Consider the following 56,012-nt stretch of genomic DNA (forward strand, 5'->3'; position numbering starts at 1 on the left):
GCTGGATCTCGGGGCGTTTGTCGACCTCGTCGATCACCCCGGCCAGTTGTTTACACGGAACGGTCGTCACGAATTCGATCCCGTTCGAGATCAGATCATCCGTGATCCTCTTGTCTATGGTCATTGGCAATTTGCCTTTTCTTTTGTGGATGGATTTCAGGTTCTTCGATAGACGTGAACCGCGCATGGCGCATGGCGCACGACGCGTGCGGCGGTCGAGCCCAGCAGGTAATCGCTGAACCCCGGACGATGCGATCCGATCACGATGCAATCGATGTCGTTGGCCATGGAATAGTCGATGATCGATCGGTAGGTGTGCCCCTTGACGATCTCGGGCGTCACACCCTCCAGGCCATTGGTCTTGTCCTTGAGTAGCTGAACTGCCCGTTCAAACCCTTCGCGGACAGCGTCCTTGTCCAGATACGTGGCTACGGATCCTTGGGGGGCTTCGTGAACGTGCAATGCGGTGATCTGACCGCCCGTCGCAAGAAGGGCCTGTGCCACCTGCAAAGTGTCCGGTGACAGGCCGTGGTCCAGGGCCATGGGAACCAGAATACTATTATACATCGGTGGTCTCCTATTTCGTGGTCAATTCCAGGGGTCCAGCACGATCTTTGGAGCGGCCACGATCCCTTGTCTCAGATCGCGGAAGGCCTGTGCTCCCTGCGACAGCGGGCGTTCTTCGATCCAGTTCAGATCGCCAAGCTTATCATCAAAAATGGCTTGGGCCGTGTCACGGAAATCTTGCGCGGTGTAGGTGTAGGTGCCGATAAAGGTGATCTCCTGCAGGGTTAGTCTACGGACGTCCAATCCGCCTGTGTCCTCTCCCAGTCCAACATGGGCGATCACACCTCCGGGTTCTGCCAGAGCCGAGGCGAGCTCGCGTGTTTTGGCATAGCCCACGGCGTCAATCACCAATGGGGCAGGGTGGCGCGTGACGGTTTCTGCGGTCTGGCCACACCGCTCGCGCAGAAAGGCGCGGCGGCTGTCATTGGGTTCCACGATGGTCACGCTTTCGACCCCCATGGCTTGCAAGGCCAAGGCGGCGGCCAGCCCGATGGCGCCGCCGCCAATCACGATGGCGCGTCGTTCCATGGACGGATGCAGGGCCTCAAGTGCCAGGCGTGCGGCGTGCCAACTCACCGCCAAGGGCTCTGCCAGTGCCGCCTTGTTCAGGGGCACGCTGGCGGGCACGGTCACCAGGTTGCTTTCCGGCATCGAGACATACTGCGCAAAGGCCCCCTCGCGCGGCGGCATCGAGATGATCTGCCGCTCGGTGCACAGGTTTTCGCGTCCTGCAACGCAGGCCGCGCAGACCCCGCAATTCACCAACGGGTTGATTGTCACGCGTCGCCCGCTTTGCGGCCCGCCTTCGATCACCCCGGCCGCCTCGTGTCCCAGGATCAGCGGGGCGGGGCGGCGGGCGTCGTGGCCCAAATAGGCATGCATGTCCGAACCGCAGATGCCGACCGCCGCCACCCGAACCAGATGCTCGCCCACGTTTGAGATCGGGCCGGTCGTGTCGCGATAAGCCAGCGTTTCAACGCCTTCATAGATCAGAGCCTTCATTTCGCTGTGAATCCTCCATCCACCATCAAGGTTTGCCCCGTCACGTAGCCAGACGCGTCAGAGCATAGAAACAGCAGCGGGCCGTCCATGTCGCTGAGCAGCCCATTGCGTCCGATACAAGTTTGCGCTGCGTTGCGAGCGGCGCGGGCATCGTCGGCAAAAACGGCTTGGGTCAATTCGGTTGGAAAGAAACCGGGTCCGATGGCGTTTGCTGTGATGCCGTGTGGTGACCAGGCTTCGGCCATGGCGCGCGTCAGCTGTGATATGCCGCCCTTGCTGGCCCCGTACGCAATGCCGCCGGGAAAGGCGCGGGTGCTTTGCAGCGAGGCGAAATTGACGATCCGACCCCAGCCTTTGGCCTTCATTTCGGGCACAAAAGCCTGGCTTAGGAAGAAGGGCGCAGACAGATTGAGCGCAAGCGTCATGTCCCACCCGTCATCTGTCACGTCATCCGCTGCCTGCCGCGTGTTGACGCCTGCAGCATGGACCAGGATGTCGGGTGCCCCAAAAGGCGCACTAATAGCGTCGCAGGTCGACGGTAACGCGTCCCGATCCGCAACATCGGCGACCACATAGGTCGAGCAGTCGCCGATCTCTCCACAGGTCTCGCGCAGCGCCTCTTCACGCCGCGCCACAACCACGACCTTGGCTCCGGCCGCGGCCAAAGTGCGCGCGGCTTGTCGCCCCAGACCCGAGCTGGCACCGGTGATGGAAGCAACCTTGCCGCTCAGGTCAAAGAGATGTCTTGGGTCAGCCATTTGCAGTCAGATCAAAGGTTTCGTCCGGGAAATACTTGGCCAAACGCACATCAGCTGCGCGAGCATGCCCCTCCATCCCTTCGAGGCGCGAGATGCGGGCCGTGGCCTCGGCCACGGCTTTCGATCCTTCGCGGGTGGCGCGCTGCCAGGTGACGATTTTCATGTATTTGTGTACGCTGAGACCGCCGGTATAGCTGGCCGCGCGCGAGGTGGGCAGCACGTGGTTGGTACCGGTTGCCTTGTCGCCATAGGATACGGTGGTTTCTTCGCCAAGGAACAGCGAGCCATAGCAGGTCAATCGGGCCAGCCACCAATCCAGATCTTCGGCCTGTACGGTCAAATGCTCGGGCGCATACTCATCGGAACAGGCAGCCATCGCCTCACGGTCGGAACACAGGATTACCTCGGCATAGTCGCGCCAAGCGGCCGAGGCGTTGTCGCGGTTCACATCCGGCAGATCATCAATCAGGCCCGGAACCAATTCCATCACCTCTTCGGCCAACTTACGGTCATCCGTGACCAACCAGACGGGTGAGTTGTAGCCATGCTCGGCCTGGCTCACCAGGTCGGTGGCGACGATATGGGCGTCCGCCGTTGAATCGGCCAGGATCAGGCTGTCGGTGGGGCCTGCAATCATGTCGATGCCGACACGACCAAAAAGGATGCGCTTGGCTTCGGCCACGAACTGGTTGCCGGGGCCGACAAGAATGTTGGCTTTGGGCAGGCCAAACAGACCGAATGTCATTGCCGCGACTCCCTGCACACCGCCCATGGCCATGATCTTGTCCGCGCCACAGATGTGGGCGGCATAAACAATAGCCGGGGCCACACCAACGCCAGGGCGGGGGGGCGAGCAGGCGGTGATGTGCTTGCAGCCTGCCACCTTGGCGGTGGTCACGGTCATGATCGCGCTTGCGATGTGGCTGTAGCGTCCGCCTGGCACATAACATCCCGCCGCATCCACGGGGATCGCTTTTTGACCTGTGACGAAGCCCGGCGCGATCTCGGTCTCGACATCGCTGACAGTGCTTTTTTGCAGCTCGGCAAAGCGGCGGACATTGTCATGGGCAAAGCGGATGTCAGCCTTGAGCTTTTCTGGCACCAGGTCACAGGCGGCCTCGATCTCTTCGGCAGTCAAAAGAACGTTGCCCTCGTACTGGTCGAATTTGGCGGCGTATTTCATCGCAACCGCATCTCCACCCGCTTCGATCTCGTCGAGGATCTCCTTGACGATCAGATGGGTCTCGGCGGCGTTCGATTTAGGGGTCAACGTTGCCTGCTTGAGGTATTCGCGTGTCATTGCAGGGAAATCCTATTTGTAGATATCAGGGAGAAGGGTTGTCGAAATCGCAGGTACATATGCGATCAAGAGTACCACGATCAGCATGGTCAGAACAAAGGGCACAGCGCGCGCCGCGATCTTGAGGATCGATTCACCGGTGATGCCAGAGACCACAAAGAGGTTGAGGCCAAGCGGCGGCGTGATGAAGCCAACACCAAGCGCGGTGATCATCATGATGCAGAACTGAATCTCGTTCATGCCTATGTTGTCCGCCAGCGGCTTCAGGATCGGTGCGAGGATCACGATGTTCGGCGTTGTTTCCATTACGCAACCAGCGGCGATCAGGATGCCGATCATCAGCAGGATCAGCACGGCCGGGTCATCGGTCAGGCCGGTCACGGCTGTGACAAATCCTTGCGGAACGCCCATGATCGCCAGAGCTTCGGCCAGGGGGGCTGAGAAGGCGATGATCGGCAGGATGACACCATTGACCTTGGCCGAGCTCACCAGCATGGCCGGAAAGTCCGACAACTTCAGGGTCTTCAAAATGAAGCCCATGATGATGGTGACGACCACGGCGGTCGCGCCTGCCTCGGTCGGGGTCAGACGACCCGAGAAGATGCCATAGAAGATGATGCCGGGAACGATGAAGGCGTACCAACCGGATTTCAGTGATTTGACCAGGTTGGCGGACCATTCACCCATGCTCATGTTGCCGCCGCTTTCATAGCTGTAGAGGCGGTTCATGATGATGTTGGTGACCAGGATCGAAATCAGAATAGCCAAGCCAGGTATGAGGGCGGCGAGGAAAAGCGTCGAAGCGGAAATGCCCAAGACAAGGCCAATGATGATATAGGCGATCGAGGGCGGGATCAGGATGCCAGTACAGGCACCCGCCGCGACCAGCGCGCAGGCATAGGGGCGGGGATAGCCGCTTTCGACCAAGCGGTTGATGGTCATCCGACCAACCGCTGCAGCACCCGCTGCGTCCGAGCCAGAGATGGCCGCGAACATGCCGCAAACCAGAACCGTAGCCGAGCCAAAGCCGCCCTTGGTCCAGCAGGTCAGCGCCTCGGCCACGTCCAGAAACTTGCGACTGAGACCGGTACGCACCAGCACGTCGCCAGTCAGGATAAAGAGCGGAACGGCGGTCAGGGCAAAGGCGTCGATGCCGGTGAACAGGCTCTCGCCAACTGCGCTTAGCGGCAAGTCACCTGACATGATAAGCATGGTGATCGCAGCGGCACCGATGGCGGCCCAGACAGGCACGGCCATGGCGATGAGACCCACGAACATGAGAACGGGCAGATAGAAATCCCAGCCAAGTTCAACGGTTTGATTGACTTGTTGCCAAAGCATGTCGCGTCCCCTCAATCAAACATTTTTTCGCCTTCGAACACGGGGCGACCGGTTCGAAAGTCATTGATATCGCGCCACAAAGACTGCAGCAGACGCCAGGTCATCAGGCCAAAGCCAAGCGGGACGGCCATTAGGAACCACACCATCGAGATGCGCAGGCCGTGGCTCACCGAGCCGAATTTGGCCGAGACATGCACCGTCTCATACGACCAATAGAGGGCGACCAAGGCCACCAAGAGCATCACGAGATCGCCAAAGATGTAGAACACTGCCTTCATCCGCGGCCCGAAGTAATGCAGGATCACGTCGATGCGGATGTGCGCGCGATCTTTGACCGCTGCTGCCGCTCCGATCCAGGCGAGGTAGATGAAGGAATAGCGCACGATCTCTTCACCCCAGATCGAGGAATAGGCAAAAAGCTCGCGTCGGATGACCTCGATCGCCATCGTGGCCACCAACATCACGTAAAACGTCAGAAGCAGCCAGCGCTCTGCGTTTTGATCGATTGATCGCAGGATACTCATTGTAAATCCTTGGCATTCGACATGTCTTGAGATCCGCCATGCGGCGGCAGTCACAAGTCATGTCGTGAAAGGGGTAGGGCAGGCACCGGGGCGGGTGCCTGCAAGATTTGGCGTCAGGCGTCGTGCACGAAGTACTTGCCTTGTGTGCCGGCGGCCTCTTCCATCTTGGCAAAGTTGTCCATCGACCCTGCCAGTTCTTTCTTGAAGTCGTCCCATTCGGACCGCTGATAACCACCGGCCTCTTTCCATTCGCCAAGCTGATCGTCGCTGAGCGAGTGGAATTGCACGCCTGCTTTGGTCAGTTCTGACATCGCAAAAGCGCGCGCAGATGGGACCTTGGACAGGTTCTGGTGCCCGGTCATTTCCGAACCCCACATCACACCCTCTTGCACGTCCGACGGCAGCGAGTTGAACCATTCCAGGTTACAAGAATAGACCTGACTGTCCGGCACGGCTTGGGTAAAGGTCACATGGCTCAGGATATCCTTGAAACCAAAGACATAAAGCGCGCCGACGGACGGATCGAGCGCATCGGCCACGCCCTGTTTGATTGCCGACGGTGTCTCACCCCACGCGACGGGGGTCGGGTTGGCACCGACCATGCGATAGTATTGCTGCAGCATCTTTGAGCCCGGGACGCGGAATTTGACGCCGGACATGTCGCCGGGGCTCATCACCTTGTTGCCACCTTTGCGGACCGCGACGACGCGGGGGTCGATGTTGACGTAAAACAGCGCCTTGAAGCCGTTTGCTTCGACCTTGGGTTCCACTTCGGATTTCCAGAACCCGGACGTGACCAGATTAGTGAAACGCTGGTTAGAGCCACAAAGATAAGGCATGTTGATCAGGTCAACGGTCGAGGCAAACGGCGCAAAGTTCGACAGCGAATGCTGTGCCGCCTGGATGGTGCCGCCCTGAACCTTTTGCACAAGTGCGCCGCCCGCGCCCAACTGCCCGCCCGGGGCCAGCTTGACGTAGACCTTGCCGTTGGTGGCATTCTGGATGTTTTCCTTAAGGTCCAGCTGCATGATCGGATAGCTGCGCGATGCGCCCAGAACATAGGCCGTGGCCACGGTCATGATGTGCTCGGCCGCGGCCTCGCGCTCTTTTTCTTCTTTCGCGGTTTGCGCAGCCGCTTCGGATGACCAAAGAACCCCACCAGCCCCTGCCACCAGGGCCGCAGTAAAGCCGCCGCTGGCGCTGAGTTTCAGAAAATTGCGACGCTCTGCGGATTTCAATCCGTCCTTCTTGATTGTCATGGTGTCTCCTCCCTTTGAATGTGTCAGCTGCCGTTCTTCTTCTCAGATGCGTCAGCTTCTTGTTTCAGAATTGCGACGACGAACAGGATCGCCGCCGCAAACAGAACCAGCATTTCCCCAACGTCGCCAAGGAACGCCCTGTTTGCAAAAGCCCCCAGGGCAACATTTGCGAAAAAGCAGACAAATATGGCGATTGAAGCAGCCAGAAACATCAAACCCTCCCCGGAATGAATCGGTTCTGAATAACGTTGTAAGCGCTTACATAGAAAATGCAAGCGCTTACATGAAGGAATGGCATTTTACCGTATTTGTGCTACACACGACAAAACTGATAGAGCAGATGGCACAATGGGAAAAAGCCGTACCGCACCAACACTTAACGATGTCGCGAAAGAGGCAGGGGTCTCCACGGCCACCGTGTCGCGGTGTCTGAATTCTCCGGCGCGGGTCGTTGATGAAACCCGCAAGCGGGTGCTCAAGGCCGTCGACAAGCTGGGTTACACGCCCAACATCGCGGCCCGGATCATGGCGGCCAATCGCAGTTACAGCATCGGTGCGATCATCCCGACCATGGATAATGCCATCTTTGCGCGCGGACTTCAGGCGTTTCAGGATCAGCTGCGCGAAAAAGGGTATTCCCTGCTGGTGGCCAGCTCGGCCTATCGTCCCGAGATCGAAAAGGACCAGATCCGGACCTTGGTTGCACGCGGGGTTGACGGCCTTTTGCTCATCGGACATGAGCGCAAGCACGAGATTTACGACTATCTTGAACAGCATCAGGTGCCTGCTTTGGTTGCCTGGTCCTACATGCCCGAGGCCAGGCAACCGTCGGTCGGGTTCGACAATCGGGGGGCCATGTGCGATCTGGCCCGCCGCGTATTGGCGGCCGGTCATCGGCACATTGGGTTGATCTCGGGCGTGACCGAAGGCAACGATCGCGCGCTCAGCCGAGTCGAGGGTGTTCGTGATGCGCTGGCCAAAGCGGGCCATGGCGCAGAGACGATGACGCTGATTGAAACACCCTATGGCATCGACAATGGCGCCCGGGCCTTTGCCGAGATGATGCAGCGAAATCCACGCCCTACTGCTGTGATGTGCGGCAACGATGTGCTGGCGGTGGGCGCACTGCGTGAGGCGCAGAGTCTGGGGATTTCGGTGCCGGGTGAGGTCGCAATAACCGGGTTCGACGACATCGAATTGGCGGAGATCATTTCGCCGTCGCTGACTACTGTACACGTGCCCCATCGCGAAATGGGCCGCAAAGCCGCATCCGAGCTGATCGACATGGTCGAGGGACGCTCTGCGGGTCAATCGACCTGTATAAGCACGCACATTGTCTCACGCCATTCCCTGGTCGCGCCCAAGAACTGAGGTGCCGAACCGATGCTCGGTGGGCTCCCGCCCGTCGTCGATGTTTCTTGCGAAACACCTCCTCCCGTTGGGCCGGGCGCCGCGCTGACGCGCGGCGCGGCACCGCAGAACGCTGGCGATCATGTCGGGTCTATTTCGTGCCTACCGCAGGGTCCGGTGATGGCCGGGCCAATGCCGGTGCAGGTCGTCGATCACATAAGGATGGCTGTGCCCGCCCTGCAGGTGAGGGTGGTCGGGCGGCAGGTCCGGGTGGCTGTGGGCGATGATGTCCGGATCACGGCTAGGCCAGAGCACAAGTGCAATCATCAGGGACGCAGCCCCGCCGACCCCCAAGACAACCAAGGTTGGCGTTGCCCCAAACGCGGACATCAGCCAACCGGACAGCGGGTAGGAGATCAGCCAGCAGGCGTGGCTGAGCGTGAACTGCGCAGCAAAGAGCGCAGGGCGATCCTCGGGCTGAGACGACCGTCGCAGCAAGCGACCCGATGGGGTCAGAACAGCAGAATATCCCAGGCCGATCACGAACCAAGCCAACAACACGGCGGGCAGGGTCAGGCCCAACAGATACGACCAGGCGGCCAGGACCAGGGCTACGACCGACATCAGTGCTGCCCCGAAAACCATCACAGGGCGGTCCGGTATGGTCCGCAACACGCGGGGCAACAACAGGGCGGTCACCATGGAACCTGCTCCGAAGCTGCCCAGGACAAAGGCTACGGCCGTTTCGCCCAAGCTCAGATTGCCGCGGATCACCACGACCGTGTTGACCAGCACCATGGCGGCGACCAGGGACAGGGTCATGCAGAGGGCCAACAGCCCGCGCAGGCGCGGGGTGGCCAGATAAATCCGCAAACCGCGCGTGGTCCGGTCCCAGATCCCACGCCGATTGCTTGGCTGGGGCGAGGGCAGGGCGATGGTGACGATCAGCAGCGCCGAGCCCACAAACCCCACGGATGTGCCGACAAACAACGTGTCAAACGCCACCAGGGTCAACAGGACTGCTGCCAGCATTGGGCTGAGCAGGCTTTCCAGGTCATAAGCCAACCGCGACAGCGACAGGGCGTTGGTGTATTCCTCTTCATCGGGGAGCAGGTCGGGGATCGTTGCCTGAAATGTTGGTGAAAACCCGGCCGACGCCGCCTGCATCAGAAAGATCAGAGCATAGATCTGCCAGATCTCGGTCACGAAGGGCAGGCAGATCGCGACGCCGGCCCGCACGACGTCCAGCAGGACCAGCATCGTGCGCCTGTTGATCTGCTCGGCAAAGGCAGCGGCGATTGGGGCCAGGGTCACATAGGCGACCATCTTGATCGTTAGCGCGGTGCCCAGAACCAATCCGGCCTGATCCCCGGCCAGATCGAAGGCCAAGAGCCCAAGCGCCACGGTGGCAAGACCCGTACCCATCAGGGCGACCACTTGGGCCAGAAACATGTGGCGATAGCTGCGGTGTTTCAGAACGCTGAGCATGGGTTACAGATACCGTGTGATTTCTTTGAAATCGGCTGTGCTCTCGGCGCTGCCTTCATCCAGGCAGTGGTCGATGTGATCGTGGATCAGGGCGCGCTTGGCGTTGGTTATCGCCTTTTCCACCGCATGCAGCTGCTGGGCGATGTCGGTGCAGGGGCGCCCTTCTTCGATCATCGCAATGACGCTGTCGAGGTGCCCGCGCGCGCGTTTGAGCCGGGCCGAAATCTTGGGATGCGAGCTGTGGAGATGTGATTTGTCCATGCAGGGAAGGTATCCCCCTGGGGGGGATGTGTCAATCGTGCGGAACCGTGATCAATTCCGGCTAGGGCACTGGGCGCCGCATGATCAGGTTTGTCGGGCGGTCATAGCCTTCGTGACAACCTTGGGAGATCACTGAAAACCCCAGTCTCTCAAATGTCTCGTGGTTCTCGGTCAGCTCGATCCGGGTCTTCAGTTCCAGCGTGGGCAATCCCAAAGTATGCGCTCTGTCAGTGGCAAGCTTGACCAGTCTGCGCGCCAGCCCTTGTCGTTGCATGTCCGTATCCACCGCAAGCTTGCCTAGATACAGGCAATCCGCCTTTGGGCTGAGAAAGACACAGGCCTTTGGTGGCGTCCCGATCACCCAGACCTCTCCCACCTCGCACTGTTTGGCGATTGCGGCAGGGGTGCGCCGTTGAACAGACGAGGGCGGATCAATGCGCCCCTCCATATAGGCAAAGCTGCGTTGGATCAGGTCCAACACCATTGGCACCCTTGGATCATCTGGGGCCAGTCGCGTAGCATCGTCCATTTCGCCGGTCATGGGTCTGATCCATTTCAGCGGGCTGAGCTTGTACAAAGGCATACCCCGCAAACAAACAACCCCGCCGGTTGGGGCGGGGTTGTTCGGTCATTTACTCGGCCGGTGTGGCGGCATCGTTGGGTGGTTCTGGGTCGCTCCCCTTGGAGCCTTTGACCCATTCCCGCGCGCCCTGCATCACCGCATAGAGCACCGGGACCACAACGACACCCACGACCGTTGCCGCCAGCATGCCGCCAAAGACGGCCACACCGATGGCTTTCTGGCTGGCCGCGCCCGCGCCACTGGCTGCAAGCAGCGGCACAACACCCAGCAGGAAGGACAGGGCCGTCATCATCACCGCGCGGAAACGCTGGTGCGCGGCCTCGGCTGCGGCCTCGCGGATACTCAACCCTGCGGCCCGTTGCTCCATTGCGAACTCGACAATCAGAATGCCGTTCTTGGCCGCCATCCCAATCAGCATGATCATTCCGATCTGGGTGTAGAGGTTGATGTCACTGCCCACCACCGCCACAGCGGCCACAGCCCCGAACAGGGCCACAATTACCGACAGCAGGATCGACACCGGCATTGTCCAGCTTTCGTATTGCGCCACAAGGAACAGATATCCGAACAGGACTGCCAGCATCAGGATCACCTGCACAAGGCCAGCCGAATCCAGCTGCTGCTGCGCCGTTCCTGTCCATTCATAGGCATAGCCCGGGGGCAGCGCGGTTTGAGAGGTTTCGGTCATCACCCGGATCGCATCACCTGTCGACAGACCAGCGGCCGGGACGGCTGTCACCGTGGCCGAGCGGAACAGGTTGTGCCGTTTGAGCAGAACCGGCCCCAGCACGTTTTCCACATCGATCAGCGTGCCGAGCGGCACCATCTCGCCTTTGGTGGAGCGCACATAAAGGTTGCCGATGTCATCCACCTTGTTCCGGTACGAGCCGTCTGCTTGGATCATCACGCGGTAGACCCGGCCAAACAGGTTGAAGTCGTTGACATAATACGACCCCAGATGCGCCTGCATGGTCTGGAACACCTCGGCAACGGACACCTGCAGCGTCTTGGCCTTTTCGCGGTCCAGATCCACAAAGAGTTGCGGAACGTTGGCGCGGAAAGTGGTATAGGCCTGCGCGATCTCATCGCTCTGGTTGGCGGCATATACAAATGACCCCACAGCTGCGGCCAGATCCTGGGCTGAGCCACCTGCGGTTTGTTGCACCTCCATCTCGACCCCGGCGGACATGCCAAGGCCCTGAATGGGGGGCGGGTTGAAGGCCACGATTGACGCTGCAGCCTCGCCATAAGCCACGCCAAGCACCTGTTCCAGGATGCCATTGGCGCTCAGCTCATCCGTCTGACGTTCGTCCCAATTCTCGAGGTTGACGATGATCATCGCACCATTGGTGATCAGCCCGTTGAGCAACGAGAAGCCATTCACCAGAACCGTGTTGGCCACGCCCGGGATCTCGCGCAACTGCTCGTTGACGCGGGCGGTGACCTCTTCGGTCCGGCCCAGGGTCGCCGCATCAGGCAATTGGACGTCGACAAAAAGATAGCCGTTGTCCTCGAGCGGGATGAACCCCTTGGAGGTGCTCGAGAACAGTACACCGGTGCCGACGCCAAAGGCCGCGATGATCGCGAGACCAATCAGCGGCACCCGCAGCAGGCGACGCACGATGCCGACATAGCCGGTACGCATCCCGCCGATAAAGCCCTCGAACATCGCCAGCAGTCCCGTGGGGGGGCCTGAACGGGCCTTGAGCACTAGAGCACACATGGCAGGCGAAAGTGTCAGCGCGTTGATCGACGAGATCACAACAGCGGTCGAGATGGTTACGGCAAACTGCGAATAGAGCCGCCCGGTGATGCCCGGCATGAAGGTTACAGGCACAAACACAGCCAACAGAACCAGGGTCGTCGCAATGACTGGGCCAGTGATCTGTCCCATCGCCTTGCGCGTCGCCTCGGCAGGCTCCAAACCTTCTTCGGCGATGATGCGTTCGACGTTTTCCACCACAACAATCGCGTCATCCACAACGATGCCGATGGCCAGCACCAACGCAAAAAGCGAGATGGTGTTCAGCGACATGCCAAAGGCCAGCAAAAAGGCAAATGTACCGATTAGCGATACGGGGATTGCCACGGCGGGGATTAGGGTGGCCCGGAACGACCCCAGGAAGATGAACACCACCGAGATCACCAACGCAAATGTCAGCATCAGGGTCGAGACCACGTCATTCAGCGATTGTTCGACAAAGTCGGTGGAGTTGAAAGGGATCTCATACTGCACATCATCCGGGAAGGTGCGCGACAGGCGCTCCAGCTCGGCTGTGACACGATCGGATACGGCCAGCGCGTTGGCGCCGGGTGCCTGATAGATACCCAATACGGTCGCTGGCTGACCTTCATAAAAACCCGAGGCGGAGTAGAACTGCGCGCCCAGTTCAACCTTGGCGATGTCTCTGATCCGCACCACTGAACCGGCATCACCGGTCCGAACGACGATGTCTTCGAACTCTTTAGCGGTGGTCAGGCGGCCCTTGGTCTTGATCGTGTACTGAAAGGTCTGATCGTTGGGCACCGGGGGCGAGCCGATGGCGCCTGCCGAAACTTCGGTGTTTTGTTCACGGATGGCGTTAATGACATCGCCGGGTGTGATCTTCAGTCCCGCCATCTGATCGGGGTCCATCCAGACCCGCATGGCATAGCTCAGGTCGGTCAGCACGTCCGCCTTACCAACCCCTGCAACCCGCGCCAGCGCGTCCTTGAGGTTAATCGAGGCATAGTTCGACAGGAACACGTCATCATAGGTGCCGCCGGGCGAAGTCAGCGTGATCACCATAAGCATGTTTGTCGACGACTTTTGCGTCACCACGCCCGATGATGTCACCTCGGACGGGAGCGAGGCCATCGCCTGCGCCACGCGGTTTTGCACGTTCACCGATGCGATGTCGGGATCTGTGCCCACCTCAAACGTGACGTTGAGCGAGTAGGACCCGTTGTCGGCCGAGGTGGACGTCATGTAGATCATGTCGTCCACACCGTTGACCTGCGCCTCGATCGGGGCGGCAACCGCGTTTTCGACGGTTTCGGCGTTGGCGCCGGTATAGTTGGCGGTCACGCCAACAACCGGCGGCGTGATGTCCGGGAATTGGGCCACCGGAAGGGCGAAATAGCCGATGCCGCCCAAGATGGTCAGTACCAGCGAAATCACGAGGGCCGTCTTGGGACGGCGGATGAAAATGGCTGAGAACATCGATCAGTCTCCGATGCTTTCAGAGGCCGTCACCGCGTCCACGGCCACGCCCGGACGCACGCGCTGCAACCCTTCTACAATCACGCTTTCACCTGCTTGCAACCCGTCCAGAACGATGATGGCGGTGTCGACCACTTCGCCGGTGGTGATGTAGCGCTGTTCGGCCATCTGCTGAGAGTTCACCACCAGCACAAAGTCGCCGCGCTGATCGCGCTGCAGGGCCGCTTGGGGCACCAGAACGCGCGGCGTCGGCTCCAACGCCTGGATGCGCACATGTAGGAACGCGCCGTCGACGATCAGGCGGGCTGCGTTCTCGAACTGCGCGCGCAGTGTGATCGAGCCGGTCAGTGGATCGATGCGGTTGTCGACAAAGATGATTTTACCTGCTTCATCCAACGGAGTGCCATTGGGCAGTTCCAGGAACACTTCGGGGCTCTGACCACTCTCGGCAAGCGACGCTGTTGTCTGGTCCAGCTGTTCGAGCACCGTGATCAACTGCTTTTCGTTCAGTGAAAAGGTCACGTAGATCGGGCTTTCGCGCACGATGGTGACCAGCGGCGGGTTCGATGGTCCCACGATATCGCCAATCGAAATCTCGGTCCTGCCAATGCGACCCGCAAATGGGGCGTGGATCTCGGTATAGCTCAGGTCCAAATCGGCTTGTTGGATTGCTGCCTGAGCTGCCTTGACGTCTGCTTCGGCAACCAACTCGTTGGCGCGTGCGATGTCGCGCTCAGACACGGGAACCGCGTCACGCCGGAGCAGTTCCTCTTTCCGGGCCAGCTCCAGCTTGGCCAGTTCCAACTGCGCTTCGGCGCGATCCAGATCGGCATTGCGCGCTTCGAGCGTGGCTTGGTACAGGTCCGGCTCGATCTCGAACAGCAGATCGCCCTGATCAACCGAACTGCCGTCTTCGACCTGCTTGCTTTGCAGAAATCCGCCGACACGGGCCACAATGGACACTTTGTCGATGGCTTCGCCTCGACCGATAAAGGCGGCCTCATCCGTGATATCCTGGGTGTACGCGGCGGCCACGCTGACCTTGGGGGCGGGGGCGGCTGCCTCGTCCTGGGCATAGGCGGGCGCGGTCACCAGACCGATGGCTGCGGCAAAGCCAAAAAGGGTCGGCCGCAACGCCTGGCCTGTGGGTGAGCGGAAGTATTCGGATATGGCGACCATGCGCAAAGCCTCTCGGAATATGTGATGTGCACGAACAACCGCGCTCATCGGACATGCTCCGACAATCGCTGCGAGTCGGCGATTATTTGTTTACAGGATGGCCGCAATCGACGAATTTCTCAACCCGACGTTTTCCATACCTCCGGCGGGCTCTCTATTGATCCAAAAATGTTTTTTCCGTTTGCAGGCCCGGGTTCTCCCAGTACGCTGGACCCGGTTGCAAGGGTTGTGAACACGCAGTGCGAGGGCATCATGTCAGAGTTCCAGAAGATGCGGAATTTTGTCTTTTTCCTGGACGACGGGTTTACCATGCAAGCGTTTTCCTCGGCCGTCGAGGTTCTGCGCCTTGTCCGCAAGCTCCGGCCGGATGCCGGATACAACTATAGTGTGGTGGCCTTGAGCGACAGGCCGGTGGCCGCATCGAATGGCCTGCAATTGATCCCGGATGCCCGAATTGAGGCGGTGCCGCCGCGCGCGGTCGTCGTTGCTGTGTCAGGGGCCCATGCCAATCAGGCCAAGGCCCCCGGCTTTGTTGCGCGTCTGCGGGATTGGGCGCGGCGCGGGCATCCGGTGTGGGGTATTTCGTCAGGCGTGGTGCGGCTGGCGCAGGCGGGGTTGTTGGATGGACGCCGCGTCGCCGCTCATTGGGAGGATGTGCAGTATCTGCGTCAAACCCATGATCAGGTTCAGGTCAGCGCCGCACTATTTGCCAGCGACGGGCGGGTCGCCACATGCGCGGGCGGCGGGGCGGCCACGGACATGATGCTCTGGGTCATCGCGCGCGATCTGGGGGCACAGGTGGCCGACGATATTGCTGCCCGGCTGGTGATCGATGCGGTGCGAGACGGTCGAACCTCGCAACGGCGTGTGTCCGATATGCGGTTCGAAACCGCCAACGGGCCGGTCTATGCCGCGCTGGGCGTGATGCGGGCCAACTTGTTCACGCCGCTGTCAATCGCCCAAGTCGCAGACTCCCAAGGCATCTCGCAACGACAACTGGAACGGTTGTTTGTGCAAGAGTTCAACCGCACCCCGTCGCGTGTTTACACCGAATTGAGGCTGGAGGACGCGCGTCTGGATGTCTTGTCCGCGCGTCGCAGCCTGACCGAGATCGCCATGGACTATGGCTATTCCCCGGCAACATTTGCGCGCAACTATCAGAAAATATTTGGTGTTCTGCCCTCGGATGATCGCCGCGAAAGCGGGGCCGCCATGTCGTGAGGCGAGCGGTTCCATGTCGAAAACTCGAAGGTGGCAAGTGGCGGCGCGGGTTACCTGAGGGCAAACGGACAAGGACCTTATGTCATGAATGCCCCCTTGATCATGGTTGCCCCCAACGGTGCGCGCCGCGGCACGGCCGACCATCCCTCACTGCCCATAGACCTGTATGACACCATTGAAACCGCACGGGCGTGCCATCGTGCGGGGGCGGATGCGCTGCATCTGCACGTGCGTGACTGTGACAGTCGCCATTCCCTGGACGTCGGGCGATACCGAGAAGCTCTGGCTGCTTTGAAGGCTGGGGTTCCCGGGCTTACGCTGCAAATCACTACCGAAGCCGCTGGGATGTACACGCCGCAAGAGCAGTTTGATTGCGTCGAAGGAGTTCGCCCCGAATGGGCCAGCATTTCGCTGCGCGAGATCAACCGTGCACCGGAGTTGGCCGAGCGTCTCTATGCCTTGTGCGCAGATCAAGGTACGCGTGTACAGCACATCGCCTATGACGCCTCGGATCTGAAGTTGCTGCAAGACTGGCGGCAGCGTGGGATCGTCCGCCCGGTTCAGGATGAGGTCATCTGCGTACTGGGCGCATATGCCCCACCGCGTGCGGGAACGCCTAACGATTTGACGCCCTTGCTGCCTTTGCTTGACGGATTGCGCTTTGCTGTCTGCGCCTTTGGCCCGCACGAGGAAGCCTGCCTGCTGGCCGCCGCCGAAAAGGGCGCTGATATCTTGCGGGTCGGGTTCGAAAACAATCTGACCGCCCCTGATGGTACGCTTTGGCGCAGCAACGCCGATGCTGTATCCTCGTTGAAAGCCCGTTTTGAAAGGAACGCCGCATGAGCCATGTTTTCCCTCGTCATTGCCACGCAAGCCTGCCCACAGCTGTGGCTGGCGATGGCTGTTATCTGATCGACAGCAATGGCAAACGCTATTTTGATGCCTCTGGTGGGGCGGCAGTGTCCTGTCTGGGCCATTCGAACGCGCCCGTGCGCGAGGCGATCAAAGCGCAGATCGACGCGTTGGCTTTTGCACACACAGGGTTCTTTACCTCCGATCCCGCCGAACAACTGGCCGATCTTTTGGTGGCCAACGCGCCCAATGGCATTGACCGGGTCTATTTCGTGTCTGGGGGGTCCGAGGCAGTTGAGGCCGCGATCAAGCTGGCGCGGCAGTATTACCTGGAAATCGGTCAACCCGAACGCCGCAACCTGATTGCCCGGCGTCAGAGCTATCACGGCAACACCCTGGGCGCGCTGGCCGCAGGCGGCAACGCCTGGCGGCGGCAACAGTTCGACCCGCTGCTGATCGGGGTGAGCCACATCGCGCCCTGCTATGAATATGCCGAGCGCGGCGCAGAGGAGAGCCTTGCCGACTATGGCCAGCGGGTGGCCAATGAGCTGGAAGAGGAAATCCAGCACCTTGGCCCTGAAACGGTGATGGCCTTTGTCGCCGAACCGGTTGTCGGAGCGACCCTGGGCGCCGTGCCAGCCGTCGAAGGCTATTATGCGCGCATCCGTGAGGTTTGCGACCAATACGGCGTGCTGCTGATCCTGGACGAGGTGATGTGCGGAATGGGTCGAACGGGGCATCTGTTTGCCTGCGATGGCGAAAGGGTGCGCCCCGACATCATCACCATCGCAAAGGGGTTGGGGGCAGGGTATCAACCGGTGGGCGCGATGCTTTGCTCAAGTGCGATTTATGACGCGATCGCAAAGGGTTCAGGGTTCTTTCAACACGGGCATACTTACATCGGGCATCCCACCGCAACTGCTGCGGGTTTGGCCGTGGTCAAGCAACTGCTGGACCCGGCGATGTTGCCGCGCGTTCGGGAATTGGGCAGCCTTGTCGAGACAGCCCTGCACAGCACGTTGGGCCAGTACGCGCATGTGGGCGACATCCGGGGGCGGGGTCTGTTCTGGGGTGTGGAACTGGTCGAGGACCGCGAGACCAAGGCTCCCTTTGATCCGGGCCGGGGTCTGGCGGGCAAGATCAAGAAGACGGCGGTGGCTGAGGGGCTGATTTGTTATCCGATGCCGGGCACGCGGGATGGGCGCGTGGGCGATCATGTGCTGCTGGCACCGCCCTTTATTATGTCGGACGAGGACCCGCAGTTGATTGCGGACCGATTAGCCACCGCGATAAACATAGCCTTGTCCTGAACAGTCTTTCATTGTTTGCGGCATTGTTCTTGAAATGGGGACAATGCCGCACTGAAATGAACCGCTACCGGTCGGCTCCCAAAGGAATCTTTTGGCCTTTTCAAAAAATTGGCGCAGAATAGCGGCAAAATTTTTGGGGGAAGGTCTAATGAAGAAGATCATTTTCATCGCGCTGATTCCGGCGCTTGTGGCCGCGTGTGCCAGCCCGATCCGCAGCATTCCCGCTGGCGTGCAGTCGCAGAAATCGGCGTGTGTCAGCGGCAACTATGACGCTTGCTCGGAAATCGGCCATGCGGTTCGCGATGCCGAAGGCGGCACGACGGCGCAGACACAACAGCAGAATTTTGTACTGTCTCAGCCGATCGTCGACTAAGACAAAGGATCAACGCAAAAGCGCCCGCTGTCGAAAGGACTGCGGGCGCTTTGTCATGCTCAGCTGAGCACATAATCAGTCGCGGGTGCCCGAAAACCGCTCTTGCCAGTCTTCGCGCTGCTCGTCGGTGATCTTGGCAAAAAGCACCTCTGGCACGGTGAACTCATGCCCGGCGGGCAGGGCGTTCAGCGCCGCGTCGACATCGTCGGGCCAGCTGGTATCCAGCGTGTTCATTGCACTTAGCATCTTGGCTGATGCGGTCGGGATGAAGGGCGCGCTCAGCACTGCGTAGAACCGGATCAGGTTCAGACCCATGCGCACCTGACCAGCGGCCTTTTCAGGATCAGTCTTGAACGCGGTCCATGGCGCGGTGTTCTGCAGGTATTCGTTGCCTGCGACCCAGATCGCGCGCAACTCTTGCGCCGACTTGCGAACCTCCATCGCTTCCATGTGCTGCTCATATGCGCGCACCCGGGTGGTCAGGTCAGCAATCAACGCCTTTTCCGCCTCGCCATAAGCACCATCCGGCACCGCTTCGGAGAATTTTGAACGGCAGAACTTGGTGATGCGGCTGACAAAGTTGCCAAGCACATCGGCCAGATCCTTGTTCACCGAGGTCTGGAAGTTCTCCCAGGTGAATTCGCTGTCTGAGTTTTCGGGTGCATGGCTCAAGAGCCACCAGCGCCAGTAATCCGCGGGCAGGATATCCAGCGCCTGATCCATGAACACGCCGCGCCCCTGGCTGGTCGAGAACTGGCCGCCGTCATAGTTCAGGTAGTTGAAGGATTTCAGGTGATCGACCATCTTCCATGGCTCGCCCGAACCCAGAATGGTGGCAGGGAAGCTCAGCGTGTGGAAGGGCACGTTGTCCTTGCCCATGAACTGGACGTACTTCACGTCTTCCGCGCCTTTGTCGGTGCGCCACCAGCGTTCCCAGTCCGCGTCCGACCTGCTGGTCGCCTCGGCCCATTCACCGGCGCAGGCGATGTATTCGATGGGGGCGTCGAACCAGACGTAGAACACTTTGCCCTCCATGCCGGGCCAATCTTCGTCGCCTTTCTTGACCGGAACACCCCAGTCCAGATCGCGAGTGATGCCGCGATCCTGCAACCCGTCACCATCATGCAGCCACTTCTTGGCGATGGACGTGGTCAGCACCGGCCAATCCGCCTTGCTGTCGATCCAGGCGTCCAACTGATCCTTGAGCTGCGATTGGCACAGGTACAGGTGCTTGGTTTCGCGAACCTCCAGATCGGTCGAGCCCGAGATGGCCGAGCGCGGATCAATCAGGTCAGTGGGGTCGAGTTGCTTGGTGCAGTTTTCGCACTGATCGCCGCGTGCTTTTTCATAACCACAGTTGGGGCAGGTGCCTTCGATATAGCGATCCGGCAGGAACCGGCCATCGGCGTTGGAATAAACCTGTTTTTCGCTGACTTCGCGGATCAACCCGGCCTCGGCCAGCTTGCCTGCAAAATGCTGGGTCAACTTGTGGTTCTGCGGGCTGGACGAGCGGCCAAAGTGGTCAAAGCTCAGCCCAAAGCGGTCGGCGATGTCCGACTGCACCCCGTGCATCTCGGCGCAATATTCCGCCACCGGTTTGCCTGCCTTGGCGGCTGCCAGTTCGGCCGGGGTGCCGTGTTCATCGGTGGCACACAGAAACATGACCTCGTTGCCACGGCCGCGGTTGTACCGCGCATACAGGTCTGCAGGCAGCTGCGAGCCGATCAGATTGCCGAGGTGCTTGATCCCGTTGATGTAGGGAATCGCCGAGGTGATGAGAATCCGTGCCATATTCGTATCCGTCTGATGTCTGTGGCCCGTCTATCCCATGTCGCGGGCCAGCAAAAGGGCGGCCTTTGGGTCGGGCGGCTTTCCCTGCGCTGCCCGCCTGTGAAACTGGCGTGAAAAAGCGGTTTGGTGTCAGGTTTTCATTACTCTTGGTTGTTTTGTGTGGTTGTGATGTCTTGAAAAGTTGTGGAGGGTTTCCCATCTTGATTGCATACAAATGTATACCGACGGGGTTTTGATGTTCGATTTTCTGCTTGATGCGGCTTTTGTACCGTTCACCGTGGCGCTGGCATTGCTTGTCGGTTTGCTGGGGCTGGAACTGGTGGCGCTGCTCATGGGTGGAAGCTTGATGGCCGGTGACGGGGAACTCGACATGGATGTCGATATTGCGCCCGAAATCGGTGATCTGGACTTGGATATCGACGTGGATGCGGACGCGTTTGAAATCGCCGAAGTAGAACCTGACGTTGCTCCTGAGATGAGCACTCCGGGTCCGGCCAGCTGGCTGGGTTTGGGTCGGATGCCGTTCATGATCTGGTTGGCCGTGCTGCTCATGGGCTTTGGCCTGAGTGGTATGGGTCTGCAGATTGCCTTGCGCAATCTGATCGGGGCGGACTTGCCCGCAATCTGGGCTGCGATCCCTGCCGGTGCCTTTGGTCTATGGTTTGCGCGTGGCTTTGGCGGCATCTTTGCCCGCCTGCTGCCCAAGACCGAGACCGAGGCCGTGTCCGAGCGCATGTTGGCGCGCCGTCGTGGGATCATCACCCAAGGCACGGCCGCACGCGGTCGACCAGCCGAGGTGCGCGTTGCGGATCGTTATGGCAACTTTCACCACCTGCGGGCCGAACCCTTGCAGGACGGCGAGACGCTGGCCCAAGGCACCGAGGTGCTGGTGCTGCGCAACCGTCGAAGCGGTGCATTTGTTCTGATCGGCCTGTCCGAGTGACGGCACAGGCCTGACCCAACCGGGTCGAACACTATCAAAAAATTCCAAAGTGGAGGATTTAGCATGGAATTTCAGTTCCTGGCGGTTGTTGTCGCCTCGGTCATTGTTGTTTTGCTTTTGATTGGCCTTGTTCTGGGCCGATTGTATCGCCGATCCACCCGCGAGATCAGTCTGGTGAAAACCGGGGCAGGTGGCAAACGCGTGATCATGGACGGGGGTACCATTGTAGTGCCGCTGCTGCATGAGGTGAGCCCCGTAAACATGAAAACCCTGCGCCTTGAGGTGCAGCGTAACGGCGAGGCTGCGCTGATCACACAAGACCGGATGCGTGTAGACGTTGGCGTTGAGTTCTACGTCTCGGTCATGGCCTCAGAAGAGGGGATCGCACGCGCGGCCCAAACCTTGGGCAGCCGGACATTCGATGTCGAGCAACTGCGCGAGATGATCGAAGGCAAACTGATCGACGGTCTGCGCGCCGTGGCCGCCCAGATGACCATGGACGGCCTGCATGAAAACCGCGCTGACTTTGTGCAAGAGGTGCAGAATGCCGTGTCCGAGGATCTGCTGAAAAACGGCCTGTCGCTGGAATCCGTCTCGCTGACCGCGCTGGACCAGACGCCGTTTGAGGCCCTGGATGAAAACAACGCCTTTAATGCCGTTGGTATGCGTAAATTGGCCGAGGTTATTGCGACCTCGAAAAAAGAGCGCGCGCAGATTGATGCGGATGCCGAGGTCGAAGTGCGCCGTGCTGCGATGGAGGCTGCGCGTCAGCGGATGCTGATCGAGCAGGACGAAGAGCAGGCCCGCATCGAACAGGCGCAGCAGGTCGAAACCATGAAAGCCGCGCAAGAGGCTGAGATTGCTGCGAGGATGGAAGATTCGGTACGCGAAACAGAGCGTGCGCGGATCGCACGAGAAGAGGCCATTCGCGCCGCCGAGATCGAACGCGAGCGCAAGATCCGCGATGCCGAGATTTCCAAGGAGCGCGAACTAGAAGTGGCCGAGCAAGAGCGCCAGATCATCATCGCGCAGAAGTCCGAAGAGGAAAGCCGCGCCCGTGCGTCGGCCGACCTGGCCCGGGCCGAGGCGACGAAGGCAACCGAAGCCGTGGCAACCGCGCGCGAAGTGGCCGAGGCCGAGCGTCAGAAGCAGATCGTGCTGATCGAAGCCACGCGTGAAGCCGAGCGTCAGGCAACTGCGATCCGCCTGTCCGCCCAGGCCGAAAAAGAAGCCGCCGCTGACCGTGCCGAGGCGCGCCGCGAAGAGGCGCAGGCCGAGGCCGATGCGCTCAACATCCGGGCCGAAGCCAAGAAGAACGATATGTTGGCCGAAGCAGAAGGTAAGCGCGCAATTGTCGAGGCCGAGAATGTGCTTTCGCCCGAGCTGATCGAGATGAAGATCGACATGGCGCGGATCGAGGCGATGCCGGGGATCGTTGCCGAAATGGTCAAACCGGCCGAAAAGATCGACTCGATCAAGATCCACCAAGTGGGTGGCATTGGAATGCCCAGTGGCAACGGTGGCTCAGGCGGTGACAAGCCGGTGGTGAACCAGGCGCTTGATTCGATCATGGGCATGGCCGTTCAGATGCCCGCGCTCAAGAAACTGGGCGAGGAACTGGGCCTGTCTATGGAACACGGTGTGAGCGGCGTGGCCAACGGTGTGCTGGGGCTGGTAACCGAGGACGTTACCCCGGACATCGAAGCTGAAGACGTCGAATCGACGACGCACTGAACATGCAACGAGCGAAAGAGGGCCGGATCAGACCGGCCCTTTTATTTTGGCTGAACTATCGATCGCGCCAATGATCGTTTGCTTGGGACACTGTATGAAAATTGACCGCGACCACATGAGATGAGGCGATCAGGCTGTCGGCATCGTTGGCATATTCGGGGCGCATACGCGCGCGGGCCTCGTCATCGGGTTGGGTTTTTTTCACTGCCATGCGGGACAGCTTGATTGCCAACTCATACCCCTCTTCCGGGGTGGCGGTTTGCAATGTGGGTAGCCAAGACATCTGGTTTTCCTTCATTTTGTATCGTGCGCGATATAATCTCAGGGTTGACTAGGTTGTCCTTGGTGTCAAGTTGTATCGCGCACGACTTAAATAATGAGGCAGGATGTGAGTGAAACGCAGACTACCGACGTTCCGACGCGGGCAGATGAACTGTTCTGCTATGGCATTTACACGACCTCTCATGCCGTTAGCCGCGCCTACGCCCAGTATCTGAAACGGCTTGGGCTGACCTATCCGCAGTACATTACACTGACGCTTTTGTGGGAAAAGGACCGGCAAAAGGTCAACACGTTGGCCAAGGTGCTGAGAATGGAAACCAGCACGATGACACCCTTGGTCAAAAGGCTCGAGGGCATGGGGCTTGTGTGCCGGGAGCCAAGCCTGAATGATCGGCGTGTGGTCGAAGTTGTGCTGACCGACCATGGGCGGGCACTACAGGCCCAGGCGCCTGCGATCACCGGATGCATGATCGAACAGACCGGCATGACACAATCCGAGTTGCAGGATCTGCAACATCTGTTGTTCAAGCTCAGGGATGGGTTGCTCGAACCCTAACGACCTTCGCGCTGGCGGCGCAGTAGCCGCCCGATGGTGAAAGAGGTGCGCGGCGCATAGACATAGTTTGTGCGCTCTTCCGGCGTTGGACGCGCGCGCATCCGGGTCAGACCAAAGACAATAAGAACGATGTGCCCGGTGGCGACAAAGGCAAAGAGAGCGCCTGGGCCATAGGCGTCGATCAGCGAGGATGACACATAAGGTGATGCGATCGCTCCAAGAGCGAAGAAGAACATCAGCGCGGCCGACAGCTCGACCCGTTGCTCGGACGTGGCAAAGTCATTGGCGTGTGCCGCCGAGACCGAAAAGATGGGGAAGGTGGTGAAGCCAAAAAAGCCCGCGGCCAGCATAACGCCCAACGTGCCCGAACCACTGGCCGCCATGGTGATGCCGCAGCTTACAACGGCCACGGCAGAGAGCCAGATCAGAACCCAGCGACGATCGTATTTGTCGGCGAGCCATCCCATCGGATACTGCGCCAACGCGCCGCCCAGAACAAAGGACGCCAGGAAGAACGCGATCTGGTCGATCTCCAGGCCCACTTCTTGGCCGTATACGGGGCCGACCATCCGGAACGAGGCCGAGCTGAGGGCCGCGACGATCACACCCGCCACAGCCAACGGCGAGCATCGCCAGGCCAACTTGGGACGCAAGCGCGGCGCCTTGGGCGTTTCAGGCTGGCTGGCTTTGGTCAACGTGAGGGGCAGAAGCGCGGCACAGCATAGTATGGCCAGCAGGTTGTAGGAAACGTAAGAGGCGGGCGGCAAGATGGCGATGATCAACTGCGCGCCCAATGATGCGCTCATGTCTACAATGCGATAGGTGCCTGTGGCGCGGCCGCGGTTTTCATTGGTAACCTTTGCGTTCAGCCAGGCCTCGATCACCGTGTAACAGCCTGCCACGCAGGTGCCGGAGGCGATCCGGAGGATGGCCCAGACATAGGGGTTTTCGGTCAGGGTATGCCCGATAAGACCCATGGCGCCGAGGGCGGTGCAGACGGCAAAGGCGCGTGAATGGCCGATGCTACCCATCAGTCGCGGGGCCCACCAGCATCCCACAAAAAAGCCCATGAAATGCGCCGAGCCCAGAAGGCCGATCTGCTCCTTGGAGAATTCGAGCGTCAGGCCCGAGATGGCGTCGAGCGGCCCCACACCACCGGTCGAGAGCTGCAGCAGGATGACAGAGAGAAACAGGGCGGTGAAAGAGATGATCAGGCGCATAATGTTGCACCCTGATCCCGTTCGATCAGAAATGCACGCGCGTATTCGACTTTCGCTTGTCGATTTTGGCGTTTTTTTCTGGAGCGAGGCGCTCCCGCCCTCGCGACATGCCCTGACGGGCCCTTGCTCGGTTGGGCCGGGCGCCTCGCCTTTGGCGAGGCGCGGCACCGCAGAACTCAAACCGTGTTGGGGGCAAGGCCGTCGATGGGCAGTCAGCCGGTCTGGTTGATCGTGGCCTGGATGTCCAGCGTGACGGTGTCGGTCACCAGATCGCTGTACCCGGATGCACCAAAGGCACTGCGGCTGATGTCGCCTCGCAGACGGATGTTGAGCTGGCTGAGGTCATCGGCCCGGCTTCCCGGGCGGCGGTAAAGCGTGGCCTCAAGCGTGATGGGGCGAGTGACGCCCCGGACCGTGAGATCGCCGGTGATGCGCGCGCCTTCGGAAATACGACCGCTGGCACCCAGTTGAACCCGGGTTGAGACAAAGCGGATGTCCGGATAGCGGGCGGCGTTCAGAACGTCGGCCCCCGTCATGGCCTGGGTGGCAAAGAACAGGCCCGTTTTGGCGCGGCTGACGTCAACCAGCACATCGACCGTGCTGGCCGTCAGGTTCTGCGGGTCGATCAGGATGTCAGCGCGTTTGACCGGCATCGTGCCGCGCTGGGCGGTGCCTGACAGCGTGAAGACAAACCCGACCGAGGAGGCGCGGGGGTCCAGCATGTAGCGGGTTGGTTTGGCCAGAGCGGCGTTGGCGCAGGGCAAGCCCAACACGGGCAGGCTGGCCAAGGTGCGCAGAACCGCGCGGCGGGTGAGGGGTGTCGATCGCATCATGTGAATACTCGTCATGTGGGGCACTCGTTTCAGGAGTAGCCTGCCATGACATGTGGCGTTTGTGTGCGAATTCCCGCGGCTTCACCGCATTGTCAGGGGGCTGTGAGCGCGGCAGTCTCCGTTTCCCGCTTGAGGTCCAGCCGTGCGCCGGGGTGGGCTTGTGTCGCGATCCAGGTCATAGGGGGCAGGGCGCGGGCGCGGCGACGCTCCAGGTGCCAGCGACGTTGCGTACCCCTATGAGCGGGCGTCATATGCCATCGGCTTTCGATCCCCTGCGCGCCACCATCGCCAGGGGTCAAGAGCAGCCCCAGCGGCGCTTTGCCCAGGGTGCCGCCGGTTTCCGCCGCCAGATGCATCCGCCGCACCGGCGTCAGGGCAGGGGCGGCGGGCAGATCAGCAATCACCAGCGGAACGGCACCTGCGCGCAAGGCTTCTTCCATGCTCCACAGCAGATCCTCGGTCCGACGGGGGTGCACAAAGAGGAACCGCGCGGGATCGGCAAAATCCAGCATCCCGTCGGGGTTCAACCGGTCCGCCTCCCATGCGGGCGCGATCCACAGCACCGGCCCCTGCATCTGCCCGGCCAGCCACAGGGCAAAGCTGCGCCGTGCGGGGCCACAGGCCTCGTGCACGCGGGCCAGTTGCAAGGAGACCTCGGGATGCAGGGGCAGCGCTGGTCCGGTACGGCGGTTGGTGTGGCGTTTGAGCAGCTGAGTCGACATGAGAGCAGAATAGCATGTTCTCTATTTGTTCTCAACTGAGTGGAGAGGGGACATTCGGTGCCAAACGATGGGCTTCGCAGCCAGTGTTGGCATTACCGGAGGACTCCTCTGCCCATTCCTTCACAAGTCACTTGTTTTCAACGGCATTGATCATGCCGACCTTGCGGGCAGACAGTTTGACCTTCATCTGCAACAGTCGGTCGTACAGATCATCCGACATGAACAATTCTCGCCCAAACCGGTGTTCGCGCCACAAATGCGCTGCCGGATCGAGTTCGGCAGCGTCCATGGTCAGACGCTTACCAAACGGATTAACATACAGTCTTGCGTTTGGTGGTGGACGGTGGACATCCAAATCGGACAGGTCTTTTACAACCGACGTCACGCGAAAATGCACGTTCAGGATATACCATGTGCCCTCCTCGACCTCGCGTTCGCCGCTGTAGCCAGCCAACCGGATCGGGATGAACTGATGGCGCCCCGGATCAAGCGCTTCGATCAGGTCCTTGACCAACTGCTCAACAAACCACCAGCCGTTGACTGACTTAAAAACGGTTTGAGATTAAGAATGCCGTTAAGGGCAAGAGTGGAAGGGGCTTCTGCGGCTTTTGCTTCGCTAAGGCCTTCCGAGAGAGTAGTTGCAAACTCAGACCTTTTCACCAACCACTTTTGTGTGTCTTTTGGCCACCAGTCGCGTAATTCGGCTGGACGCGAATACGGCTTTCCATGCCCGCCGTCGATCAAATATGGCATATTGCCTACTTTTCTGCTGCGATCAGGTCGCCGAAATGCCCTATGTTCTGGAAATAGTTTCGGTCCCAATGCCCCGTCGCTGTGTTTTCGACGAGGCCGGTGATACCCTCCGATTTCAATCGGTGGAAAACGGGGTTGGAGAACGCAACATCGGTCAAACTCGCCGAAAGGCCCCAAAATGGATATTCTGCAGCCATCGCTCTTAGTGCTTGGTTATGTGTTAATTCCCAAGCTGTGTCGATACGTGCAAACGGACCAACAAATGGCATGTCCACGACACGGTCAGATCGCTTGAAGACTTCCGGCTCAAACCAAAGCCTGCGCCGCGGGATCCAGTAATGATATTCGTCGCTGATCAATTCGCCCATGTCGCGATCAAAAACCTTCATGGGAAAGAAATAGTTCATCTCTTTGTCCAGCTCTTCGATCACAGCCTTAACGGCAGGTCGGACCATGAGCTTGTTTCCCTCTGTAATATCCGTCATCCAGTGCCACCTGTCACGGCGCACTCGGATATCAGTAAAAAATGGGGCGAAGCCTTCTGGTTCCGCAGTCAGGATTTCCAGCCGCCATTCGCCGACTTCTTCAGGCAGGTCGTGCCACACGCGGTGAGGGCTATCCTTGCTCCAGCCTTCGTTTCGAGGACCGAATTGAGGATAGTCACGCACCCATTCGATCTCCATAACCGGACCAGTGGTTGATGCGTAATAAACGTAGAACAACGCCTCGCGGATGACCTCGCGGCTGGGCTCTTCAAGGATGAAATCGTGACCATCCAGCTTGATCACGTCATGCCCGTTTTTGTGTTTCTTGATCATGCGTCACCTTTTTGGCTCTTGGTCCCATCCAAGAACCGGTTTTCAATCAGCTCTGCCGAATTGAACGGCGAGACGACGTCAACCACAACCAGAGTGTCGCCCGGCGTCCAGTCCGCCAATTCCAGCGGCTCCCCGGCCTCTACCTTGACCGCGTCCGAAACCGTAGCCCAGGTCAGAAATGCCACAGGCTGCTTGCCTTTAGAACAAAACTTGAACCGCCGCAGCAGGATCGGCAAAGCGACGCGCGCTTTACGATTTTTCCTGCACCGGCCCGTCCTGTTTCAGCCATTCGGTGAACCCGCCCTCAAGGTGCAGAACGGGGGAGAGGCCCATCTCTTGCGCCACTTTGGCGCTGAGGGCCGATCGCCAGGCGCTGGCACAGTAGAAGACATAGGTCTTGTCTTGATTGAACACGTCTTTGTGGTAGGGGCTGTCGGGGTCGATCCAGAATTCCAGCATGCCGCGCGGGCAGGAAAAGGCGCCGGGGATCATGCCTGCACGTTGCAGCTCGCGGATGTCGCGCAGGTCGATAAAGACGTAGGCGTCGTTGTCATAGAGCGTCTTGGCCTCGGCCACGGGCATGGTTTTCACTTGTGCATTGGCCTCGGCCAGAAGCGTTTTGATCCCTTTGGTGATGGTCTGCGGCATGGCTCGGTCTCCCCTTTGATTGTGCGCAGGCTGTCTGAAACTGCGCCGGGCGGCAAGGGGTTGCCTCTGCCTGTGTGCCCGCTAGGGTCTGACCCCAAGCAGTAAAGAGGATTTCCCATGAAGATGAACCCGTTGGGCCGTACCGGCCTGCAGGTGTCCGAGCTATGTTTGGGCACGATGACATTTGGCACTCAGACCGGCGAGGGCGAGGCACATGCGCAGATGGACCTGGCGCTGGCTTCGGGCATCAATTTTGTCGACGCAGCCGAGATGTATCCGGTGAACCCGATTTCGGCGGAAACCGTGGGTTTAACCGAAACGATCATTGGCAATTGGAATGCCGCCCATACGGGGCAGCGGGGCGACTACATCCTAGCCACCAAGCATTCCGGGGCCGGATTTGCCCATGCGCGCGACGGCGCGCCAATCTCGGCGGCGACCATTCCAGATGCCATCGAGGGCTCACTCAAACGGCTGCAGACGGATTACATCGACCTCTATCAGTTCCACTGGCCCAATCGCGGCAGCTACATGTTCCGGCAGAACTGGAGTTTTGACCCGTCGGGGCAGAACCCGGGCGAGGTGCTGGAGAATATGGTCGAGTGCCTCGAGGCACTGCAGGCGCAGGTCGCCAAGGGCAATATCCGCGCCTTTGGCCTGTCGAACGAAAGTGCCTGGGGTACGGCGCAGTGGCTGCGGTTGGCCGAGGCCGGGCATGGCCCGCGGGTGGCATCGATCCAGAACGAATACTCGCTGCTCTGCCGGATGTATGACACCGACCTGGCCGAGTTGAGCGTGAACGAAGACGTTGGGTTGATGGCCTTTTCACCTTTGGGCACTGGGTTGCTGACGGGCAAGTATCAGGGCGGCGTGGTGCCCGAAGGATCGCGCAAGTCCATCGTGCCGGGTCTGGGTGGGCGGCATTCGGACCGCGTTTATGACGCGGTGGATGTTTATCTGGAGATTGCCGCCAAGCATGGGCTTGATCCGGTGCATATGGCGCTGGCCTGGTGCCGGACACGGCCCTTCATGGCCTCGGCCATCTTTGGCGCGACGCGGCTGGAGCAGTTGGAGCACGTTCTGACGTCGGTCGATGTTGTGCTGTCCGATGAGGTTCTGACAGAGATCAACGACGCGCATCGGGCGCATCCGATGCCCTATTGAGTGGATCAGAGAGGGGGGCGCTGCCCCCCACCTGAATTTGAGAACAAATGTGGGTTAGTGATGTGTGGGCTGTCCGTGGTCCTGCCTCAGGTCGCGTGCGGTTAACCCATGGGCGGTGCGAAACGCGCGGGCAAAGCTGGATTGCGAGGTGAAGCCCGTGGCCATCGCCACATCCATCAGAGACATTTCCGTGTCCGTGACCAGGCGGCGCGCCTCGGCCAGGCGCAGGTGCAGGTAGTGATCTTGTGGTGTGGTGTTCAGGCGCAGACGGAACTGCTGTTGCAGGGTACGCGGGCTGGTGCCCAAGGTTGTCGCGATGTCGGACAGCGGCATCGGCTCGTCCAGCGCGGCCTCCATCAGCGCATTGGCCTTGGCCGTCAGCGCGTTGTGGCGATGCGGCAGGCCGGTACGGCTTTGCGGTTTGGTGGGGGCGGGGGCACCATCGTAGAGGAACAGGCCCGAGACGCGCGAGGCAAAACCCGAACCATGGCGCGCAGCAATGATCTGCAGCATCATCTCGATTGCCGGCATTGCGCCACCGGATGTCAGGCGGTTTTCCGACAGGGTGAAGCGGTCGCGCAGCACTTCGATCTCGGGGAAGCGGTTGGCGAAGTTGTCCAGATCTTCCCAATGGGTGGTGGCGGAATGGCCATCCAACAAACCAGCTTCGGCCATCAACCAGGGGCCACCATCGATGCCCGCAATTGTGGCGCCGCTGGCGGCGATACGGCGTAGTCCGGCGAGCAGGCTGGGCGTGGCGTGGCGGGCCAGTTGGAACCCTGCGATGACGATCAGCAGGTCGCAACCCTCTAGCCGGGCCAGCGGGATGCCCGGCACAGCAAGGCCGCTGGTCAGATGTGCGGGCGCATCGGTGGCGGTGACATAGTCCCAATCAAACGCCGGGCGGTCAGCCAGCCGGTTGGCGGCACGCATCGGGTCCACAGCCGCCGCGAAGCTGAGCGTGTTGCAATCATCCAGCACGAGGACGGCGGTTTTCAGGGCGCGGTGCTCGGGCTGCAGTATGTTTTTTGCGGATTTCATCAAGTTCGATTCGCATCATGTGAAGTTTCGATGACAAAGCTGCGCCAGAGTCGGGGATGAACGCAAATTGGAATCCGTGGACAAGCCTGGGGATAAGCACAGGCAAAAGACGGTAAATCGAAGGGAAAACGCAAATGCCTTTGGAAATGAACCGCGAAGTCTTCATCACCTGTGCCGTCACCGGCTCGGGCGGGACGCAAGATCGCAGCCCTCATGTACCTCGTTCACCCAAGCAGATCGCCGACAGTGCGATCGCGGCGGCCAAGGCCGGCGCGGCGGTGGTACACTGCCATGTACGCGATCCGGAAACCGGCGCGCCCTCGCGTGACATGGGCATGTTCCGCGAAGTGACGGACCGCATTCGCGATGCCGAAGTGGACATGGTGTTGAACCTGACTGCGGGCATGGGTGGCGACATGGTATTCGGTGGCGTGGAAAACCCGCTGCCCTTGGCCGATGCAGGGACCGATCTGGTCGGTGCATCCGAGCGCGTGGCGCATGTCGCGGAATGTCTGCCCGAGATCTGCACACTCGACTGTGGCACGATGAACTTTGCCGAAGCCGATTACGTCATGACAAACACCCCCGGCGCATTGCGCGCCATGGGGCAGATGATGACGGATCTGGGCGTGAAGCCCGAGATCGAGGCCTTTGACACCGGCCATCTTTGGTTTGCCAAACAGCTGGTGAAAGAGGGGGTTCTGGAACCCAATGCTCTGGTGCAGCTGTGCATGGGCGTGCCGTGGGGGGCGCCCGATGACCTGAACACATTCATGGCGATGGTGAACAACGTGCCGGATGACTGGACCTTCTCGGCGTTTTCGCTGGGGCGTAACGAGATGGCTTATGTCGCGGCGGCGGTTCTTGCTGGCGGCAATGTGCGGGTTGGGCTTGAGGATAACCTGTGGCTGGAAAAGGGCGTGCTGGCCGAGAACTGGCAGCTGGTGGAGCGCGCAGGTTCGATCATCGAGAATATGGGCGCGCGGGTCATCGGGCCGCAGGAAGTGCGCGAGAAGCTGGGTCTGGTGAAACGGGCGCCAGTGGCGAAATAATCTAATCTTGTGTTTGAAGCTGATCGGGGTGGTGGGCCCGCCCACCCACCCCTTTTTCGCCGCTGCGCGGCAGGTATTCTTTGGAGCTGACAGATGAAAACAGCAGCAATCATCGGTGGTGGTGTAATCGGGGGCGGATGGGCCGCGCGTTTCCTGCTCAATGGCTGGAACGTGCAGGTGTTCGACCCGGACCCCGAGGCCGAGCGCAAAATTGGCGAGGTTCTGGACAACGCGCGTCGTTCGCTGCCGGGGCTGAGCGATGTGCCGTTGCCCGAAGAAGGGGCTTTGACCTTTCACGCTGAAATGGCCGATGCAGTGCAGGGTGCCGATTGGATTCAAGAAAGCGTACCAGAGCGACTGGATCTGAAGCTGAAGGTCTACAAAGGGTTGCAAGAGGCCTGTGATCCGGGTGCTGTCATCGGTTCGTCCACAAGCGGTTTCAAACCGTCGGAGCTGCAAGAAGGCGCTTTGCGTCCCGAGCAGATCGTGGTGACGCATCCGTTCAACCCGGTCTATCTGCTGCCGCTGATCGAGGTTGTGCCGACCGCCGCCAACAGCGCCGAATTTGTAGCCCATGCGCAGGACCTGCTGAAATCGGTTGGGTTCTTCCCACTGCACGTCAAGAAAGAGATCGACGCGCATATCGCGGATCGCTTCCTTGAGGCCGTCTGGCGCGAGGCGCTGTGGCTGGTCAAGGATGGCATCGCCACCACCGAAGAGATCGACGAAGCCATCCGCATGGGGTTTGGCATTCGTTGGGCACAGATGGGTCTGTTCGAAACCTATCGCGTGGCAGGTGGCGAGGCTGGCATGAAGCATTTCATGGCGCAGTTCGGCCCGGCCCTGGAGTGGCCCTGGACCAAGCTGATGGATGTGCCCGAGTTCACCGACGAGTTAGTCGACCTGATTGCAGGGCAATCGGACGCGCAGTCAGGCATGCACTCGATTCGCGAGTTGGAACGTATTCGTGACAACAATCTGGTGGGCATGATGCGGGCGCTCAAGGCGCAGAACTGGGGCGCTGGTGCGGTGCTGAACGCTCATGATGCGGCATTGAAACCGGGGGCTTTGCCATCGCTGGACCAGGCAGATCTGTCTCAGCCGATCCTGACGCTGGCGCGCGCTGTGCCGTTGGATTGGACGGACTACAACGGGCATATGACCGAGTCGAAATATCTGGAGGCTTTTGCCAATTCGACCGATCGCTTCATGGAAATCATCGGCTGTGATGCGGATTATATCGCATCCGGGGGCAGCTATTTCACGGCCGAGACGCACATCCGTCACATCGATGAAACCCATGCAGGGGCCAAGATCGAGGTGCGGACTCAGATGCTCTTGGGTGCGGGCAAGAAACTGCATCTGTTCCATTCCATGTATGAAGGCGACAAGCTGCTGGCGACGGGTGAGAGTTTCCTGTTGCATGTGAGCCTGGAGACGCGGCGGCCTTGCGCACCTTCGACCGAGATCGAGGCCGCGTTGGGAAGGGTCGCAGAAGGTCAGGCAGGCTTGCCGTATCCTGAGGGGGCGGGTAACGCGATCCGCAAACCCGTATGAGCCAGAAGGTCCTGATCACCGCTGGCGCGTCCGGAGTTGGGCGCGCCATCGCCGAAGCCTTTGCCGAAGCTGGCGCACAGGTCTGGGTGGCGGATGTGGATGCGGCTGCTTTGACGGCCTGTCCCGAAGGCTGGCGGCGCAGCGAGGTGAACGTTGCGGACGAGGCCTCGGTCGCGGCCTGGTTTGCCGAGGTCGAGGCGGCCTGGGGCAGCTTGGATGTGCTGTGCGCCAATGCGGGCATTGCGGGTCCAACAGCCTTGATCGAGGACGTGGAGCTGGATGCCTGGCGGGCCTGTCTTGCGGTCAACCTCGAAGGTGCCTTTCTATGCTCGAAATACGCGGCTCCCATGCTGAAACAGCAAGGATCCGGCTGTGTGCTGATCACCTCGTCCACCGCTGGGCAGTACGGCTATCCCAACCGCGCGCCTTATGCTGCGGCCAAGTGGGGGATGGTTGGGCTGGGCAAAACGCTGGCCATGGAGCTTGGACCGCATGGCGTACGATGCAATGTGATTTGCCCCGGTTCGGTCGAAGGTCCACGGATCGAAGGCGTGATGGAACGCGAGGCCGCAGCCAAAGGCATGACCCGCGATCAGGTTTATGCTGGCTATGCCTCGGGCACATCGATGGGGTCTTTCATCGAAGGGCGCGATATCGGGGCGATGGCTGTGTTCCTGGCCTCGGACGCAGCGCGCCTGGTGTCGGGGCAAGTTATTGCCGTCGACGGGCACACGGTGAACCCCGACCCCAAGGCATGAGGGCGCGCCCGGCAAAGCCGGGCGCGGGATTCTCGTAGCTCAGCTTCGCTGAGCCTGAACGGCCCGGCGGGCCGTGGGTCATGTGCCGCCAATGGCCGCGCGCAATTGCCTGAGATGGGTGGGGAAGTGTCGGGCGGTCATATCCGCCTCGCGCACGAGCGTGTCGAAATGGCGCGTGAACGTTTCGATCCGTCCCTTGTCACGGAACGCCATGTAGTGACCACCGGCATAAAAGACGCACATCAACGGGCCAAAGATCGTGACGGGCGCCGAATAGAGCCGTTTGGCATCGAAAAGATAGATTCGCAGGCGGGGATAAAGTTGCTCGGTGAGGGACAGGAAATGGTCGATCTGCTCCAACCGGACCTCTAGCGACAGGCCGTGGTAATAGCCCGTCGCATGGGCAAAGCTGTGGATCTCATAGAGCGGCATGGCGATTTCATAGTCCGACTGCGCGCTGCGCATCCAGGTCAGGCGGTCCTCGGACGCACCGATGGCCTGATCCGCCGTGCGTCCCAGATGCGGGGCATATTCCCATTCCAGCAGCGCGCGGGTCTTGAGCATGTCGGGCAGGGTCGCCGGGACATAACGGATCTTGTAGCCTGCCGCCTCTTGGTGCCAGTCAAAGATGCGTTCATCCACCAACGCACGGGGGGCTTCGGTCAAACTGAGCGAGCCGGCCAGCAGTTCGGCCGCGCTTTCGGGACGGTCTGACAGGCTGAGGAGCCAATCGGCTGACACCCCCAAGGCGCTGGCGCAGGCGCCCACCACATGGGCGTTGGGCAGGCGGGCCCCGTCGTCCGTCAGCAGCTGCGAGATGGTCGAGCGGTCGACACCGACCTGTCGCGCCAAGGCGCTTTGGCTGACCTTGCCGTCCTCCATCGCTTTGGCCATGCGCAGGCGGAATTGGGCGGCACGAATGCGTTTGTCCATTTTTTCAATCATGTGGTGATAAATATCACAAATGCTGAATTTTGTTAATCATATTCAGAATTCTCAACCCACCGCTGTCCACGTAACAAATCCGTGAACACAAAAACACGGCACAGACGGAGGCAGAATGGAAACGCGGCAAAGATCCCTGGTCAAGGCGGTGATCTGGAACTTGATGGGGTTGGGCATGATGACCCTGGTGGGGCTCATCGCCACCGGCTCGGCTGCCATTGGCGGCACTTTGGCCCTGGTCAACACGGCCATCGGCCTGACGATGTACCTGATCTATGAACGCGTTTGGGCCGGTATCCGTTGGGGCCGCAATGTTTGAGGAACTGCGCAAACCCGCCAAGACGTCCGAATGGGGTACATTTGCCCTGATTCTTGCGTGCTACGCCGCCTGGGTTGCTGTCATCTTCTGGTTGGCGCAATGGTCGGTTGTGGGTGCTATTCTTGTGGGAGGCATTGTTGCAGCGATGCATTCGTCGTTGACGCACGAAGCGCTGCATGGACATCCCTTCCGCGCCAAATGGCTCAACGAGGCGCTGATGGCTTTGCCATTGACGCTGTTCATCCCTTACAACCGTTTTCGTGATCAACATCTGGCCCATCACCAGGATTCAAACCTGACCGATCCTTATGACGACCCGGAATCGAATTTTCAGGACCCTGTGGTGTGGAATGCCATGCCGGGGTGGAAACGTGCCCTCTATTCCGTAAACAACACGATGTTGGGCCGGATCGTACTAGGGCCGTTGATCGGGCAGATTTGCTTTACTTTGGAAGAGCTGCGAGGCGCGGCGCGCGGAGATGGGGCGATCTGGTTGGCCTGGGCCCTGCATGTGCCGGGCGTGGCGGTTGTTCTGTGGATCGTCGCGCAATCAGCGATGCCGGTTTGGGCTTGGGTACTGTCAGCCTATATCGGGCTTGGTCTGGTCAAGATCCGCACCTTTCTGGAACACCGTGCGCATGAGAAATCTCGCGCTCGGACCGTGGTGATCGAAGATCGGGGCCTTTTGGCGTTTCTGTTCCTCAACAACAACTTGCACGTGGTTCATCACATGAACCCGCAGGCACCTTGGTATCGCCTCCCGGCACTCTACCGCGCCGAGAAGGACCGGTACCTGAATTGCAATGAGGGCTATGTCTATCGTTCATATGCTGAGGTCTTTCGCCTCTATTTCCTGAAGCCGAAGGACCCGGTGCCGCATCCGCTCTGGCCTGACGCGTAAATCCGGGCCATATGGGGTGGCATGAGTTTATGGATACCTGTCACCCTCGCCGCCGCCGCCTTTCAGACGGTGCGGTTCATGCTGCAAAAGTCGCTCAGCACCGTGAAGCTTTCGGCGGCTGGGGCGACCTTTGCACGCTTTGCCTATTCCGCACCATTGGTTGTCGCCGGGCTGCTGGCCTATCTGCTGATCAGCGGGCGCAGCCTGCCGACGCTTGATCTGACGTTCTGGACCTTTGCGGTTGTCGGCGGGACGGCGCAGATCCTGGCCACCATCTGTGTGGTGGCTCTGTTCAAGCAGCGTAACTTTGCAGTGGGGATCACGTTCAAGAAGACCGAAGTGATCCAGACCGCTCTGGTGGGTCTGATTATCTTGGGCGAGGGGGTGTCGGTTTGGGGTTTTGTCGCCATCCTGATCGGGTTGCTGGCAGTTCTGTTGTTGTCCAAGACACCCGGTGGAGATGGCAAATGGTGGGCGCATCTGACCAACCGCGCCTCACAGCTGGGACTGGGGTCTGGTGTTCTCTTTGCCTTTTCTGCTGTCAGCTATCGCGGGGCCTCGCTGCAACTGGGCGATTTGGAGCCTGCATTCCGGGCGGGGATCACATTGGCGGCTGTGACCAGCTTTCAGATGATCGCGATGGCGGCCTGGCTTGCATGGCGCGACCGGGCCGAGCTGCGCGCGGTGTGGGAGACGCGGAACACGGGCCTGTTTGTCGGTCTGACCAGCATGGGCGGGTCGTTTTGCTGGTTCCTGGCGTTCACGCTGCAAAACGCGGCCTATGTCAAAGCGTTGGGGCAGATCGAGCTGATCTTCAGCCTCATGGCCTCGGTCCTGTTTTTCCGCGAGAAGATCACGGCGCGCGAAATTGCGGGGATCGGGCTTCTTGGGGTGTCAATCCTGGCTCTGGTGATGGCGATCTGATGAACGGGGCACTCCCGCGTCCGAGCAGACCTGACTGCGTCAGCTCTACCAACGGACTTGGGCGTAGCGCCGGGCTGCGCCCGGCGCGGATGTGACCAGTAGCGGTGATGCGCCAAGAGAAATTATCGAGCGCCGACCGCCGAGCGCAGCGAGGCCCGGCCCAACGGGAGGAGGTTTTTCTGTCAAGAAAAATTGACGACGGGCGGGAGGGCCCCGTTTCTCCAAATTGTGTGGCTTGCGGAAGATACGTCGCTGTACCGGTCAGGGATGATCGGGCATTGGAAACCCGCGCAAACGCAAAAACAGACTGGCCTCGTCGTTGTTACGGAAATAGGGGACTGATTCCGGAGGGTCGCGGTCCAGGACGCGACCGGCGACTTCGGCCAGGACCACCTCGGTGATGAACGGTAGGTCGAACTGGCGGGCTTCGGTCAATTTGATCCATTGCAGATGCGACAGCTCGTCCGAGGCGTGCGTGAAGTCATCCAGATCGCCTTGGATGTCATCGGCATCGACCAGGAAGAACCGCGCATCAAACCGGCGCGGGCGGCCCGGAGGCGTCAGCGCGCGGAACACGAATTGCAGGCTTTGCGCCGACGGCAGGTGGCCTGTGGCAGCAAATGTTGTCCAATCCTCTGGCACGTCACCCTCCCACGTACCGGGTGTCCCCAGGACCAACCCGGTCTCTTCCCACAACTCGCGGATTGCAGCCACGGCCAGAGGGTGCTGCAAACCGTCTGGAGAATCATCGCGCAGGCGGCCATCACAGACCGCAGGCAAGGGCGTGGCCAGTGGCACACGCGCGTCCTCGGCATCTACGGCACCGCCGGGAAACACGAATTTGTTTGGCATGAAAGCGGCCTTGGCGCCGCGTTGTCCCATCAGAATGGAAGGCTCGCCCATGCGGTCGCGCAAAACGATGACGGTTGCCGCATTGCGGATGGCGGTTTTATCTATGGTGCCGGTTGTGCTCATGTCCCCTCGCGTGTCCGAAGGGTCAGCCGGATTTTCCGAACCCGTGCATGCGTCTGGCCCATTGATAGGCGACGACCACTCCCTTCAATCTGGGAAGAAGGTAGAGCGACAGCGACAGACAACCAAGGGCAAAGATTGCAAAAAGCGTCAAAGGCTCGGGCCGGTACTGAACATAGGCCACATGCAGCCCCGGTGCCATCAAATGACCCACAAGCAGAATGGTCAGATAGGCAGGGCCATCATCGGCACGATGATGAAACAGTTCTTGCCCGCATTCCGCACAGTGATCGTTTACCTTGAGGTAGCTGTGCAGCATCTTGCCCTTGCCGCAGTTTGGGCACCTGCGCCGAAACCCGTTGATCAGGGCAGGCCAGGTCGGGCGGTCGTCGGGTGTGGCAGCTGCTTGGTCGGTCATACCTTTGTCACTCATTCCTTTGCACCTGAACAATGGATCAAGGTTTTGCGTCCCTTTTGGCGCGTCGAAAAGGGGGCGATGTGCCCTTGCGGCGGCATGTCGCAAAGGGCGAACTGTTACGCATTCTAACGAAACTACGGAGCCTCAATCCAAAAAAATTCAAAAAGTGCGACGGAAAGCAAAGGCCCCTGCGTTTGACTTGCATGATCGGCGACACGGGGTCGCCGTCCGAGCAAAGGAAAATCGGACATGAAACATGCAGGTTTTATCGCGGCAATGGTGATTGCGGCCGCAGGTGTGACGGGTACAGCGGTTCTGGCCAAAGGGTCCCATGCGACGTTTCAAGAGCTGGACGCTGACGGCAACGGCGAAATCACCCAGGCCGAGATGGAAGCACACCGCACTGCGCGCTTTGCCAAGGCCGATACGGATGGCGATGGCAAGTTGAGCCTGGAAGAGGCCACCGCCAAGGGGCAGGAGCGCGCGGCCAAGCGTGCCGAAAAGATGTTCGAGCGCCACGATGCCAACAAAGACGGTTTTTTGGATGCCGAGGAGTTGCCGAAACCGCGTCGTGCGGGCAAGTTCTTTGACCGTATGGATAAGGACGGCAGCGGTGGCATTTCCGAGGCGGAATTTGCCGAGGCCCGCGAGCGCATGAAGGAGCATCGCAAGAAACGTGGTCACCAGGATCAAGACTGATCCGGAGTGGAGGATTTTGCCTCCATACCGCTTGACGGTCATGGCGGGAACACCGCCATGATCCAACCCAGCGATGATGCATTGCTGGTGCTCTTTGCCAATGGTGACGGGCAGGCCGCACGCGAGTTGACCGCGCGTCTGGGTCCGCGGACCTATGCTGTGGCTTTGCGGGTGCTGGGCAACCGGGCCGAGGCCGAGGACGTTGCCCAAGAGGCGATGATGCGCCTGTGGCGGGTGGCGCCCAAATGGGAACAGGGTCGCGCAAAGGTGTCGACCTGGCTCTATAGGGTGACGCTGAACCTGTGCCTGGACATCAAATGCCGCCAGCGGTCGGTTGATCTGGATGCGGTGCCCGAGCCCGAAGATGGCGGGCCAAGTGTTGCGGACCGGTTGCAGGATAGCAGCCGAATGGATGCACTGCAGGGGGCGTTGATGCAACTGCCTGAACGGCAAAGGCAGGCAGTGGTGCTGCGCCACATCGAGGAATTGAGCAACCCCGAGATTGCGGGGATCATGGATATCAGCGTCGAGGCGGTCGAGAGCTTGACCGCCCGAGGTAAACGCGCGTTGACCGCGGCCCTGTCGGGGCGGCGCGCAGAACTGGGGTACGACAATGACTGACGACACAGATCTGGAGCAGATGTTTGCAGCCGCGCGGACGCAGCGGGATCACCTGCCGGACGTACTGTCGGCCCGCATGTTGGCGGATGCGGTGCAGGTTCAGGCCGAAGTTTTGGCACCAGAGCCCGCAGCGCGCGCCGGCCTTTGGTCGCAGCTGCGCGCCGGTCTTGGCGGTTGGAGCGGCCTGAGCGGCCTGGCGACGGCCTGTGCAGCGGGCGTCTGGATCGGCTTGGCGCCGCCGGACTTCCTTCCTGATCCGGTGGGGCTGGTCTATCAGCAAGAGCTGGAAGTGGATCTGATCTTTGGTGTCGATGAGACCGGAATATTGACGGAGGATGGATAAATGGCTGAGCAGAAAGAACGCAAATGGCCCTGGATGCGCATCCTTCTGATCGTTTCATTGGGTTTGAACCTGCTGTTTGTCGGTTTGGTCGTCGGCGCCGCTCTTCGGTTCGGCGGTCCCGACAGCATGCGTCCACCTCCTCGCAGCCTGGGCTCGGCATTGTACCGGGCACTGCCTGAAGACGTACGGCAAGAGATGCGGCAGCACAGCCGCACGGGCCACGACACTCGGCGCAAGGGCGGATTCAAGGATGTCGGGGTTATTGTGGCCTCGCTGCGTGCCGTTCCCTTTGATGCGGAAGGGTTGAAAACGGTGCTCGATCGGCAGTTGGTCCAGCGCGAGGCGTTTCATCGCTCGATCCAAGACAAATGGTTCGACCAGATCACCTCGATGAGCGATGAAGAGCGAGCTTCTTACGCGGATCGCCTTGAAAAGGTCTCACACCGCAAGACGCACAAGAAGTAGGGGTCAGGCGGCTGCCGCGATCAGAGAGACCTGATTGCGGCCCGCGCCCTTGGCCTCATACAGGGCGCGGTCGGCTTGTTCGAGCAGGGTCGGGACGTTCCGGGAGTCGAATGGAGTGGTCAGGCACTGACCATCAATAGCAAACAGCCCAATGCTGGTGGTGATCGGGATCGGCGTTTTCTGACCAGGAATGCGGAACAGCTCGCGGTTGATCCTCTGGCACAGCAGATCGGCCATTTTCAACGCTTGCGTACGGGTGGTGTTGGGCAGAACCATCATGAATTCTTCACCGCCCACACGCGCCAGCACATCCTCGACCCGCAGTTGGGACCGCAGCCTGCGTGCCGTTTCCATCAGAACCGCATCGCCGGCGGGATGGCCAAAGCGGTCGTTGACCTGCTTGAAATGGTCCAGATCGGCCATCATGACGGCAAAACTCTGACCACTGGCGGCGGCCTCGCGCGCGATGCGGGCCAGCTCTGGCAGGGCAAAGCGGCGGTTGTGCAACCCGGTCATCGGATCGATCAAGGCGGCCCGCAGCCCGTCGCGTACGCTATCGCGGAACCGATCGGCACGTGCCTTGCGGCGCAGCTGGGTTTCCAGCCGCAGGGAAAGCTCTTCGACGCAAAAGCCCGCAGGCATCACGTCATCGGCTCCCCGGTCCAGCGCGTCTGCCGCCAGATGCGCATTGGCGGGGTTTGGAATGGCTATGACAGCGGCGTTTCGTGTGGCACTGCGCGCCCGCAGATCTGCCAGCAGGCGCAGGCCCGTGACGCTGTCGCAAAGCTCGACAACGATCGCGTCGGGCACACGGTCGGTCAGCAAATGTTGCATGTCGTCGATTTTGTGCAGATCCAGATGATGCCGCGTGCAGCCCTTGAGCCGCGCGCGCCAAACCGCGCCCGTGCCGGGGCTCTGGGTGATCAGGGCGATGTTGCTGGTGGGCAGCGGACCTTGGAACGGTGGCGAGGCCTCGGCCAGACCAAGCGCCTGCGAACCACCCTGCATGCGCAGCTCCTCTGACCCTGTGTGCGCCCGGATCAGGCTGCGGATGCGCGCGAGCAGGATCACATCGTCATAGGGCTGGCTGAGCACATCATCGATCCCTGCACCGAGGGCTGCGAGCCTGGATGACCGGTCGTTTTCGGCGGTGATGGCGATGATGGGGATGCCTGCGGTGGCCTCGTCCTGTTGCAACAGGTCGCGCACATCGAGCGCGCTGCCATCGGGCAGGGTCATGGCGCAGAGAATCAGGTCAGGCTGCACGCGCCGCACCAGTGCTTCGAGCCCCAGGAGCCTGTCGCCTTGCACAACGTGATACCAGGCCGCAGATAGCTGCACCTTCAACATGATGCGGTTTGTCGAAACCCCATCGAGTATCAAAATCGTTCCTTGCACGGCCTCCGCCTTTCGACAGTTGCTTCCAATTCTTGCTAAAGTGTTTATGAGACTGGTTAACAAACCCTTTCCGCCTCGAAATTGACGGAGCAGATATGCCATTTTCCGCCGATTCCGCTGAAACTCTGGCCCTCAAGGCGTTAAGCTGGCTGATCGGCAATGATGAGTTGCTGCCGGTCTTCCTGGGCTCGACCGGCGCGTCCGAGGCAGACGTCAAAACGCAGATGTCAAACCCTGAGTTCCTGGGCTCGGTCCTCGATTTCCTGATGATGGATGATGCCTGGATCGTTGCATTTTGCGACGCCAATACAATCCCTTATGATCACCCGATGCAGGCGCGGGCCGTTTTGGCCGGACCCGCCGATATGCATTGGACCTGACAGACCACGTGTGACACAAAACGGTCATGCCAAACCTCAAGGCCGGAGAGATTTTCATGCCCATCGACGCTTTGCTATTCGACAAGGACGGCACCCTGTTTGATTTTGCCGCCACGTGGGAGGCTTTTGCCCGCGCGTTCCTGCTGCGCGTCACGGGTGACGATCTGACCCGCGCGACCGAAGTGGGCCATGCCATCGGATTCGACATGGCAACGAACAGCTATTCCCCCGACAGCATCGTGATTGCTGGCACACCGGGTGAGGTGGCCGAGGTGCTGGCCGACTTCTTCCCCGACATGTCGCATGGCGAGTTGGTCGATATGATCAACGATGAAGCCGCGCGCGCACCGCAGGCCGAGGCTGTGCCTTTGGCCGCGTTCCTGGATGATATGAGGTCCAAGGGGCTCAAGTTGGGCGTGGCGACCAACGATGCGGAGCACCCTGCGCGGACGCATCTGACCTCGGCTGGTGTACAGGAGAAGTTCGACTTCATCGCTGGGTTCGACAGTGGCCACGGGGCCAAGCCGGGGCCGGGACAGCTCTTGGCCTTTGCTGCGCATGTTGGTTTGGAGCCTGGGCAGGTCGCAATGGTCGGTGACAGCACACACGACCTGTTGGCTGGCCGAGCTGCGGGCATGACCACCATCGGCGTGCTGACGGGCATGGCGACAGCAGATGACTTGTCACCGCACGCGGACGTGGTGTTGCCGAACATCGGTCACATCGCCGAGTGGCTGGCGCGCTGACCTGTTAACATTCGGGCAGCGTGTTCTTAAGTTGAACTCTGTGATGGCACGGGTTCTGCGCGGCCTGACGCGGAGCAGTGTCTTTGTTATGCTCCCAAAGCGCACAGTCGCAAGCGAAATGCGCCAATCAGCCAAACTCTCCCGCCCGTCGTTGATGCCCCTTGCGGGACATCGCCTCCCGTTGGGCCGGGCCTCGCTGCGCTCGGCGGTTGCGTTATGGCGGAACCGCGCCGAACGATAAGCGAGGCGCCCGGCCCAAGGCCGTTAGCGGTGCTGGCGAAGCCAGGATTGCTCGGGCGCGGGAGCGCTACGAGTCTGGGTCGGCAACCAGATCAAACGCGCAAAGCGCCCCTCCTTGATTGAAATGCGACAAGAATTGTCGCGGATAGAGCGGCGTAGACCTGCGCGGCTGGGGCCTTCTGTTTCCAAAGGCAAAGAGGAGAGGTCCCATGGCAGAGACGTCAGGACGTAAACGACGCGGTGGTGGCCGTGCAGGTGCCGCCGCCAGACGCGGGGGCGCAGTGATCGAGCAGATGCCCTGGCGCCTGCCGGTCAACACCGATCGCCCCACCGAACCCCTTGGCCCCGAGGGCGTCGAGGCCATTCACGAAGGTGCCATGCGCATCCTCGAAGAGATCGGGGTCGCCTTCCTCAACGAAGAGGCGCTGGGCATCCTGCGCGAAGCGGGCTGCAAGATCGATGGCGACATCGTCCGCTTTGACCGTCACTGGATCATGGAGATGATCGCCAAGGCGCCCAGCACCTTTACGATCACCCCGCGCAACCCGGACCGCGAATTGACCGTTGGCGGCGATGTCATGCTGTTTGGCAACGTTTCATCACCGCCAAACTACTGGGATATGGAGATCGGCAAGAAGGTCCCCGGCAACCGCGAGATGTGCCGGAACCTGCTCAAGCTGACGCAGTATTTCAACTGCATCCACTTTGCGGGCGGCTATCCGGTCGAACCGGTCGACATTCATGCCAGTGTTCGTCACCTGGATGTGCTGTATGACAAGCTGACGATCACCGACAAGGCGATGCATGCCTATTCGCTTGGCAAGGAACGGGTCGAGGACGTCATGGAAATGGTGCGCATCGCGGGCGGCCTGACCGAAGAGGAGTTTCAGGCCAAACCGCGGATGTACACCAATATCAATTCGACCTCGCCCCTGAAGCACGACCACCCGATGATCGACGGCTGTTTGCGTCTGGCGCGGCGCGGTCAGGCGATTGTTGTGACGCCGTTTACCCTTGCAGGGGCCATGGCGCCGGTGACCATGGCAGGCGCCGTTGCGCAGTCACTGGCCGAGGCGCTCTGCGCCATTGCCCTGTTCCAATATGTGCGCCCGGGCATTCCTTGTGTCATTGGCACGTTCACCTCGAACGTGGACATGAAATCGGGTGCGCCGGCCTTTGGCACACCCGAATACATGCGGGCCACTCAGATGACCGGGCAGATGGCGCGGTTCTATGGCCTGCCGATGCGGTCGTCCGGGGTCTGCGCGGCCAACGTGCCGGACGGGCAGGCGATGTGGGAGACGTCGAACTCACTCTGGGCTTCGGTGCAGTCCGGCACCAACATGGTCTACCACGCGGCAGGTTGGCTCGAAGGGGGGCTGATTGCCAGCCCCGAGAAATTCATCATGGATTGCGAGATCCTGCAGCAGATCGAGCGGTATTTCGAACCAGAGACTTTTGCGACGACACCTGACGACATCGCGCTCGACGCGATCAAGGCGGTCGGCAACGATGGGCATTTCTTTGGCATCCAGCACACGCAGGATCGCTATACCACGGCGTTCTACCAACCCTTCCTGAGCGATTGGAAAAACTATGAAGGGTGGGAAGCGGCTGGGGGTATCTGGACCCCCGAACGCGCGCATCACATGTTCAAAGAGATTGTCGCCAACTTCGAGGAACCGCCGATGGATGAGGCCATCCGCGAAGAACTGGCCGAATTTGTTGCTCGCCGCAAGGCTGAGGGGGGCGCGCCAACGGATTTCTGATTCACGGTGCCGGCTTATCCATTGATTTTCCAGCATTTAAATTTGTGCGGAACAATATTCCCACGAAGTCGTCCCATGTTGGCGCTTTCTTAAGTTTTCCCGGGTGAAACTGGCTCTGGACTGAACTTGGGGACCCTTGCATGCATGGGCTGATCAACAGGGCAATACAATCATTTGTCTGTAACACCTACGGGCAATCGCGCTGGATTCGCATGACCGAGGCGGCCAACCTTGGGTTGATCGAATTCGAAGCCATGTTGATGTATGACGACAGCATGACCCTGCAAGTGCTGGAGGCCATGGCTGTGGAGCTTGGCCGCCCCTTGCCCGAAGTGCTTGAGGATCTGGGGACTTACCTGGTGTCCAACCCCAATACCGAAGCGCTGCGGCGCCTTTTGCGGTTTGGTGGGGTCAATTATGTCGAATTCCTGCATTCACTAGATGATTTACCTGATCGGGCGCGTCTGGCTGTGTCTGATTTGTCCTTGCCCTCGCTTGAGCTGGATGAACACGCCCAAAACGAATTCACCCTGACCTGCCATCCCGGTTTGCCCGGTTTTGAAAGCGTCATGATCGGGGTTTTGCGGGCCATGGCGGACGACTATGGCGCTTTGGCCATGCTGGAGCACAGCGGCTCCAGGGGTGAGAGCAAGGTGATTTCGATTACGTTGATCGAAACCTCTTTTGCCGAGGGGCGAAGCTTTGATTTGGGGGCAACAGCCAGATGATTTCCAGGGATGATCTTGCGGCCCTGCTCGAACGCTTGTGTCCGATGTTCGTGCTGCTGGACCAAAGCGGCCATGTTCAACAGGTCGGGCCGACCTTGCAAAAGCTGAGGCCCGATCAGCCGATGGCCGGACAGCGGTTTCTGGAGCTGTTCGAACTGAAGCGTCCACGGTCGATTTCGACCATGCCAGGGCTGCTGGCAGAGTCGGGCGCCAAGCTGCACCTACAATTCCGGGATAAGCCGCACACGGCCTTGAAGGGCATTATCGTGCCTTTGCCCGATGACACGGGCGCGGTTGTCAACCTTTCGTTTGGCATTTCGATCCTGGATGCTGTCCGGGACTATGCCCTGACCAGCGCAGACTTTTCCGGTACGGATCTGGCGATTGAGCTGCTCTACCTGGTTGAGGCAAAATCCGCCGCGATGGAGGCATCGCGTACCCTTAACTTGCGCCTGCAGGGGGCCATGATTGCGGCCGAAGAACAGGCCTATACGGACACGCTCACCGGGCTGAAAAATCGCCGTGCGATGGATCACATTCTCGATCGATTGACGGCATCGTCCGCGTGCTTTGCGTTGATGCATCTGGACTTGGATTTTTTTAAGGCTGTGAATGACACTTTGGGTCATGCGGCTGGCGATCACGTGCTGCAACAGGTGGCCCGCGTCATGGTCGAAGAAACCCGGGGGGATGATACGGTGGCACGCATAGGCGGGGACGAATTCGTTCTTATTTTCAACGGCCTGCAGGACATAGTTCGTCTTGACAGTATTGCGAGCCGTCTGATCACAAGGCTCGAAGAACCCATTCCGTTCCAATCTGATATATGCCGGATCTCGGCGAGTATCGGCACGGTGCAGTCGTCGCAATTCGACACGCCGGATCCCGCCGAAGTGTTGCATGCAGCCGACCTTGCGCTGTATTCGGCGAAACGCTCGGGCCGGGCCTGCCATCACTTTTTTGATCGCTCGATGTCTGATCTGATGGGAACAACTGCCCTGTCCGAGGGGGAAACGGAAGATCAGACATAGATCCGAGTGCAGTTTAATCGTCTTGAAGCATCTCTGACGTGTTTCCCAGGTCTTGGGAGGTATTGGCTTGCGATTGATTGTGGCTTGTCCATCCTTGTTCAGTATCTTGGGCGTTCCGCCTAGGCATACTGTACGTCCAAACTTGTGGTAGACGGCGATTTCTCGCGCCCTGAAAACGCTTGAGAAACAAGTGACTTGCAGGCTTCCGCTCACACCGCCTAAGCTTGGGCAAGTGCAAGCTGGGGCTGACTGTCCGACTTTGGGCGCAAGAGCGCACCGTGTCGGGGCCATGTCGGAATGTGAATGCGATTTCTTGTTGCCGTCATGGCGGTTCTTCTGATCGGTGTAACTGGGGCGTCGGCCTATCTGTTGCTGCAGTCCTGCGGCCTGCGGCTGCCGTTCAGCGACCGTGTGATCAGTTTTTGTACCCCGGATGAGGTTCTGGCCACGCGACAGGCGCTGGCAGAGACCGATCAGCAGACAGCGGACCTGACCGCCGACGTGCTGGGGTTGGAGCGGAAATTGGCCTTGCTTCAATGCAAGGCGGAACCGCCACCGCCCCCTCCGCCGCCGCCCCCCCCGCCACCGCCAAAACCCAAGACGCCCAGCGGGTTGGCGCCGGATGCCTTTGACGACAATGACATTTCGGTGATGGAGGGCTGCTGGCAGCTGTCATCCGATTATGCGGTGCGCGAGATCAACACCGGCGCCATCACCCGCTTCCGCTATTGGCGGATCTGTTTCGACAAAAACGGCAACGGGACCGAGGTCATGCGCTCCACCAATGGGGTGCGGTGCCAGGGCAACCTGACGGGCCGGATGCCGGGCAATGGGCGGCTGACCATGCGCGAACCCGGCAATCTGCAGTGTGACAACAACTCGTCGATCTTCCGCCGCGACATCACGTGCCGGTTGGACAATCGCGGCAATGCCAATTGCAGCACGTACCAGCCGGAAACCAACGGGCGCAGCAATGCAACGCTGCGCCGGGCAAGGAGGTAACACCATGGCCGATCAGTTCCTGTCCAAGACCAAACTCACGGCCGACGACCTGGTGACATCCGGCGATCGCCCGGTGCTCGAGCGGTTTCAAGAGCTGCGCGCGCTGCTCACCGACCGCGCAGGCCCCGAAGTCGCGGCGCTATTTGCCGAACCCTTGCTCAGCCGGGGCAATGACACCGCCGCCCCAAGCGTGTCGTGGTATGCGGATGCCAAATCTGAGCCGGTGCCTTTGTCGCGCCTGTCGCCAGCCGAACAGTCGCAAGTCACGGCCTATCTGTCCGACCACCTGCGCCCTTTACGTTCCTTGGCTGAAGAGCCCGCCCACGCTGATCTGGTGTGGGGGGCCCTGTCCACCTATGGCGCCGACGACGTGATGGTGGTCGATGGTCGCCCGGTGATTGTGAACTGGGGTCTGTTGCCCGGCGGGGGCGGTGCCAATGTTTCGGCCCGGATGGCGCATTTCGACGCCACGCTGGGGCGCTACCTGCAAGCCCCTGTTCAGCCCCAGCCCCAGCCCCAGGCGGCACCGGTGGCTTCGGCGCCAACATTCACGCCTCAACCGGTTGAGACACTGATGACACCCGCTCCGGTGCGCCGGATTTCGCGGCTTGCCTGGGTGCCGCTGCTGGTTCTTTTATTGATTTCCGGTGCCGTGCTGTTCTGGCTTTTGCAGCCGGGCACGCGACTGTTCCCGAAACAGGACCCGGTGATCACTGAACAGTCCACGTTGGACGCGCAGCGCGCCCTGAATGACGAGCTTCGCGGGCGGGCCGAGACGCTGCAAGCCGCCCTGGATGGCGCGGTGTGCCGGGCTGATGGGGTGCTGATCCTGCCAAACAGCCAGACGCCCGAGGGGCTTTTGCCGCCGAAACAGGGCGAGGCGTTTCCGCAAACGGCCGAGGCTGCGCCAGACGCTCTGCTGCCCAACACCACCGACCGCATCCTGGTCGAGGATCCAGCCAATCCCGAAACGCCCCAATCACTGCTGCAGATGATCGAGGCGCGCACCGTTCTGGTGCTTGCAGGCACTGCCAATGGTTTGACTGCAGGATCAGGGTTTGTCGTTGGGCCAGGACTGGTCGTGACCAATCAACACGTGCTCGAAGGCGCCGCACCGGGCCAGTTGGCGGTCGCCGGTCAGGCCGTAGGCAATCCCATGCAAGCCTCTGTTGTCAAATCGGCGGGACCTTTGGCAGACACGGGCCAGGACTTTGCTCTGCTTGAGGTTCCGGGTCTTTCCGCGCCTGCGTTCACTTTGCTCCAGGGGGCCGGTTCGCTGAAGCTCAATAACGTGATTGCCGCCGGGTATCCCGGTGACGTCCTTGAAATTGATGGTGATTTTGCCGCCCTTCAGGCCGGAGAGGCTGGGGCGATCCCCGGTCTGACCGTCACCGATGGCATCGTCAACACAGAACAACAGATCGGCCCAGAGACCAACGTTCTGATGCATTCAGCCGCGCTCAGCAGTGGCAATTCGGGCGGCCCATTGGTGGACATGTGCGGACGTGTGGTGGGCGTGAACAGTTTCGTGCGGAAGGGGCCGCTGCAGAACCGTGGCTATGCTTTGGCGATTGGCGATCTGATGGCCTTCCTGGCCGGAACAGCGGCTGCTCCGCAGGTGGTCGACGCCCCTTGCCAACCCGTTGTGCGCCCTTTCACGGCCGCAACCAGCGCTCCGGCCAAGGAGTGATCCAGACATGACCGGCGCGCTTCTTGTCACCACCTCGACCCAAGGGTTGCAGCCCTTGGGCTCGGCCGCGCAGCGGTCGTTCGAGTTGGTGGCGACCACGATCCGCCAGCGGTTGGGCGCCGAACACGCCGCCCTTTTTGCCGAGCCGGTGGTGACCGATCATGGCGATCAGATCGACTGGTACGCACATGTTGGGGGGAAGGCGCAGCGCCTGTCTGACCTGCCGCCACCCGAGCAAGCGGTGGTCAAGGCGACCCTTGGGCGGCTTGTCGGAGAGATCATGGCCCTGGCCGATACCTTGCGAAACAGCGACCAGCCCGATGACCAGCGATTGGGCGAAGCCTGGGCCAACGCGGTCGAAATCCCTGCCGACAGCATGATCCATGTAGTCGAGGGCGAGGGCGGGTTGCAGCCGGTTCTGGTGCACTGGGCCTGGGTGCGGGATGAGCAGCACGGTGTGCGCGGCATCCTGACCGCCATGGTGCCCCGAGCTGTACCATTGACGCCGCACGGTGATGACCGGCCCGGTCGGTTCCGTCTGCTGTGGTGGTGGTTGATCGTGCTGGGATGGCTTCTCTTGGCTGCGATTCTGGCCCTGATCCTGTGGCTGATGCTTGCCCCCTGCGCGCTTGCCCCTTGGGGGCCGGATCATTGTCGCCCCGAGGCATCGGCGCTGTCGGCGGTCTATTCGGAACAGCAGGTGGCGCAAGAGCGCATTGCGCGGCTTGAGCACGAGATTGCCTTGACCGATCGGGCGTGCCGTGCCGAAATTCCGGTGTTGCCTGCAACTCCGGAGCCCCAGACCAAGCCCGAATCCAAACCCGAACCCAAGCCCGAGCAGAAAGGTGCCTTGCCGCCGTCCCCGGATGAAACGCTCCGACGCTTGGCAGGACGGGCTCAGGCGCTCTACACTCGGTTAAACCCATTTTCATCAGCGAATTAAGGGAAACGCATGCAAAGCTCTGAACATCTGGCCCGGCTGGTGGATTGGCGGGATGAGATCACCCTGGTGCCTTATTCCGGGGTGCAGATCCTGGACTTTGGCTTTCAGCTGGACACGCTGGAACTGAAAAGCGCGCGGTTTGTCGAACGTGTCGTGGGCGGCGATGACGCGCAAGAGGAATGGGCGCTCTTGCCGCTGAGCGGGGATGAAGACCGCGATCTGGCGCTGATGGGCGAAGAACGGGCCGATGATGATGCCTATTCGGTGCGGTCAGTCGCAGCCTTGGAGCCGTTTCTGTCAAAATGGGTGCCGGTGCCGGTGCTGCGGATCAAATCCGACCGGGGCGCGGGCGGTGAAGAACGGTTTGATTCCGGGCCGTCAACCTGGGCACGGATGCGGGTGGTTGAGCTGGACGAGCCGGATCGGGATACCGGCCACACCCACCGGGTGCAGCTGTCGTTGGACACCACTCTGGCGGACGGCGAGCAGGCGATGCAGTATCTGGCGCCCGAGCGGGTGGATGCGGAAAAGTCTAGGGATTTCAAATTTGTATCAGATCCCGCGCGGATGGATTGGTTCCTGCGTCGGTTGGAGCCGGATGCCGAGGGCACTCTACTAGACTTGCAAAAATGGGTGTCTGACTGGTTGGATGACCTTTTCATGTCCTACAAACGTGCAGAGCGTCCCGGTCGCCGGATCACCCATGACACCCTGCCGCACAAGTTCGAACATTGGGCGCGGTATCTTGCCTTCTTGCGGCTGGTGGATGCTGCGATCAGCATCCCGCGCCTGCGCCTGACAAATACCGTGTCCAAACGCGAGGGGCTTACTCCGGTCGAGGTTGAGCTGGTGTTGGACGTCGGCAATTCGCGCACCTGCGGTATCCTGATCGAGCGGTTCCCGGGGGAAACCCGGCTGGATCTGGCGCGGTCTTTCCCGCTGGAAATCCGAGACTTGAGCCAACCGGAGCGGATGTATTCGGGCCTTTTCGACAGCCGGGTGGAGTTCTCAGAATTCCGCATGGGCAACGATCGCTTTGCCAGCCGGTCAGGACGGCGCAACGCGTTCATCTGGCCCAGCTTTGTGCGCACAGGCCCCGAAGCGTTGCGGTTGGTGGCAGGCGAAGAAGGGACCGAGACGGCGTCGGGGCTCAGCAGCCCGAAACGCTACCTCTGGGATGACAGCCCTCTGCAACAGGACTGGCGTTTTCATCACCATGCCGACCCCAACAACCTGCCCAAGTCCCTGCGCGCGGGGATGCGGTTCCTTAATGAATCCGGCGATGTGCTGACACAGGTCGAGGCCGATGAACGTGCCAAACTGCGCCCGCGCGGCAAGACTAGCAAGACGCAAGCCATCCGCCCGCGGTTCTCGCGCGCGTCGCTCTTTGGGTTCATGCTGGCCGAAATCATCGCCCATGCGCTGGCCCAAGTGAACGCGCCAGCCTCGCGCGCGCGGCGTCCGCAATCCGAGCTGCCGCGCCGCTTGGATCGGATCATCCTGACTCTGCCCACGGCCACCACTGCGCAGGAACAGGCGATCATCCGATCCAAGGCCAAGGGCGCCTTGGATCTGGTCTGGTCGCTCATGGGGCTGAACGCGGGCGAAAGTGCCATCTCGCGCCCGCCTGAGCTGATCGTGGATTGGGACGAGGCGAGCTGTACGCAGTTGGTCTATCTCTATTCCGAACTAACGCAGAAGTTCGATGGGCGCATTGACCGTTTCCTGAGCCTCAAGGGCACACCACGCCCGCAAACGCCAGGGGCGGCGGCCGAACCCTCACTGCGGCTGGCTTGTATCGACATTGGTGGCGGCACGACCGACCTGATGGTCACGACCTATTGGGGCGAGGCGGGGCGCGTCCTGCATCCGCAGCAAACCTTCCGCGAAGGGTTCCGGGTGGCGGGGGATGAGCTGTTGCAACGAGTGATCGCCGCCATCATTCTGCCGGGCCTGCGCCGCGCAATCGAGGACGCAGGCGGCCGCTATGCCGAGGAAAAGATCCGCGAACTGTTCACCGGCGACACCGGGGGCCTTGATCAGCAGAGCATCCAGAAAAGGCGACAATTTGCACTGCGCGTGCTGATGCCGGTGGCCGTGTCCATCCTTGAAGTCTGCGAAACAGCGGATGAGTTCGAAGGGCTGTCTATTTCTATTGCGGACGTGCTGCCCTTTGCCGACCACGCGGTGCCCGAGGCGCTGACGGCGTATTTGGAGGACGCCGCCGCTGGTTTGGGCGCAGAAGATTTCAAGCTGGCCGATGTCACGCTCTCCTTCAGCCGCGAAGATGTGGACGCCATCGCTCGCGAGGTGTTCCAGAAGGTGTTGAGCAACCTGGCCGAGGTGATCGCGCATTTGGGGGTGGACGTAGTGCTGCTGACCGGTCGCCCCTCGCGCCTGCCGGCGGTGCGGGCGATCCTGCAAGAGATGATGGTGGTTTCACCGCATCGCCTGATCCCGATGCACAGCTACAAGACCGGGCGCTGGTACCCGTTCCGCGATCCAGTGACACAGCGTATCGGTGATCCGAAATCCACCGTGGCCGTGGGGGGCATGCTGATCGCACTCAGCGAGGCGCGCATCCCGAACTTCAAGGTCACCACACAGGCGTTTCGCATGCAGTCCACCGCGCGTTACATTGGTGAAATGGACAGCTCGGGTCAGATCATGTCGGACCGCATCCTCTTTTCCAACGTCGATCTGGACGCGCGCAAATCGGCGCAGGATCTTGAGGCCGAGATCACCATGTACACCCCCGTCTATCTGGGTGCACGGCAGCTGCCTCTGGAGCGTTGGACGACAACGCCGCTCTATCGACTTGATTTCGCGTCACAATCAGCGCAATCGCGCGCACCGCTCCGGGTCACGTTCGAACGCACCGAGTTCGATGAAGACCCCGAGGTCGAAACCTCGGAAACCGTGCTGAGGCGCGAAGCCATGCGCGAGGCGTTCTCCGTGACCGAGGTCGAGGACGCCGAAGGCGACGCAATGAAACCGGCAGAGGTGCAGCTGCGGTTGCATACGCTGGGGTTTGAGGATGAATATTGGATCGACACCGGGCTGTTCCGGTTGTGAGGTTGGGCATGAGTAGTCAAGAACAAGACCAACTGGCACAGGCCTGCGCGCAAGTTGCGCAGCTGACGGGTGAGGCTTTGGCTTGGGTCGAAGACCCGGAAAACGCGGACCTGGTGGGGGCTGAGGCGCGCTCTCTGGTGCAGATGATGCGCAAGTCGACCCGCCGGGCACGCAAACTCAGCAGGGCGGCCCTGACCCGCATGTCGGTCAGCGTCTTTGGGCCAAGCCAGGCGGGTAAGAGCTTTTTGGTCTCGGTTCTGGCCCGACCAGAAACCGGTCCTTTGGTGGCCGATTTTCATGGGGATAGCGGCCAACTTGACTACATCCGTGAAATCAATCCCGAAGGGGAGGGCGAGAGCACCGGCCTTGTCACCCGCTTCACGATGGAAAAGGCAGACACGCCCGCAGGTGCACCAGTCAAGCTGACGCTTTTGTCCGAAGCGGATATCATCCGCACAATCGCCAACTCGTTTTTTATGGACGGCGACCGGTCCGAGCCGGTGCCGGAACCGGCCGAGATCGCCGCTCATCTGGACACCTTCAAGGCCCGCGCGGGGGCCGAGCAATCCGGGCTGAGCTATGATGAGGTTCATGAGATCGGAGAATACATCGAGGCGGCGTTTGGGCGCGAGGCCTATGCCGCCGCGCTGAAACCGCTGTGGGAAGAGGCGGCAGTGATTGCTCCGGGCTTGTCCCTGCCGGACCGGGCGGCGTTCTTTGCGCTGATCTGGGGCGGGCATCAGCCGTTCTCCGATCTCTACATCCGCCTCGCCGGAGCTTTGGGGCAACTGGGCCATGCCGAAGAGGCCTTTGCCGGGCTGGACGCCCTGGTGCCGCGCGAAACCTCGATCATTGATGTAAAGACACTTTCGGGTGCCTCGGACGGCGCACCACTGAGCCTGACGGCCAATGGGCGACAGGTCACGTTGCCCCGGTCGGTGGTCTGTGGGCTGGCGGCGGAATTGGTGCTGCCGATGCGCGATCTGCCGTCGCAGATGTTTGCCGAAACCGATCTGTTGGATTTCCCCGGCGCGCGCAACCGGTTCGAACAGGATCTGAGCCAAGCTTTTGCAGAGCCTGAGAAAATCCTGCCCGAGCTGCTGTTACGCGGCAAGGTGGCTTATCTCTTTGATCGCTATGTGCAGAACCAGGAAATCACCTCGATGCTGCTGTGCATTCCCGACAGCAACATGGAAACGGTGGATTTGCCGGGGCTGGTGCAAAACTGGATCGCAGCCACCCATGGGGCGACGGCCGAGCAGCGTGCAGGGGGCGAATGCGTTCTGTTCATGGTGCTCACCAAGTTCGACAAGCATCTGGGCGACAGCGCGGCCGAGGGTGGGGACGAGACGCGGTTTGAACGGCGGATGCAGGCCTCACTCTTGGAAAAATTTGGCAAGGGCAGCGACCCGTGGGTGGCCGAGTGGCAACCGGAGCGACCCTTTGACAACTGCTATTGGCTGCGCAACCCGAACTACTATGTCGACGGGCTGATTGATTATGGCGAGGCCAAACAAGAGCTGCAGATCCGACCGCAAAAGGCGGGCCGCGTGGGTGAATTGCGCGCCGGGTGCTTGCAGGCACCGTCGGTGCAGCGACACTTCCGCAATCCTGAACAGGCCTGGGATGCCGCGTTATCGCTCAATGACGGTGGGGTCAGCTACCTGACGCAGGCGCTGCAAGCGGTGTGCAAGCCGGACAGCAAACTGCGCCAGATCGCGGCGCAGCTGAGCACCTTGCGGGGGGATCTGGCGCGGGCAATGGCGCCGTTTCATGTGTCGGATGATGTTGAACAGCGCGTGACCGAAAAGCAGGACGCCGCCAATCTGGTCATCGACGATCTGGAGCAGTCGCTCAACCGGCATCGCTTTGGTGCGTTGATGGCGGCGCTGATGGTCGATCAGGAAGAGATCGAGGGCCGGATTTCCCGCGTCCCCAGTTCGGTGCGCATCACAAGCGCC

Annotated in this window: 55 protein-coding genes and 2 pseudogenes (1 of these 57 running past the window's edge); 29 read left to right on the forward strand and 28 right to left on the reverse strand. The window is 60.5% G+C overall.

Features of this window, described 5'->3' with window-relative positions; translation table 11 throughout:
* The 9 genes and pseudogenes from TRM7615_RS26185 to TRM7615_RS22925 all read right to left on the reverse strand — a co-directional run.
* Positions 1-124: pseudogene (locus TRM7615_RS26185) on the reverse strand (sulfopyruvate decarboxylase subunit alpha); the annotation flags it as partial.
* A 32-nt stretch (positions 125-156) separates the two neighbouring features.
* Positions 157-567, reverse strand: coding sequence for a universal stress protein (locus tag TRM7615_RS22890; protein WP_108792138.1), 411 nt, complete (start codon positions 565-567; stop codon positions 157-159).
* Positions 568-588: 21 nt separating this feature from the next.
* Complete coding sequence (locus TRM7615_RS22895; protein WP_108792140.1) at positions 589-1,569, reverse strand: alcohol dehydrogenase catalytic domain-containing protein; 981 nt, start codon at positions 1,567-1,569, stop codon at positions 589-591.
* Positions 1,566-2,327: an SDR family NAD(P)-dependent oxidoreductase gene (locus TRM7615_RS22900; protein ID WP_108792142.1), complete on the reverse strand. Its 762-nt coding sequence runs from the start codon at positions 2,325-2,327 to the stop codon at positions 1,566-1,568. The genes TRM7615_RS22895 and TRM7615_RS22900 overlap by 4 nt, the downstream gene beginning before the upstream one ends.
* Positions 2,320-3,627 carry a histidinol dehydrogenase gene (gene hisD, locus TRM7615_RS22905; protein ID WP_108792144.1) on the reverse strand — a complete coding sequence of 436 codons (1,308 nt, stop codon included), beginning with the start codon at positions 3,625-3,627 and terminating at the stop codon, positions 2,320-2,322. The genes TRM7615_RS22900 and hisD overlap by 8 nt, the downstream gene beginning before the upstream one ends.
* Before the next feature lie 12 nt (positions 3,628-3,639).
* Complete coding sequence (locus TRM7615_RS22910) at positions 3,640-4,968, reverse strand: TRAP transporter large permease (protein WP_108792146.1); 1,329 nt, start codon at positions 4,966-4,968, stop codon at positions 3,640-3,642.
* A gap of 11 nt (positions 4,969-4,979) precedes the next feature.
* Positions 4,980-5,492 (reverse strand): TRAP transporter small permease, encoded by a 513-nt coding sequence (locus TRM7615_RS22915; protein ID WP_108792148.1) that lies wholly within the window; start codon positions 5,490-5,492, stop codon positions 4,980-4,982.
* A 113-nt stretch (positions 5,493-5,605) separates the two neighbouring features.
* Positions 5,606-6,751, reverse strand: a complete 1,146-nt coding sequence (locus TRM7615_RS22920; protein WP_108792150.1) for a TRAP transporter substrate-binding protein — start codon at positions 6,749-6,751, stop codon at positions 5,606-5,608.
* A 23-nt stretch (positions 6,752-6,774) separates the two neighbouring features.
* Positions 6,775-6,963, reverse strand: a complete 189-nt coding sequence (locus tag TRM7615_RS22925; RefSeq protein WP_108792152.1) for a hypothetical protein — start codon at positions 6,961-6,963, stop codon at positions 6,775-6,777.
* A 136-nt stretch (positions 6,964-7,099) separates the two neighbouring features.
* Here TRM7615_RS22925 and TRM7615_RS22930 point away from each other — a divergent pair, with 136 nt between their 5' ends.
* Complete coding sequence (locus tag TRM7615_RS22930; RefSeq protein WP_108792154.1) at positions 7,100-8,122, forward strand: LacI family DNA-binding transcriptional regulator; 1,023 nt, start codon at positions 7,100-7,102, stop codon at positions 8,120-8,122.
* 141 nt (positions 8,123-8,263) lie between these two features.
* Here TRM7615_RS22930 and TRM7615_RS22935 read toward each other — a convergent pair whose 3' ends face one another.
* The 5 genes from TRM7615_RS22935 to TRM7615_RS22955 all read right to left on the reverse strand — a co-directional run bounded on the left by TRM7615_RS22935 (position 8,264) and on the right by TRM7615_RS22955 (position 14,862).
* Positions 8,264-9,589 (reverse strand): MFS transporter, encoded by a 1,326-nt coding sequence (locus TRM7615_RS22935; protein WP_108792156.1) that lies wholly within the window; start codon positions 9,587-9,589, stop codon positions 8,264-8,266.
* A gap of 3 nt (positions 9,590-9,592) precedes the next feature.
* Entirely contained in the window at positions 9,593-9,850 is a 258-nt protein-coding gene (locus TRM7615_RS22940) for a metal-sensing transcriptional repressor (protein ID WP_108792158.1), read from the reverse strand.
* Positions 9,851-9,911: 61 nt separating this feature from the next.
* The gene (locus TRM7615_RS22945) at positions 9,912-10,391 is read right to left on the reverse strand and encodes a GNAT family N-acetyltransferase (RefSeq protein ID WP_235824189.1); all 480 of its coding nucleotides are present in this window, start codon (positions 10,389-10,391) and stop codon (positions 9,912-9,914) included.
* A 91-nt stretch (positions 10,392-10,482) separates the two neighbouring features.
* Entirely contained in the window at positions 10,483-13,635 is a 3,153-nt protein-coding gene (locus tag TRM7615_RS22950) for an efflux RND transporter permease subunit (RefSeq protein ID WP_108792160.1), read from the reverse strand.
* A 3-nt stretch (positions 13,636-13,638) separates the two neighbouring features.
* Positions 13,639-14,862: an efflux RND transporter periplasmic adaptor subunit gene (locus TRM7615_RS22955; RefSeq protein WP_235824190.1), complete on the reverse strand. Its 1,224-nt coding sequence runs from the start codon at positions 14,860-14,862 to the stop codon at positions 13,639-13,641.
* A 204-nt stretch (positions 14,863-15,066) separates the two neighbouring features.
* Here TRM7615_RS22955 and TRM7615_RS22960 point away from each other — a divergent pair, with 204 nt between their 5' ends.
* From TRM7615_RS22960 to TRM7615_RS22975, 4 genes are all read left to right on the forward strand, one after another.
* Positions 15,067-16,035 carry a GlxA family transcriptional regulator gene (locus TRM7615_RS22960; RefSeq protein ID WP_165821502.1) on the forward strand — a complete coding sequence of 323 codons (969 nt, stop codon included), beginning with the start codon at positions 15,067-15,069 and terminating at the stop codon, positions 16,033-16,035.
* 84 nt (positions 16,036-16,119) lie between these two features.
* The gene (locus TRM7615_RS22965; protein ID WP_108792166.1) at positions 16,120-16,878 is read left to right on the forward strand and encodes a beta-keto acid cleavage family enzyme; all 759 of its coding nucleotides are present in this window, start codon (positions 16,120-16,122) and stop codon (positions 16,876-16,878) included.
* Positions 16,875-18,197, forward strand: coding sequence for an aspartate aminotransferase family protein (locus TRM7615_RS22970; protein ID WP_108792168.1), 1,323 nt, complete (start codon positions 16,875-16,877; stop codon positions 18,195-18,197). Before TRM7615_RS22965 ends, TRM7615_RS22970 begins: the two co-directional genes overlap by 4 nt.
* A gap of 148 nt (positions 18,198-18,345) precedes the next feature.
* Complete coding sequence (locus TRM7615_RS22975) at positions 18,346-18,570, forward strand: lipoprotein (protein ID WP_108792170.1); 225 nt, start codon at positions 18,346-18,348, stop codon at positions 18,568-18,570.
* 75 nt (positions 18,571-18,645) lie between these two features.
* Here TRM7615_RS22975 and metG read toward each other — a convergent pair whose 3' ends face one another.
* Positions 18,646-20,361 carry a methionine--tRNA ligase gene (metG, locus tag TRM7615_RS22980; RefSeq protein WP_108792172.1) on the reverse strand — a complete coding sequence of 572 codons (1,716 nt, stop codon included), beginning with the start codon at positions 20,359-20,361 and terminating at the stop codon, positions 18,646-18,648.
* Positions 20,362-20,596: 235 nt separating this feature from the next.
* On the opposite strand from metG, the gene TRM7615_RS22985 reads away from it, so the two are divergent.
* Together TRM7615_RS22985 and TRM7615_RS22990 are read left to right on the forward strand one after the other, a co-directional pair.
* A complete protein-coding gene (locus tag TRM7615_RS22985) occupies positions 20,597-21,304 on the forward strand; it encodes an OB-fold-containig protein (protein WP_108792264.1) in 708 nt (235 codons plus the stop codon).
* A gap of 63 nt (positions 21,305-21,367) precedes the next feature.
* Entirely contained in the window at positions 21,368-23,038 is a 1,671-nt protein-coding gene (locus TRM7615_RS22990) for a flotillin family protein (RefSeq protein ID WP_108792174.1), read from the forward strand.
* Between the two features lie 55 nt (positions 23,039-23,093).
* Here the strand turns inward: TRM7615_RS22990 and TRM7615_RS22995 are convergent, their stop codons facing one another.
* Entirely contained in the window at positions 23,094-23,321 is a 228-nt protein-coding gene (locus tag TRM7615_RS22995) for a hexameric tyrosine-coordinated heme protein (protein WP_108792266.1), read from the reverse strand.
* Between the two features lie 105 nt (positions 23,322-23,426).
* On the opposite strand from TRM7615_RS22995, the gene TRM7615_RS23000 reads away from it, so the two are divergent.
* Entirely contained in the window at positions 23,427-23,876 is a 450-nt protein-coding gene (locus TRM7615_RS23000; protein WP_165821503.1) for a MarR family winged helix-turn-helix transcriptional regulator, read from the forward strand.
* Here the strand turns inward: TRM7615_RS23000 and TRM7615_RS23005 are convergent.
* The 7 genes and pseudogenes from TRM7615_RS23005 to TRM7615_RS23035 all read right to left on the reverse strand — a co-directional run bounded on the left by TRM7615_RS23005 (position 23,873) and on the right by TRM7615_RS23035 (position 28,870).
* A complete protein-coding gene (locus TRM7615_RS23005; RefSeq protein WP_108792178.1) occupies positions 23,873-25,096 on the reverse strand; it encodes an MFS transporter in 1,224 nt (407 codons plus the stop codon). The two genes, TRM7615_RS23000 and TRM7615_RS23005, sit on opposite strands and share 4 nt — an antisense overlap.
* Positions 25,097-25,308: 212 nt before the next feature.
* Positions 25,309-25,944 carry a YceI family protein gene (locus TRM7615_RS23010; protein ID WP_165821504.1) on the reverse strand — a complete coding sequence of 212 codons (636 nt, stop codon included), beginning with the start codon at positions 25,942-25,944 and terminating at the stop codon, positions 25,309-25,311.
* A 77-nt stretch (positions 25,945-26,021) separates the two neighbouring features.
* Positions 26,022-26,651: an ImuA family protein gene (locus TRM7615_RS23015; protein WP_108792180.1), complete on the reverse strand. Its 630-nt coding sequence runs from the start codon at positions 26,649-26,651 to the stop codon at positions 26,022-26,024.
* Between the two features lie 127 nt (positions 26,652-26,778).
* A pseudogene (locus tag TRM7615_RS23020) lies at positions 26,779-27,183 on the reverse strand (imm11 family protein); the annotation flags it as partial.
* Between the two features lie 226 nt (positions 27,184-27,409).
* Positions 27,410-28,222, reverse strand: coding sequence for a hypothetical protein (locus TRM7615_RS23025; RefSeq protein WP_108792184.1), 813 nt, complete (start codon positions 28,220-28,222; stop codon positions 27,410-27,412).
* Positions 28,219-28,458: a toxin-activating lysine-acyltransferase gene (locus TRM7615_RS23030; protein ID WP_108792186.1), complete on the reverse strand. Its 240-nt coding sequence runs from the start codon at positions 28,456-28,458 to the stop codon at positions 28,219-28,221. The genes TRM7615_RS23025 and TRM7615_RS23030 overlap by 4 nt, the downstream gene beginning before the upstream one ends.
* A gap of 13 nt (positions 28,459-28,471) precedes the next feature.
* Positions 28,472-28,870, reverse strand: a complete 399-nt coding sequence (locus TRM7615_RS23035; protein WP_108792188.1) for a rhodanese-like domain-containing protein — start codon at positions 28,868-28,870, stop codon at positions 28,472-28,474.
* A gap of 117 nt (positions 28,871-28,987) precedes the next feature.
* On the opposite strand from TRM7615_RS23035, the gene TRM7615_RS23040 reads away from it, so the two are divergent.
* A complete protein-coding gene (locus TRM7615_RS23040) occupies positions 28,988-30,034 on the forward strand; it encodes an aldo/keto reductase (protein WP_108792190.1) in 1,047 nt (348 codons plus the stop codon).
* Between the two features lie 54 nt (positions 30,035-30,088).
* Here the strand turns inward: TRM7615_RS23040 and TRM7615_RS23045 are convergent, their stop codons facing one another.
* The gene (locus TRM7615_RS23045) at positions 30,089-31,075 is read right to left on the reverse strand and encodes a GlxA family transcriptional regulator (RefSeq protein WP_108792192.1); all 987 of its coding nucleotides are present in this window, start codon (positions 31,073-31,075) and stop codon (positions 30,089-30,091) included.
* A gap of 134 nt (positions 31,076-31,209) precedes the next feature.
* Between TRM7615_RS23045 and bcoG the strand changes: the two genes are divergently transcribed.
* From bcoG to TRM7615_RS23060, 3 genes are all read left to right on the forward strand, one after another.
* Positions 31,210-32,127, forward strand: a complete 918-nt coding sequence (gene bcoG, locus TRM7615_RS23050) for a 3-dehydrocarnitine:acetyl-CoA trimethylamine transferase BcoG (protein ID WP_108792194.1) — start codon at positions 31,210-31,212, stop codon at positions 32,125-32,127.
* Positions 32,128-32,220: 93 nt separating this feature from the next.
* Complete coding sequence (locus TRM7615_RS23055) at positions 32,221-33,684, forward strand: carnitine 3-dehydrogenase (RefSeq protein ID WP_108792196.1); 1,464 nt, start codon at positions 32,221-32,223, stop codon at positions 33,682-33,684.
* Positions 33,681-34,442, forward strand: a complete 762-nt coding sequence (locus TRM7615_RS23060; protein WP_108792198.1) for an SDR family oxidoreductase — start codon at positions 33,681-33,683, stop codon at positions 34,440-34,442. Before TRM7615_RS23055 ends, TRM7615_RS23060 begins: the two co-directional genes overlap by 4 nt.
* A gap of 78 nt (positions 34,443-34,520) precedes the next feature.
* Here the strand turns inward: TRM7615_RS23060 and TRM7615_RS23065 are convergent, their stop codons facing one another.
* Positions 34,521-35,387 (reverse strand): helix-turn-helix domain-containing protein, encoded by an 867-nt coding sequence (locus TRM7615_RS23065; protein ID WP_108792200.1) that lies wholly within the window; start codon positions 35,385-35,387, stop codon positions 34,521-34,523.
* Between the two features lie 115 nt (positions 35,388-35,502).
* On the opposite strand from TRM7615_RS23065, the gene TRM7615_RS23070 reads away from it, so the two are divergent.
* From TRM7615_RS23070 to TRM7615_RS23080, 3 genes are read left to right on the forward strand one after another with little or no spacing between them, the layout of a single operon-like run.
* Positions 35,503-35,706 (forward strand): DUF2061 domain-containing protein, encoded by a 204-nt coding sequence (locus TRM7615_RS23070; RefSeq protein ID WP_108792202.1) that lies wholly within the window; start codon positions 35,503-35,505, stop codon positions 35,704-35,706.
* Positions 35,699-36,607: a fatty acid desaturase gene (locus TRM7615_RS23075; RefSeq protein ID WP_108792204.1), complete on the forward strand. Its 909-nt coding sequence runs from the start codon at positions 35,699-35,701 to the stop codon at positions 36,605-36,607. The genes TRM7615_RS23070 and TRM7615_RS23075 overlap by 8 nt, the downstream gene beginning before the upstream one ends.
* Positions 36,608-36,628: 21 nt before the next feature.
* A complete protein-coding gene (locus TRM7615_RS23080) occupies positions 36,629-37,531 on the forward strand; it encodes an EamA family transporter (RefSeq protein ID WP_108792206.1) in 903 nt (300 codons plus the stop codon).
* A gap of 261 nt (positions 37,532-37,792) precedes the next feature.
* Here TRM7615_RS23080 and TRM7615_RS23085 read toward each other — a convergent pair whose 3' ends face one another.
* Entirely contained in the window at positions 37,793-38,506 is a 714-nt protein-coding gene (locus tag TRM7615_RS23085) for an NUDIX hydrolase (RefSeq protein WP_108792208.1), read from the reverse strand.
* A 22-nt stretch (positions 38,507-38,528) separates the two neighbouring features.
* Positions 38,529-38,921, reverse strand: coding sequence for a DUF983 domain-containing protein (locus tag TRM7615_RS23090; protein ID WP_108792270.1), 393 nt, complete (start codon positions 38,919-38,921; stop codon positions 38,529-38,531).
* A gap of 249 nt (positions 38,922-39,170) precedes the next feature.
* Between TRM7615_RS23090 and TRM7615_RS23095 the strand changes: the two genes are divergently transcribed.
* From TRM7615_RS23095 to TRM7615_RS23110, 4 genes are read left to right on the forward strand one after another with little or no spacing between them, the layout of a single operon-like run.
* A complete protein-coding gene (locus TRM7615_RS23095) occupies positions 39,171-39,620 on the forward strand; it encodes an EF-hand domain-containing protein (protein WP_108792210.1) in 450 nt (149 codons plus the stop codon).
* A gap of 57 nt (positions 39,621-39,677) precedes the next feature.
* A complete protein-coding gene (locus tag TRM7615_RS23100; protein ID WP_108792272.1) occupies positions 39,678-40,241 on the forward strand; it encodes an RNA polymerase sigma factor in 564 nt (187 codons plus the stop codon).
* Positions 40,234-40,584 carry a hypothetical protein gene (locus TRM7615_RS23105; RefSeq protein WP_108792212.1) on the forward strand — a complete coding sequence of 117 codons (351 nt, stop codon included), beginning with the start codon at positions 40,234-40,236 and terminating at the stop codon, positions 40,582-40,584. The genes TRM7615_RS23100 and TRM7615_RS23105 overlap by 8 nt, the downstream gene beginning before the upstream one ends.
* A complete protein-coding gene (locus tag TRM7615_RS23110; protein ID WP_108792214.1) occupies positions 40,585-41,049 on the forward strand; it encodes a periplasmic heavy metal sensor in 465 nt (154 codons plus the stop codon). It begins immediately after the preceding gene.
* A 3-nt stretch (positions 41,050-41,052) separates the two neighbouring features.
* Here TRM7615_RS23110 and TRM7615_RS23115 read toward each other — a convergent pair whose 3' ends face one another.
* Complete coding sequence (locus tag TRM7615_RS23115; RefSeq protein ID WP_108792216.1) at positions 41,053-42,447, reverse strand: diguanylate cyclase; 1,395 nt, start codon at positions 42,445-42,447, stop codon at positions 41,053-41,055.
* Positions 42,448-42,542: 95 nt separating this feature from the next.
* Between TRM7615_RS23115 and TRM7615_RS23120 the strand changes: the two genes are divergently transcribed.
* From TRM7615_RS23120 to TRM7615_RS23165, 10 genes are all read left to right on the forward strand, one after another.
* Positions 42,543-42,827 (forward strand): DUF3572 domain-containing protein, encoded by a 285-nt coding sequence (locus tag TRM7615_RS23120; RefSeq protein ID WP_108792218.1) that lies wholly within the window; start codon positions 42,543-42,545, stop codon positions 42,825-42,827.
* A gap of 56 nt (positions 42,828-42,883) precedes the next feature.
* Positions 42,884-43,573: an HAD family hydrolase gene (locus TRM7615_RS23125; protein ID WP_108792274.1), complete on the forward strand. Its 690-nt coding sequence runs from the start codon at positions 42,884-42,886 to the stop codon at positions 43,571-43,573.
* Positions 43,574-44,022: 449 nt separating this feature from the next.
* On the forward strand, positions 44,023-45,582 hold the full coding sequence (locus TRM7615_RS23130; protein WP_108792220.1) for a trimethylamine methyltransferase family protein: 1,560 nt from the start codon (positions 44,023-44,025) through the stop codon (positions 45,580-45,582).
* A 140-nt stretch (positions 45,583-45,722) separates the two neighbouring features.
* On the forward strand, positions 45,723-46,310 hold the full coding sequence (locus tag TRM7615_RS23135) for a heme NO-binding domain-containing protein (RefSeq protein ID WP_108792222.1): 588 nt from the start codon (positions 45,723-45,725) through the stop codon (positions 46,308-46,310).
* Entirely contained in the window at positions 46,307-47,341 is a 1,035-nt protein-coding gene (locus TRM7615_RS23140; RefSeq protein WP_108792224.1) for a GGDEF domain-containing protein, read from the forward strand. The genes TRM7615_RS23135 and TRM7615_RS23140 overlap by 4 nt, the downstream gene beginning before the upstream one ends.
* Before the next feature lie 303 nt (positions 47,342-47,644).
* Positions 47,645-48,343 (forward strand): hypothetical protein, encoded by a 699-nt coding sequence (locus TRM7615_RS25615; protein WP_165821506.1) that lies wholly within the window; start codon positions 47,645-47,647, stop codon positions 48,341-48,343.
* 4 nt (positions 48,344-48,347) lie between these two features.
* Positions 48,348-50,033, forward strand: coding sequence for a trypsin-like peptidase domain-containing protein (locus TRM7615_RS23150; protein ID WP_165821507.1), 1,686 nt, complete (start codon positions 48,348-48,350; stop codon positions 50,031-50,033).
* A 7-nt stretch (positions 50,034-50,040) separates the two neighbouring features.
* Positions 50,041-50,976, forward strand: a complete 936-nt coding sequence (locus TRM7615_RS23155; RefSeq protein WP_108792230.1) for a hypothetical protein — start codon at positions 50,041-50,043, stop codon at positions 50,974-50,976.
* A 9-nt stretch (positions 50,977-50,985) separates the two neighbouring features.
* Positions 50,986-54,051, forward strand: coding sequence for a virulence factor SrfB (locus tag TRM7615_RS23160; protein WP_108792232.1), 3,066 nt, complete (start codon positions 50,986-50,988; stop codon positions 54,049-54,051).
* Positions 54,052-54,059: 8 nt separating this feature from the next.
* Positions 54,060-56,012, forward strand: partial view of a virulence factor SrfC family protein gene (locus TRM7615_RS23165; RefSeq protein ID WP_108792234.1) — the 5' portion only. 666 nt of this gene lie beyond the right edge of the window; the window shows 1,953 of its 2,619 coding nt (coding positions 1-1,953); the start codon lies at positions 54,060-54,062; the stop codon falls past the right edge of the window.

It is taken from the genome of Falsiruegeria mediterranea M17 (genome assembly GCF_900302455.1).
Taxonomy (GTDB): domain Bacteria; phylum Pseudomonadota; class Alphaproteobacteria; order Rhodobacterales; family Rhodobacteraceae; genus Falsiruegeria; species Falsiruegeria mediterranea.

Coding starts and splice junctions, on each gene's coding strand:
- TRM7615_RS22890 (WP_108792138.1), bottom strand. CDS start 567: ATGTATAATAGTATTCTGGTTCCCATGGCCCTGGACCACGGCCTGTCA.
- TRM7615_RS22895 (WP_108792140.1), bottom strand. CDS start 1,569: ATGAAGGCTCTGATCTATGAAGGCGTTGAAACGCTGGCTTATCGCGAC.
- TRM7615_RS22900 (WP_108792142.1), bottom strand. CDS start 2,327: ATGGCTGACCCAAGACATCTCTTTGACCTGAGCGGCAAGGTTGCTTCC.
- hisD (WP_108792144.1), bottom strand. CDS start 3,627: ATGACACGCGAATACCTCAAGCAGGCAACGTTGACCCCTAAATCGAAC.
- TRM7615_RS22910 (WP_108792146.1), bottom strand. CDS start 4,968: ATGCTTTGGCAACAAGTCAATCAAACCGTTGAACTTGGCTGGGATTTC.
- TRM7615_RS22915 (WP_108792148.1), bottom strand. CDS start 5,492: ATGAGTATCCTGCGATCAATCGATCAAAACGCAGAGCGCTGGCTGCTT.
- TRM7615_RS22920 (WP_108792150.1), bottom strand. CDS start 6,751: ATGACAATCAAGAAGGACGGATTGAAATCCGCAGAGCGTCGCAATTTT.
- TRM7615_RS22925 (WP_108792152.1), bottom strand. CDS start 6,963: ATGTTTCTGGCTGCTTCAATCGCCATATTTGTCTGCTTTTTCGCAAAT.
- TRM7615_RS22930 (WP_108792154.1), top strand. CDS start 7,100: ATGGGAAAAAGCCGTACCGCACCAACACTTAACGATGTCGCGAAAGAG.
- TRM7615_RS22935 (WP_108792156.1), bottom strand. CDS start 9,589: ATGCTCAGCGTTCTGAAACACCGCAGCTATCGCCACATGTTTCTGGCC.
- TRM7615_RS22940 (WP_108792158.1), bottom strand. CDS start 9,850: ATGGACAAATCACATCTCCACAGCTCGCATCCCAAGATTTCGGCCCGG.
- TRM7615_RS22945 (WP_235824189.1), bottom strand. CDS start 10,391: ATGACCGGCGAAATGGACGATGCTACGCGACTGGCCCCAGATGATCCA.
- TRM7615_RS22950 (WP_108792160.1), bottom strand. CDS start 13,635: ATGTTCTCAGCCATTTTCATCCGCCGTCCCAAGACGGCCCTCGTGATT.
- TRM7615_RS22955 (WP_235824190.1), bottom strand. CDS start 14,862: ATGAGCGCGGTTGTTCGTGCACATCACATATTCCGAGAGGCTTTGCGC.
- TRM7615_RS22960 (WP_165821502.1), top strand. CDS start 15,067: ATGTCAGAGTTCCAGAAGATGCGGAATTTTGTCTTTTTCCTGGACGAC.
- TRM7615_RS22965 (WP_108792166.1), top strand. CDS start 16,120: ATGAATGCCCCCTTGATCATGGTTGCCCCCAACGGTGCGCGCCGCGGC.
- TRM7615_RS22970 (WP_108792168.1), top strand. CDS start 16,875: ATGAGCCATGTTTTCCCTCGTCATTGCCACGCAAGCCTGCCCACAGCT.
- TRM7615_RS22975 (WP_108792170.1), top strand. CDS start 18,346: ATGAAGAAGATCATTTTCATCGCGCTGATTCCGGCGCTTGTGGCCGCG.
- metG (WP_108792172.1), bottom strand. CDS start 20,361: ATGGCACGGATTCTCATCACCTCGGCGATTCCCTACATCAACGGGATC.
- TRM7615_RS22985 (WP_108792264.1), top strand. CDS start 20,597: ATGTTCGATTTTCTGCTTGATGCGGCTTTTGTACCGTTCACCGTGGCG.
- TRM7615_RS22990 (WP_108792174.1), top strand. CDS start 21,368: ATGGAATTTCAGTTCCTGGCGGTTGTTGTCGCCTCGGTCATTGTTGTT.
- TRM7615_RS22995 (WP_108792266.1), bottom strand. CDS start 23,321: ATGTCTTGGCTACCCACATTGCAAACCGCCACCCCGGAAGAGGGGTAT.
- TRM7615_RS23005 (WP_108792178.1), bottom strand. CDS start 25,096: ATGCGCCTGATCATCTCTTTCACCGCCCTGTTTCTCTCTGTCATCCTG.
- TRM7615_RS23010 (WP_165821504.1), bottom strand. CDS start 25,944: ATGACGAGTATTCACATGATGCGATCGACACCCCTCACCCGCCGCGCG.
- TRM7615_RS23015 (WP_108792180.1), bottom strand. CDS start 26,651: ATGTCGACTCAGCTGCTCAAACGCCACACCAACCGCCGTACCGGACCA.
- TRM7615_RS23025 (WP_108792184.1), bottom strand. CDS start 28,222: ATGATCAAGAAACACAAAAACGGGCATGACGTGATCAAGCTGGATGGT.
- TRM7615_RS23035 (WP_108792188.1), bottom strand. CDS start 28,870: ATGCCGCAGACCATCACCAAAGGGATCAAAACGCTTCTGGCCGAGGCC.
- TRM7615_RS23040 (WP_108792190.1), top strand. CDS start 28,988: ATGAAGATGAACCCGTTGGGCCGTACCGGCCTGCAGGTGTCCGAGCTA.
- TRM7615_RS23045 (WP_108792192.1), bottom strand. CDS start 31,075: ATGAAATCCGCAAAAAACATACTGCAGCCCGAGCACCGCGCCCTGAAA.
- bcoG (WP_108792194.1), top strand. CDS start 31,210: ATGCCTTTGGAAATGAACCGCGAAGTCTTCATCACCTGTGCCGTCACC.
- TRM7615_RS23055 (WP_108792196.1), top strand. CDS start 32,221: ATGAAAACAGCAGCAATCATCGGTGGTGGTGTAATCGGGGGCGGATGG.
- TRM7615_RS23060 (WP_108792198.1), top strand. CDS start 33,681: ATGAGCCAGAAGGTCCTGATCACCGCTGGCGCGTCCGGAGTTGGGCGC.
- TRM7615_RS23065 (WP_108792200.1), bottom strand. CDS start 35,387: ATGATTGAAAAAATGGACAAACGCATTCGTGCCGCCCAATTCCGCCTG.
- TRM7615_RS23070 (WP_108792202.1), top strand. CDS start 35,503: ATGGAAACGCGGCAAAGATCCCTGGTCAAGGCGGTGATCTGGAACTTG.
- TRM7615_RS23075 (WP_108792204.1), top strand. CDS start 35,699: ATGTTTGAGGAACTGCGCAAACCCGCCAAGACGTCCGAATGGGGTACA.
- TRM7615_RS23080 (WP_108792206.1), top strand. CDS start 36,629: ATGAGTTTATGGATACCTGTCACCCTCGCCGCCGCCGCCTTTCAGACG.
- TRM7615_RS23085 (WP_108792208.1), bottom strand. CDS start 38,506: ATGAGCACAACCGGCACCATAGATAAAACCGCCATCCGCAATGCGGCA.
- TRM7615_RS23090 (WP_108792270.1), bottom strand. CDS start 38,921: ATGACCGACCAAGCAGCTGCCACACCCGACGACCGCCCGACCTGGCCT.
- TRM7615_RS23095 (WP_108792210.1), top strand. CDS start 39,171: ATGAAACATGCAGGTTTTATCGCGGCAATGGTGATTGCGGCCGCAGGT.
- TRM7615_RS23100 (WP_108792272.1), top strand. CDS start 39,678: ATGATCCAACCCAGCGATGATGCATTGCTGGTGCTCTTTGCCAATGGT.
- TRM7615_RS23105 (WP_108792212.1), top strand. CDS start 40,234: ATGACTGACGACACAGATCTGGAGCAGATGTTTGCAGCCGCGCGGACG.
- TRM7615_RS23110 (WP_108792214.1), top strand. CDS start 40,585: ATGGCTGAGCAGAAAGAACGCAAATGGCCCTGGATGCGCATCCTTCTG.
- TRM7615_RS23120 (WP_108792218.1), top strand. CDS start 42,543: ATGCCATTTTCCGCCGATTCCGCTGAAACTCTGGCCCTCAAGGCGTTA.
- TRM7615_RS23125 (WP_108792274.1), top strand. CDS start 42,884: ATGCCCATCGACGCTTTGCTATTCGACAAGGACGGCACCCTGTTTGAT.
- TRM7615_RS23130 (WP_108792220.1), top strand. CDS start 44,023: ATGGCAGAGACGTCAGGACGTAAACGACGCGGTGGTGGCCGTGCAGGT.
- TRM7615_RS23135 (WP_108792222.1), top strand. CDS start 45,723: ATGCATGGGCTGATCAACAGGGCAATACAATCATTTGTCTGTAACACC.
- TRM7615_RS23140 (WP_108792224.1), top strand. CDS start 46,307: ATGATTTCCAGGGATGATCTTGCGGCCCTGCTCGAACGCTTGTGTCCG.
- TRM7615_RS25615 (WP_165821506.1), top strand. CDS start 47,645: ATGCGATTTCTTGTTGCCGTCATGGCGGTTCTTCTGATCGGTGTAACT.
- TRM7615_RS23150 (WP_165821507.1), top strand. CDS start 48,348: ATGGCCGATCAGTTCCTGTCCAAGACCAAACTCACGGCCGACGACCTG.
- TRM7615_RS23155 (WP_108792230.1), top strand. CDS start 50,041: ATGACCGGCGCGCTTCTTGTCACCACCTCGACCCAAGGGTTGCAGCCC.
- TRM7615_RS23160 (WP_108792232.1), top strand. CDS start 50,986: ATGCAAAGCTCTGAACATCTGGCCCGGCTGGTGGATTGGCGGGATGAG.